Genomic DNA, 57671 nt, shown 5'->3' with positions numbered 1-57671 from the left:
CTGTACGCCGGGGCGCAGCGCCTCGACGCCCAGCGCAGCACCCTGGGCGAGCCCCCGCTGATCGACGGCGCCGTGCTCTGCCTGGGCGCCCCCGGCGAGCCCGACCCGCACACCGAGCCGGCCGACGTCCCCGCCCAGCTCCATGTGGTCGCGGGCCCCGACGCGGGCGGCGTCCACCTGCTGCACGGCGGCCAGATCCGGCTCGGCCGCTCCGCCGACGCCGACGTCGCGCTCGACGACCCGGACGTCTCCCGGATGCACTGCGCCGTGACCGTCGGTCCCGACGCCCGCGTCTCCGTCGCCGACCTCGGCTCCACCAACGGCACCACCCTGGACGGCGCCCGCGTGGGCGACCGCCCGGTCCGCTTCCCGCCGGGCGCGCTGCTGCGGATCGGCGAGTCGGCCCTGCGGCTGGTGCCGGTGCCGCCGGCGGCGGAGGTGCGGGTGGCGACGACCCCGGACGGGGAGGGCCACGTACGGCTGTCCGGGCACCGGACGCCCGCGTCGGGCGGCGCGGAGGGTGACACGGTGGCCCACGCGCGCGTGGCCGACGGGGCCGAGGGGCAGGTGCGCGACGCGGACGGCCGCTCCCGCGCGACGGGCCCGGTCCGCGCCCCCGGGGGCCGACCGACCGGACCGACCGGACCGGACGGACCGACGGGATTCGCCCGGGTGACGGGTGCGGGCGGTGGAGGCGGACACGGGACGGCCGCGGCGGACGGCGCCGCCCCGGACACCGCACCCCACGGCACGGGGCCGGACGGCACGCCCCGGCCCCGCGGCCGCACCCACCACGCGTACGGCACCTCCGGGTACGAGACGGGCCGGGTGCCCGTCGAGCCGCCGCAGGTCCCCGGCCAGGGCGGCGCGCCCCGCATCGAGAGCCACGGCACCGGCCCCACGGCGGGACTGCCCCGGCAGTCGCCCGCCGGGGGCGAGACGCACGGCGGCGCACGGGGCGCCGGGACGTACGCGACCGGCGGCGCCGACGCGGACGTGCACGACGCACCCGCCCCCCGGGCACGCGGCCGGCACACCCCCGGCCAGGACCCGTACGGCGCGGCCCCCGGCACGCCCGGCACCGACACAGCGGGCCCGAGCACACCCCGTCCCGGCGGCACCGGCCCCGGCGACTACGACGCACCCGCCTCCCGGGCACGCGACCGGCGCCCGCGCGGCCAGGACCGGTACGACGCGGGGGCTTCCGCACCGGACGCGGCCCGTACCGACACACCCGGCGCCGGCACCTACCGCACCGACGGGGCCGGGCCCGGCGCGTACGGCGCTCCCGCCCCCCGGGCCCGCGGCCGGGGCGTGCCCGGTTCGGACACGGACGGTCGGGGCGCTCCCCGCGCGGGCGCGGGCGGCACCGGGGTGTCCCGTACGGGCGCGGCCGGTGCGGCGGCCCCCGGCCCCGACTCCGGCCAGGAAGGCACCCTCGGCCAGGACGGCTCCCTCGGCCCGGACGGCGGCGTCGGCCCGGACGGCCGTACCGGCCGGGAGCGCGGCACAGGCCGGGAGCGCGGCACCGGCCGGGGCGACGCTCCGGGCGCGCGCTCCGGACGCAAGGGGACTCCCCTGCGCGGTACCGACGTGCCGCAGGAGGTGCGCAGGCGCGGTGGGATAGGAGCGTGGGCGCGGCGGCTGACCGGCGGGCGCGGAACCGCTCCGGAGGCCACCGTGTCCGGCGCGCACGCGCCCGACGAGGCGGGGAGCGGACCGGCACCGGCGTCCCCGTCCGGCACCTCCCGCGCCCCGGAGACCTGGCCGGACCCCGCGTCGCTGCTGCTGACCGCGCTGGGACCGGGGCCGCGGCTGTGGGAGCGCGGCCCTGGCCACCCGGAGGCGCTCACCGTGCGGCTCGGTACGGCCGACCGGGTGGCGCCGGGCGGTGACGCCCCGCTGCCCGCGGTGCCGGTGACCGCCGACCTGCGCGAGGTGGGTGCGCTCGGCCTCGCGGGCCCGCGGGAGCGGCTCACCGGGCTGGCCCGGTCGGTGCTGGCGCAGCTTGCCGCGCTGCACTCCGCGGACACCCTGGAGATCGTGCTGATCAGCGCGGACCGTTCCCGTCCGCTCGCCGAGCGGACGGCCGAGTGGTCCTGGCTGGGCTGGCTGCCGCAGGTGCGTCCGGGGCACGGCCAGGACTGCCGCCTGCTGCTCGCCCACGACCGCGAACAGGCCACGGCCCGCGCCTTCGAACTCCTCCGCCGCCTGGACGACCACCTCGCGGACGAAGCCGGGTCCGGGACGCGCCCCCACGGCACGCCCGAGGACCCGGCGGCGACGGCGGCGACGGCGGGCCCGGCCGTCACCGCGGGCGCGGCCCGCCCGCAGCCCTCCTGGGCACGGCCCGACGCGGGAGCCGACCCGTCCGGCGGCTTCACCGGGCCGTACACGGTGGTCGTCGTGGACGGCGACCCCGGCGGCGCCGACGTGCGCGAGGCGGTGGCGCGGCTGGCCCATGAGGGGCCGCGGGCCGGTGTCCACGTGGTGTGCCTCGCCGAGACGGCCGCCGCCTCCCCGACCTCCCCGGTGACGCGGACCTACGAGGCGGCCTGCGCGGTGTCCCCGGTGTTCCGGGAGTGCGGCGCCGTGGCACTGCTCAGCGGCGACGTGGCGACGACCCTGCGCCTGCTGCGCGTCGCCCGCACGGGCACCCACACCCACGCGGGCGCGGGCACCCCGGCCGCTCCCTCCGGTCCGGCCGCTCCCTCCGGTCCGGTCGGTCACGGCACCCTCGGCACGGTGGACGCCGTCTCCCTGCCCTGGGCCGAGCGGTTCGCGCGCGCCCTGGCCCCGCTGCGCACGGACAGCGCCGCGGGCGGCGGCGAGCACCACGCACGCGTGTCCGCCCCACTCCCCCGGACGGCCCGGCTCCTCGACGAGCTGGGCCTGGCCCGCGCCACCCCGGCCTCCCTGATGGCCCGCTGGGCCGCCGCTGCCGACGACACGGAGTCGCTCGGAGGACGCGCGCAGGCGGTGCTGGGCGCCGGTCCGCGCGGCCCCGTCCCGGTCGACCTGGCCGCCGAGGGTCCGCACCTGCTGATCGAGGGGCCGCCCGGCAGCGGCCGCACCGAGCTGCTGCGGGCGCTCGTCGCCGCGCTCGCCTCCGCCGAGCGCCCCGACCGGCTCGGCGTCGTCCTCATGGACGGCCGCGACAGCGTGAGTTCGGGCGGCGCCCACGGCGAGGGCCTGCGCGTATGCACGGACGTACCGCACGTCACCACCCACCTCACCGCCAACGACCCCGTACGGATGCGGGAGTTCGCGCAGTCACTGAGCGCGGAGCTGAAGCGGCGCGCCGAGCTGCTCGGGCGCTCCGACTTCGCCGCGTGGCACACGGGACGCGAGGTGTCGGGCCGGCTGGTCACCCAGCGCACACCGACCGCGGCGGGGCCCGCGCCGGGCTCCGACTCCGGGGACGTCGAGTCCCCGCCCAGCTCCACCCTCCGGCTGCGGCCCGCCGCCAAACGCCGCACGGGGCCCGTCCCGCCGCTCCCCCGCCTGGTCGTGGTCGTCGACGACCTCGACGCGCTCGTCGCGCCCCCGCTCGGTTCCCCCGGCCGGCCCGCGGCGGGTTCGGTGATGCGGGCGCTGGAGGCCGTCGCGCGGGAGGGCGAGCGGCTCGGCGTGCACCTGGTGGCCGCGACCGCGCCCGGCGGCCGCACCGACCGTACGGAGCCCGTCCTGCGCGCGACCCTGCGCGTCACCCTGGACACACCGGTGCCGGGCCCGGACGAACCGGCGCCCGGACGCGGCAGGCTGGCCCGCCCCGACGGGCGCACCACCGTCTTCCAGGGCGGCCGCGTCACCGGCCGCATCCCGCGCACGGCAACCCTGCGCCCCACGGTGGTCCCCCTGGAGTGGCACCGCATGGGCGACCCGCCCGCCCGCCGGCCCGTACGCGAACTGGGCAACGGCCCCACCGATCTGGCCCTCCTGGCCAGCGCGCTGGAGCGGGCGGCCCGGGAGGTCTCGGCGGCGGAGGTCCCCTCACTCCTGTGACGCGCGTGGGGCACCGGCTCGGGGCCGCGTCGATGGGCCTCCCCGGGCACCCCTTGGACCACACCGTCAGGAGGAACCGGTGTCCTTCCCGCATCCGTTCACGCCCGAGGCGAAACTCGCCGAGGCGAAGAAGCGGTTGAACCTCCCGCGCATCGTCGTGATCTGCGGCTCCACCCGTTTCATGACCGAGATGACCGAGGCCGATCTGCGCGAGACCGGCGCCGGCAGGATCGTCGTCAAGCCGGCTTTCGACACGAGGTCGCCGCACGGACCGCGGTCCGGTCCCGGCGGGGCCGACGCGCTGAAGGCCCGGCTCGCGGCTCTGCACCGGGCGAAGATCAGGCTCGCCGACGAGGTGCTCGTGGTCGGCGACCACATCGGAGACAGCACCCGGGCCGAAATCACCTACGCCCGGTCGCTGGGCAAGCCCGTGCGGTTCACGCACCCCGAAGTCGATCCCGGCGCCTGACCCGCCGGGCGGCGGCGCCCGGGAGGCCCGCGCCGACGCCGGTGCCTGATCACGGTCACGACGCGGTCACGAAACCCCGCTTGACAGCGGACGCGCCCTTGCCGCCCTCACCCCCCTGGCGTACACCAGAGCGCACGGAACAGCGCCGAGCGTTCGACGACGAACGAAGAACGGGGCAGTGATGCGCACGAGCAGCACCATCCGGACAGGCAGCACCGTCAAGAGGACCACCCGCGTCGCCGCCACCCTCGCCGTGGCGGCACTCGCCCTCTCGCTCACCGCCTGCGGCGGCGACGACGACAACGGCGGCGGCGACAGCGGCGACAAGGACGGCGGCACCAAGGCACCGGCCTCCTCCGTCACCCTTCCGAAGCTGGACGGCGAGAGCCTGGAGGTCGCCGCCGTCTGGACGGGCACCGAGCAGAAGAACTTCAAGCAGGTCCTCACCGAGTTCGAGAAGCGCACCGGCGCCAAGGTGACCTTCGTGCCCGCCCAGGACCCGATCATCAACTTCCTCGGGTCGAAGATCGCCGGCGGCGCCCCGCCGGACGTGGCGATGCTCCCGCAGCCCGGCGCCATCAAGCAGGCCGTGGACAAGGGCTGGGCCAAGCCGCTGGGCGCCGAGGCGACCAAGGAGCTGGGCGAGAACTACTCGCCGGGCTGGCAGGACATCGGCAAGGTCGGCGGCAAGCAGTACGGCGTGTACTACAAGGCCGCCAACAAGTCGCTGATCTGGTACAACGCGCAGGTCTTCGAGAACGCGGGCGCCGCCGAGCCCAAGACCTGGGACGAGCTGCTCAACACGGCCCAGATGGTCTACGACTCGGGCGTCACCCCGTTCTCCGTGGGCGGCGCGGACGGCTGGACGCTCACCGACTGGTTCGAGAACGTCTACCTCTCACAGGCGGGCCCGGAAAAGTACGACCAGCTCGCCCGGCACGAGATCAAGTGGACGGACCCGTCCGTCAAGGAGGCCCTCACCACCCTCGCGGAGATCTGGGGCAAGAAGGACTTCGTCGCGGGCGGCGCGTCCGGCGCGCTCCAGACGGAGTTCCCGGCCTCGGTGACGCAGACCTTCACCGGCGGCGACCAGCCCAAGGCCGGCATGGTCTACGAGGGGGACTTCGCCCAGGTCAACATCGGCGAGACCAAGGCGGAGATCGGCACGGACGCGAAGGTGTTCCCGTTCCCGGCCGTGGGCGACGCCGCGCCCGTGGTGTCCGGTGGCGACGCGGCCGTGATCCTGAAGGACTCGAAGGCGGCCCAGGCGCTGGCCACCTGGCTGGCCTCGCCGGACGCGGCGGCGATCCAGGCGAAGCTCGGCGGGTTCCTCTCGCCCAACAAGAGCATCGACTCCTCGGTGTATCCGAACGAGGTGCAGAAGAAGATCGCCGACGCGCTGATCGCGGCCGGTGACGACTTCCGCTTCGACATGTCCGACCAGGCCCCGCAGGCCTTCGGCGGCACCCCCGGCAAGGGCGAGTGGAAGACGCTCCAGGACTTCCTGAAGAACCCGAAGGACGTCGCGGGCGCCCAGGCGAAGCTGGAGGCGGACGCGGCCGCCGCCTACGGGGGCTGACGCCATGACGTCGGCCACGGCGGCGGGGACCGGACCGGCCCCCGAGGGCCCACCGGTCCCCGCCGCCCCCAAGGCACCCACGTCGCGCAAGAGCGTGACCGGCACCCGGAAGTCCGTGGCGGCGCTGTTCCTGCTGCCCGCGCTGGTGCTGCTCGGCGCGCTCGTGGTCTACCCGATCGGGTACTCGCTGATCCGCAGCTTCTACGACCAGTCCGGCGACTCCTTCGCCGGGTTCGACAATTACGAGACGCTGTTCACCGACGACGGCATCCGCACCGCCCTGAAGAACAACGTCATCTGGGTGGTGTTCGCGCCGACGGTCGCCACCGCGCTGGGCCTGATCTTCGCGGTGCTGACCGAACGCATCCGCTGGGGCACGGCGTTCAAGCTGGTCGTCTTCATGCCGATGGCCATCTCGATGCTCGCGGCCGGCATCATCTTCCGGCTGGTGTACGACCAGGACCCGGACAAGGGCGTCGCCAACGCGGTGTGGGTCGGAGTGCACGACACGTTCGCCGAGTCGTCGGCGTTCCCGAAGGCGCACCCGGGCCGCGACTCGCCGCTGAAGCCCGCGGGCGGCGGCGCGTTCATCACGAAGCAGCCGGTCAGCGCGGGCACCCCGGTCGTCCTGCCGCTGGTGGGCGTCGCCCCCGACCTGATGCCCGACGGCGCGCGGAAGGCCGCGACCGCCGAGCCCGCGGACGGGAAGGTCACCGGCACCACCTGGCAGGACTTCACCCGCGGCAAGGGCGTCGGCAAGCTCGGCGGCGTCGACGCGGCCGAGCTGGGCTACGCCGGGATGAAGATCGAGGCGGTCAAGGACGGCGAGGTCGTCGCGTCGGCCACGGCGGCCGGGGACGGCACGTTCACGCTGCCCGCGGCGGCCGACGGGGCGCTGCTCAGACTGCCCGCCGACAACTTCAAGGAGCCGTACAACGGCCTGAACTGGCTCGGCCCCTCCCTGGTCACCCCGGCGATCATCGGATCGTACGTGTGGATGTGGGCGGGCTTCGCGATGGTGCTGATCGCGGCGGGACTGGCCGGGATGCCCCGGGAGCTGCTGGAGGCCGCCCGGGTGGACGGCGCCAACGAGTGGCAGGTCTTCCGACGGGTCACGGTGCCGCTGCTCGCCCCGGTCCTCGCGGTCGTGGCGGTCACCCTGATGATCAACGTGCTGAAGGTCTTCGACCTGGTCTTCATCATCGCCCCGGGCTCCTCCCAGGACGACGCGAACGTGCTCGCCCTGGAGCTGTACCGCAAGGGCTTCGCCTCGGACCAGCCGGGCGTCGCCAGCGCCATCGCGGTGTTCCTGCTGCTCCTGGTCATCCCGGTGATGTGGTTCAACGTACGGCGACTGAGGCGGGAGGTGCGGCGATGACCGCGGACGCGGGTTCCGTCATCCCGGCGGCGACACAGCCGCCCGAGACGGTCGTCAAGGCCAGGCAACCGCTCGGGTCCCGGCTCGCCGAGGCCGTCAGCGGCGGACTCGTGCGGGTGTTCCTGATCGTGGTGGGCCTGTTCTGGCTGGTCCCGACGATCGGGCTGCTGCTGTCCTCGCTGCGCACGCCCGAGGACATGGCGGCGAGCGGCTGGTGGAAGGTCTTCACCGAGCCGTCGCAGCTCACCTTCCGGAGCTACGAGGAGCTGCTCAAGAACGGCGACATCACCTCGTCCCTCCTCAACACGGCGCTGATCACCGTCCCCGCGACCGTCCTGGTCGTGGTCATCGGGGCGCTGGCCGGCTACGCCTTCGCGTGGATGGAGTTCCCGGGCCGCGACTGGTGGTTCCTGGCCGTGGTCGGGCTGCTCGTCGTGCCCGTGCAGGTCGCCCTGATCCCGATCGCCGAACTCTTCGGCAAGATCGGCCTGTTCGGGTCGATGCTCGGCGTGATCCTCTTCCACGTCGGTTTCGGTCTGCCGTTCGCGGTGTTCCTGCTGCGGAACTTCTTCGCGGAGATCCCGCGGGAGCTGCTGGAGGCGGCCCGGCTGGACGGCGCGGGTGAACTGCGGCTGTTCGCACGGGTGGTGATGCCGCTCGGCGGGCCCGCGATCGCGAGCCTGGGCATCTTCCAGTTCCTGTGGGTGTGGAACGACATGCTGGTCGCGCTGATCTTCTCGGACTCCGGGAGCCAGCCGATCACGGTCGCCCTGCAGACCCAGGTACGGCAGTTCGGCAACAACATCGACGTGCTGGCGCCGGGCGCGTTCATCTCCATGGTGATCCCGCTGGCCGTGTTCTTCGCGTTCCAGCGGCAGTTCGTCTCCGGCGTCATGGCGGGCGCCGTCAAGTAGCCGCCGCGACACCACTCGTGAGGGGGCGGGCCGGTCACCGGCCCGCCCCCTCATCCGTACGGGCACAACGTCCCCCGAATGCCCCGGGGACCGTAACCAAGCCGCTTCACCGGCCGTTGCCGGGCCGAACGCCCGCACCGATCCCGCCGACCGATGGATGTCCCCGTGCCCAGGTTCAGTGTCATCGTTCCCGCGTACCAGGTGCAGGCGTATCTGCACGCGTGCCTGGAGTCGGTGCTGGCCCAGTCGTACCCGGACTTCGAACTGATCGTGGTCGACGACTGCTCGCCGGACGCCTGCGGCGCGATCGCCGACGAGTTCGCGGCCCTCGACCCGCGCGTCCGCGTCGTACGCCTGCCGCGCAACGAGGGCCTGGGCCCCGCCCGCAACGCCGGGATGGAACGGGCGGGCGGCGACTACCTGGTCTTCCTCGACGGCGACGACACCCTCGTCCCGCACGCGCTGCGCGGCATCGCCGACCGGATCAAGGAGACGGGCGAGCCGGACGTCCTGGTCTACGACTACGCGCGCACGTACTGGACCGGCGAGACCGTCCGCAACCAGGCGGCCGCGCACCTCACCGAGCAGGGCCCGGCGCCGTTCCGGCTCGCCGACCGGCCGGGGCTGCTGAGGCTGCTGATGGTGGCCTGGAACAAGGCGGTGCGGCGGGAGTTCGCCGTGCGCGAGGGCTTCGCCTTCCCGCCGGGCTACTACGAGGACACGCCGTGGACGTACCCGGTCCTGATGACGGCGGGCTCCGTCGCCACCCTGGACCGGGTCTGCGTCCACTACCGGCAGCGCCGGCGGGGCAGCATCCTGGGCACGCCCGGCGAGCGGCACCTGGACGTCTTCGCCCAGTACGACCGCGTCTTCGCGTTCCTCGAGGCCCGCATGGAGACGCACCCGGAGTCGCGCGAGGAGCTGGCCCGCTGGCGGCCGGTCCTGTACCGCCGCATGGCCGACCACCTGACGACGGTGTACACCCGCCCCGACCGCCTCCCGCGTTCCCTGCGCGCCGAGTTCCTGCGCCGGGCCCGCGTCCACTGCCGCCGCTACCGGGTCCCCGGCGCCCGGGCCCCGCTGCCCGTCCGCCTGCGCCACGCCCTGCTCCGCCTCGGCCTGCGCCGCACCTACGGCGCGCTGCGGCTGGCGTCGGCCCTGCGCCGCCGTGCCGCGAGGGCCGGCACGAGGCTGGCGCGCGCCGCCCGGGCCGGGCTCCTGCGCCTGCACTACCGCGTCCAGCGCTGCCTCCCGCTCCGCGCCGACCGCGCCGTCTTCGCCGTCGAGGGGCACCGGGGGTACGGCCGCGACCCGGGCGCGCTGGAGGAGGCGTTCCGCCGCGTCGCGCCGCACGTGCGCACGGCGTGGGCCGCCGACCGGGTGCACCACCACACCGTCCCGCCCGGCACCCGCCGCCTGGCCCCGGGTACGGCCGCCCACTGGACCGCCCTGGCCCGCTCCCGCTACCTGGTGTGCGACGCCGCCTTCGACGCGGGCCTGGTCAGGCGCCGGGGGCAGGTCCTCGTCCAGACGCAGGCCGGGACCCCCCTCAAGCACATGGGCCTGGACCTCCAGGAGCGCCCGGCCGCCGCCCGGGGCACCGACTTCGCCGCGCTGCTGCGCGAGGCCGGCTCCTGGGACTACGTGGTCTCCGCCAACCGCCACTCCACCCTGACCTGGGAACGCGTCCACCCGGGCGGCTGGACCACCCTGGAGTGCGGCCAGCCGCGCACCGACGTCCTCCAGCGGGCGACGGCCGCGGACGTGGCCCGGCTGCGCGAGACCCTCGGCATCCCCGAGGGCACGGTCGCGATCCTGTACGCACCCACCCACCGCGACTACCGGCGCACCCAGCGCGCCGCCCTGGACCTGGAGCGCGTCGTGCGCCGCCTCGGCCCGCGCTTCACGGTGCTGGCCCGCGCCCACCCCCGCCACTGCGGCCCCCTCGCCGCGTCCGGCGGCCGGGTGCTGGACGTCGGCGACCATCCGCACGTCGAGTCGCTGTGCCTGGCCTCGGACGCCCTGGTCACCGACTACTCGTCCCTGATGGTCGACTACGCGGGCCTGGACCGCCCGATCGTGATCCACGCGTACGAGGCGGAGGCGTACGAGGCGGCCCGCGGCACCTACGTCGACCTGCGGTCCTTCCCGCCGGGCGCGATCGCGCGGGACGAGGACGAGCTGATCGGCCTGTTCGCGAGCGGCGAGTGGCACGGCGCCCGGTCGGCGCGGCTGCGGGCCGCCTTCCGCGAGCGGTTCTGCCCCTACGACGACGGCCGGGCCGCCGAACGCGTCGTGCGCCGGGTCGTCCTGGGCGAGACGGACCTGCCGCCGGTCGTCCCGCTCGCCGAGCGCCGCCCCGCGCCCTCGGCCGCGGCCGCCCTCGCCCGCACCCCGCTGGCCACGGTGCCGCAACCCGCGGGCCCCCGCACCGTCACCGACAGCCTCTGAACACCGTTTGTCCATCGGGAGCCCCCGGGCCCCCGTCCGGCGAGCGAACGAAGAGAAAGAGCAGTATGCCCCGCTTCAGCATCATCGTCCCGTCCCATGGGGTCGCGGGGCGGCTCTCCCAGGCACTGGACTCGGTCCTCGGCCAGTCCTTCGGCGACTTCGAGCTGATCCCCGTCTGCGACGGCCCGGACGGCAGCGCCGCCGACGTCGCCGGGGAGCACGCCGTGCGGGACTCCCGGGTGACGCCCGTGCACGCGCCGCCGTCCGCCGGTCTCGCCGGGGCCCGCAACGCCGGGATGCGGGCGGCGACCGGCGCCTACCTGCTGTTCCTCGACGGCGACGACGTCCTGGTGCCGGGCGCGCTGGCGGCCCTCGACGCACGCCTCGCGGACACCGGCGGCGTCGACGTCCTGTACGTCGAGTACGAGCGCGTGCCCTGGTGGGAGGGCGAGGCCACCAACCCGGCCGCCCCGCTGCTCGCCAAGGCCCCGGACGGCGCCTTCGCCCCCGAAAGCGCCCCGCAGCTGACCGGTGTGCACCTGCCCGCCTGGAGCGCGGTGCACCGCCGTACCTTCCTCACCGAGCGCCGCCTCGACTTCCCCGCCGGGCACTACACGGACGTCGGCTTCGGCGCCCGGGTCGCGGCGCGCGCCGAGCGGGTCGCGGTGCTGCGCGAGGTGGTCGTACGGCACCGGGTGCGGCGCCAGGGCAACCGGCTGAACCTGCCCGGCGAGCACCACGCCGACCTGCTCGACCAGGTCGAACTGGCGCTCACGCACGCCGCCGAGCTGGGCCTGCCGGCCGAGCGGCGCGGCCCGCTGTTCGAGCAGCTCTTCGCGGCGGTCCTGAAGACGGCCGCCCATCCCCGGCGCCTGACCGGCCGGGGGCGGCGTGCCTTCTACCGCCGGGCGAGCCGCCTCTACCGGCGCCACCGCCCCGCGGGCTTCCGGCCGCCGGGCGGACGGCTCGGCGTGCAGCACCGGCTGCTGGCGTCCGGGTCGTACACCGGCTTCCGCGCGCTGCGCGCCGCCAACCGGGGCGCGAGCGGCCTGCTGCGCCGCCTGCCGTGGCCGCGCGGGCTGCGCACCCGTCTGCGCTACCGCCGTCAGCTGCGCCGCCCGCTGGATGCGAACCTCGTCGTGTACTGCGCCTACTGGGGCCGCGGCTACGCCTGCAACCCGGCCGCGATCCACGCCAAGGCCCGCGAACTCGCCCCGCACCTGCGGTCGGTGTTCCTGGTGGAGCCCGACCAGGCGCACACCGTGCCCGAGGGCGTCGACCACGCCGTCATCGGCGGCCGGCGGTACTGGGAGGTGCTGGCCCGCGCGAAGTACCTGGTGAACAACGCCAACTTCGCCGAGGGCGTCGTCAAGCGCCCCGGCAGCGTGCACGTGCAGACGCAGCACGGCACGCCGCTGAAGACGATGGGCGTGGACCAGTCGACGTACCCGGTGGTGGCGGCGGCCACCGGCAGCTTCACCAAGCTCCTCGCCCGGGTGGACCGCTGGGACTTCAACCTGTCCGCGAACCGGCACTCCACCCAGATGTGGGAGCGCGCCTTCCCGGGCTCCTACGAGCACCTGGAGTACGGCTATCCGCGCAACGACGTCTACTGCGCGGCGACCGCCGAGGACGTGGCCCGCGTCCGGCGCGAACTGGGCGTCCCGGAGGGGAAGACGGCGGTCCTGTACGCGCCCACGCACCGGGACTGGGAGACCGGCTTCGGCGCGGGCGGCCTGGACCTGGAGGCGTTCTGCGAGGCGGCCGGCGAGGACGTCGTGGTGCTGCTGCGCGCCCACTACTTCTACGACCGGGGCGGGAGCCGCGAACGCACCGGCCGGATCATCGACGTGACCGCGCACCGCTCCTCCGAGGACGTCTGCCTGGCCGCGGACGCGCTGGTCACCGACTACTCGTCCATCATGTTCGACTACGCCAACCTGGACCGCCCGATCGTCGTGTACGCCGAGGACTGGGACGTCTACCGGGAGACCCGCGGCGTCTACTTCGACCTGATGGCGGCGCCCCCGGGACCGGTGGCACGCACCCCGGAGGAACTGGCCCGCGTGTTCGCCGACGGCACCCACGCGGGCCCGGAGTCGACGGCGCTGCGGGCGGCCTTCCGGGAGCGGTTCTGCGCGTTCGACGACGGCCGGGCCGCCGAGCGCGTGGTGCGCCGGGTGCTGCTGGGCGAGCCGCCCGAGGCGCTGCCGCCGGTGATCCCGCTCGCGGAGCGCGTCCCGGCCCCCGCCGCCGCCACCCTCGTAAGGAGCTGACCCCGCCGTGCCCCGCTTCAGCGTCATCGTCCCCTGCTTCAAGGTGCAGGGCTTCCTGCGCGAGTGCCTCGACTCGGTCCTGGACCAGTCCTTCCGGGACATCGAGGTGATCGCCGTCGACGACTGCTCCCCGGACGGTTCGGGGGCGATCCTGGACGAGTACGCGGCCCGCGACGAGCGGGTGCGGGTGCTGCACCTGGAGGAGAACGTGGGCCTCGGCCGGGCCCGCAACGCCGGGATGCCGCACGCCACCGGCGACTACCTCTTCTTCCTCGACAGCGACGACACCCTCACTCCGGGCGCCCTGCGCGCCATGGCCGACCGGCTCGCGGAGACGGACGATCCGGACGTGCTGGTCTTCGACTACGCGCGCACCTACTGGTGGGGCGGCACCCGGCGCAATGTCCTGGCCCGGGTGCTCGCGGAGGCGGGCGACGGCACGTTCACGGCGGCCGGGCACCCCGAGATCCTCGACCTGCTGATGGTGGTGTGGAACAAGGTCTACCGGCGCGACTTCGTCGAACGGGAGGGCTTCACCTTCCCGCCCGGCTACTACGAGGACACGCCCTGGACCTTCCCGGTCATGTTCAGCGCGGAGCGGATCGCCGCCCTGGACCGGATCTGCCTGAACTACCGGCAGCGCCGCCAGGGCAACATCCTGTCCACCACCAGCCGCAAGCACTTCGACGTCCACGCGCAGTACGAGCGGGTCTTCGCCTTCCTCGACGCCCGCCCCGCACTGGCGGCCCGGTGGCGGCCGTTCCTGCACGCCAAGATGGGCGAGCACTGCCTGGACATCCTGTCCAAGCCGGACCGGCTGCCGCCGTCCGACCGGGCGGAGTTCTTCCACCGCACCGCCGAGATGTTCCGCGCGTACCGGCCGGAAGGCGCGTCGGTCCCGGCCGAACTGCGGGTGCTGGAGGGGTCGTACGCCGCCTACCGGCTGCGCCGGCAGACCGGGAGGGCCGCGCGGGAGGCGGAACGCCGGACCCGGCAGGCGCGGGGCGCGGTCGCGGGCCGGGCCCGCCGGGTCGCCGCCGCGCTCCCCCGCCGTCGCGTGGACCCCGACCTCGTCGTGTACTCGGCGTTCTCCCACCGGGGCGTGCTCGGCGACCCCGCCGCGATCCACCGCGCGGCCCGCGAACTCGCGCCGCACCTGCGCGGGGTGTGGGTGGTGCGGGACGAGGAGTGCGCGGCGGACCCCGCCCTGCTGCCGCCGGGCACCGAGCACGTGATCCTGGGCAGTGCCGCCTACCGCCGGGTGACCGAACGGGCCGCGTTCCTCGTCAACAACGTCAACTGGCCCGGCACGGTGGCCAAGCGGGACGGCAGCGTCCACATCCACACCCACCAGGGCACCCCGCTCAAGTACATGGGCGTCGACCTGCTGGGCAGGCCCGGCGCCCGGCACGGCCTGGACGTGCCGCAGATGCTGCGCCGGGCCGACCGCTGGGACCACAGCCTGGTCGCGGGCCGGTACGCGGAGCGGATCTGGGAGCGGGCCTACCCCTGCCACTTCACCTCCGCGCGCACCGGCAGCCCGCGCAACGACGTCCTGGTCAACGCCGGTCCCGAGGACGGCCGCCGGGTCCGCGAGCGGCTCGGCGTCCCCGAGGACCGCACCGTCGTGCTGTACGCGCCGACCCGCCGCGAGTACCGGCGCGGCGGGCTCGTCGAACGCCTCGACGTGGCCCGGCTCGCCGCCGACCTCGGCGAGGGCCACACCCTGGTGGTGCGGCTGCACCCGTCGCTGGCCACCGGCCCGGCGCGGGGCCTCGGCCTCGCGGAGCTGCACCGGCGGGGCGTGCTGATCGACGCGACGGACGAACCGCACGTGGAGGACCTGATGCTCGCCTCCGACCTGCTGATCACCGACTACTCCGCCCTGATGTTCGACTACGCCCTCCTGGACCGGCCGATCCTGGTCCACGCCGACGACTGGGGCCCGTACACGGCGACCCGCGGCACGTACTTCGACATCACCGAGGAGGCACCCGGGCACGTCTCGCGCTCCTACCGGGAGCTGGCGTGGCTGCTGGCGTCGGGGGCGTGGCGGGACGAGGAGGCGGCCCGGCTGCGGGCGTCCTTCCGGGCCCGGTACTGCGAGTACGAGGACGGGAGGGCCGCCGAGCGGGTGGTGCGGACGCTGCTGCTCGGCGAGCGGATGCCCGCCCCGGAGCCGTCCGGTGTCCCCGGTGCCCGCGCCGTCCCCTCCGGACGCGACCTGCTGCCCTCCACATGAGACCCCGCCGCCCGCTTATGGGCGTGCTGCTCCTGGCCGCCGTGTTCGCCGTGCTCCAGCTGGCGAACGTCACCGGCCGGGACACGCCCGACACCAGGAACTACCTGTCGTACGCCCTGAGTCTGACCGGGGAGAGCAAGCACGCGGCGGCGACCGCCACCATCGACTACGTGTGCGCGAGCCGGGCGGAGCGGGCCCGCCGGGGCCAGAGCGTGCACGTGGTCCGCTTCCACCGCCCCGATCCCACCGGCGAGGTGCTGGCCGAGTGCCGGGAGCAGGAGTGGGCGGTGGTCCGGCCGCGGCTGGCGGCCGGGCAGACCGGCGGGCACACGGTGCCGTACATGTCGGAGCGCTTCATGGCGATCTTCGAGGCGCGGCCGGGCTATCCGGCGTTCCTGGTGCCGTTCGTCCTGGCCTTCGGGGTGACGTGGGGCCTGTGGGCGGCGGGGGTCGTGATCGCGGGCGCGGGCGGCGTCCTGGTCTTCCTGATCCTGCGGACCCTGTCCGTGCCGGTGCCGCTCGCCCTGGCCGGGCAGGCGCTGTACTACGCGCTGCCGTGCGGGACGACCGCGATGCGCCCGATGACCGAGGGCCTGCTGATGGCGCTGACCCTGGCGGCGGTCTGGGGCTGCGCACTGGTGCTGCGGGCGGGGCGGCACCGGACCGGCCTTGCGGTGGTCGCCGGCTCGCTGACCGCCCTGTTCACGGTCAAGCACTCCCAGGCGCTGTTCCTCGGCCTGTGCCTGGCGGCGGCCGGCGGGGTGATCGCCCTGCGGCGGTACCGGCGGCGGCGTCGGCGGCTGCGGGGGCGGGGCGGCCCGGCGTCCCGGGACGTGCTGGCGCTCGCGGCCGTGGGCCTGGCCGGCGCGGCCGCGACCCTGCTGCTGGCGCGGCTGCTGCACTACCCGTCCGAGGCGGACAGCCTCCAGGACCTGCTCACCGACCACTTCAACCGCCCCGACCGGGAGCACCCGTGGCCGGAGTTCTGGCAGTTGCAGGGCAACTTCTGGGTGGAGTGGCTGCGCAGGCAGGCGTGGCAGCCGCTGTTCGCGGCGGCGCTGGCCGCCGGGGCGTGGGGTGCGCTGCGGCGCGGGGGCGCGGTCGGCGGCTTCCTGGTCGCGGCGGCGTGCACCGGCATCCTCACCCAGGCCGGGCACCCGGACATCAACATCTGGGGCGAGCGGCTGATCGTGCTGGCGTGGCTGCTGCCGGTGGTGGGGGTGCCGCTGCTGCTGGCGCCCGCGGTGCGGGGCGGCCGGGTGCCGCTGCCGGCGCAGGGACAGCCGGACCGGGCGGGCGCGGTCGGCTGAGCATCGGCTACCCGGGTGACTTGGGCCGCTGAGGGATTGACGGGGGCGACCCCACCGGGAACATACGCCAAATGTCCCGAATGCCCCATACTCCCGCTGCTTCGTGAGCGCCGGCGTCCTCGTCCGGCGCCCGGTGCGCGGCGCGACGGCGCTGCGCGGCGGACGCGTCTGGCGTCCCAGCCCTTACCAGGCCGCCGGCTTCCTCTTCTTCCTCGTGATGACGCTGGCGTACTGGGCGGTACCTCTGTGCTGCGACGCCGGGCAGCACGCGGCCGTCGTCGAGCGCCTGAAGGAGAACCTCCTCCACCCCCGGCATCCGATGGCCGACCTGCCGGGTGCGGGCAGCGCGTACTACTCGCCGTACGCGGTGGCCCAGGGCGCGTTCGCCGGGCTGACCGGGCTGGGCGGCTGGGAGGTGGTGCGGCTCGCCGGGCCGCTGAACCTGCTGGTGCTGCTGACCGGCATCGGCCGCTTCGTGCGGGTGCTGACCCCGCGGCCGTGGGCGCCGGTGCTCGCGCTGGGCGCGATGACGCTGCTGTGGGGCACCGAGCGGGCCTGGTGGAGCGGGTACCTCGGGCTGATGTCGATGACGGGCAACCTCGGCTACCCGTCGACGTTCGCGATCGGGCTCACCTTCTGGGCCTGGGCACTGACCGGCGCGCGGGCGCGGGACACGCGCCGGGTGCGGTACGTGGGGCCGAGCGGACTGCGCGGCCTGCCCGGATACGCGGGGCTCGGCGCCCTCTACGCCCTGATCCTCCTCGTCCACCCGATCACCTCGGTGGCGGCGGTGCTCGGCGCGGTGGCGCTGGTGGCCGGCTGGCAGCGCGGGTGGCGCGGGCCGGTCGCGGGACGGTGGGCGCTGACGGGCGCCGTGGCGGTGGGTGCGGCGGCCCTGTGGCCGTACTTCGACGTGTTCGCGCTGGCCGGCGACGGCAGCGTGGACGCGATGCACCGGGTCCTCTACCTCCACCTGCCCGGCGAGTTCTGGCTGGCCCTGCTGGGCCTGCCGGCCCTGTGGGCGCGCGGGCGGCGCTCGGCCCGGGACCCGCTGGTGCTGATGTTCGCGCTGGACTGCGCGGCGGTGGCGTACGGCTGGTTCAGCGGCCACTACACCTACGGCCGGATCCTCGGGCTCACGCTGGTGCCGCTCCAGTTCGCCCTGGCGGTGGAGCTGGCGGCACCCCGGCCGTGGGGGCGGTGGCGGGCGGCGCTGGGCTGGACGGCGACGGCCGGGGCGCTGCTCGGCTTCCTCACGGTGCACGCGGGGGCGGTGGTGCCGCGCGCGCTGGACCCGGTGGGCTTCGAGCAGCCGCCGAACTGGCCGACGTACGCGTGGGCGGCCCGGCACATCGGGCCCGGCGAGGTCGTGATCACCGACGGCTACTACGCCGGGCACGCCATCGCCGGGTACGGGCCGAACCTCGCGGCGCCGGCCTGGCCGGACCCGGCGCTGGACGAGCGGGAGCGCCGGCGGCGGGTGGCCGACGTCGAGGCGTACCTCGCGCCGGACTCGACCCGCGCCGAGCGCACCGCCGTCGCCCGCCGCCACCACGTCCGCTGGCTGCTGCTGACCCGCTGGCACCCGGTGCCCGAGGAGGCGGTGGTGGTGGCGTGGAGCGAACGGACGGGCGAGGTACTGGCGCGGGTCGGCTGACGGCCCCGGGAGGACTACTCGATGACGAGGTCGACCGGGATGTTGCCGCGGGTGGCGTTGGAGTAGGGGCAGACCTGGTGGGCCTGCTCGACCAGCTTGCGGCCGGTCTCCTCGTCGAGGCCCTCGGGCAGCTCGACCCGGAGGGTGACGGCGAGCGCGAAGCCCTCGCCCTGCTTGCCGATGCCGACCTCGGCGGTCACCGCGGCGTCGCTGACGTCGACCTTCGCGGCCCGGCCGACCACGCCGAGGGCGCTGCCGAAGCAGGCGGCGTACCCGGCGGCGAACAGCTGCTCGGGGTTGGTGCCCTCTCCGTTGCCGCCCATCTCGACGGGGATGCCGAGCTCGAGGTCGATCTTGCCGTCGGAGCTGACGGTGCGGCCGTCGCGACCGTGGGTGGCGGTGGCGGCGGCGGTGTAGAGCGCGTCCATGGGAGAACCGTCCCTTTCAGGAGGGGCTGCGTGCTGACATCGACAAGTAGAGCACTCAATCCAGTTGTGCGCAACTTAATAATGCGCAACTAGATTGGGAACAAGGTGCTGTCGGCTACCCTGGAACGCATGACCACGCCCGCAACCGACTGGCTCCGCCTGGACCAGCAGATCTGCTTCTCCCTGCACGCCGCGTCGCGCGCCTTCGGCAGCGTCTACCGCGTCGTCCTCAAGGATCTGGGGCTCACCTACTCGCAGTACCTGGTCATGCTGGTGCTGTGGGAACACGGCGAGCTGCCGGTGAAGAAGCTCGGCGAGCACCTGCGGCTCGACTCCGGCACGCTGTCCCCGCTGCTCAAGCGGCTGGAGGCGGCCGGTCTGGTCCGCCGTGAGCGCAGCGTGCGCGACGAGCGCTCGGTGGAGGTGCGGCTGACCGGCGAGGGCGCGGCGCTGCGCGAGCGGGCCGTCGAGGTGCCGCGCCGGATCTCCGCGGCGACCGGCCTGGACCTCGCCGAGGTCCAGGACCTGCACGCCCGCCTCGACCGGCTCACGGCGGCGCTGGACGCCTACGGCACCGATCCGGCCCCGGGACCGTCCTGACGGGTGCGGGCGCCCGGCCGGCGCCGCGATGACGGATCATGGCTACCAAGGACCACTGAACGAAGGGGACGGCCGAATGACCTGGCTGATCACCGGCGGCGCCGGATACATCGGGGCGCACGTCGTACGGGCGATGACCGAAGCGGGCGAGAAGGCCGTGGTCTACGACGACCTGTCCACGGGCATCGCCGAGCGCGTGCCCGACGGCGTCCCCCTGGTGGTGGGCTCGGTCCTGGACGGCGAGCGCGTGGCCCGCGCCCTGGCCGACCACTCCGTCACCGGCGTGGTGCACCTGGCCGCCAAGAAGCAGGTCGGCGAGTCGGTGGACCTGCCCCTGCACTACTACCGGGAGAACGTGGAGGGCCTGCGCGTCCTGCTGGACGCGGTCACGAAGGCCGAGGTCCCGTCCTTCGTCTTCTCCTCCTCCGCCGCCGTGTACGGCATGCCCGACGTCGACCTGGTGACCGAGGAGACGCCCTGCGTCCCGATGTCGCCGTACGGCGAGACCAAGCTGGCCGGCGAGTGGCTGGTCCGGGCCACCGGCAAGGCCTCCGGTCTGGCCACGGCGTCCCTGCGCTACTTCAACGTGGCGGGCGCGGCGAGCCCGGAGCTGGCCGACACCGGCGTCTACAACCTGGTCCCGATGGTCTTCGAGAAGCTGACGGAGTCCGCGGCCCCCCGGATCTTCGGCGACGACTACGCGACGCCGGACGGCACCTGCGTGCGCGACTACATCCACGTCGTCGACCTGGCCGAGGCCCACGTGGCGGCGGCCCGCGCCCTGCGGTCCTCCCCGGGCCGTGCCCTCACCCTCAACATCGGCCGGGGCGAGGGCGTCTCCGTCCGCGAGATGATCGACCGCATCAACGCCCTCACCGGCTACGACAAAGCCCCGACGGTCACGCCCCGCCGCCCCGGCGACCCGGCCCGCGTCGTCGCCTCGGCCGACCGCGCCGCCGTCGAGCTGGGCTGGAAGGCCAAGTACGACGTCGAGGACATGATCGGCTCCGCCTGGGCCGGCTGGGTACGGCTCCACCCGGAGGCGGCCCGGGACTGACGCCGGTCAGCGGGACGAGGAGACCTGCTCACGCACCCACGCCGGATCGGGATTGGTGTACGTCCGGCCCGCCACGAGCAGCGTGGGCACGGTCTCGTTGCCGTCGTTGGCCCCGCGCACCAGCTCCGCCCCGGCCTCGTCCCGCCAGATGTCGACCCAGTGCAACCGCCGCGCCTTCCGCCCCAGCCGGATGCGCAACCGCATGCAGTACGCACACCCCGGCCGCCAGAAGACGACCGGCCGCCCGTCGACGGCACTGCGCCGCCGCGCCTCCGACGCCCCGATCGACCTGGGGAACACCAGCGGCGAGGTCAGCCCCGCCAGCAGCACGAACACCAGCAGCAGCACGGCACCCGTCCCGGCACGCCCCTGCACGAACGGCCCGGCCGCGGCCCCCACTCCGGCGATCAGCAGCAGCACCGGGCCCGCCCACGCCCGCCTCATCGGGGCTGGTCCGGCGTCCCCCGGCGGCCGGCTTCCCGAGCGGCGTGCTCGATCCGGTCCCGGTACGCCTCCCACCACGCGGCATCCCCTTCCGGCACCCCTACGTTGTCCTCGCGCATCCCCACGGCGCCGTCCGTCAACTCCCGGACGATGTCGGCGTGACCGGCGTGCCGCTGGGTGTCCGCGATCACTCGGATCACGGCGTGCTGCAACGTCACCTCGTCCTCGCCCGCCGGCCACCACGGCACCTTGCCGACCGTGTCCAGCGCCAGCGCGTCGATCGTCGCGTCCGCGTGGGCCCACGCCCGGCGATACACCCCGACGACGTACTCGCGTGACTCGTCGGCGGTGACCCACATGTCCGCGTCGGCCTCGGCGCCCTCCTCCATCCAGGGCAACCGCTCCCCCGACGGCCGCCCGAAGACCTCACCGAGATAGCCCAGCTCCACGGTGGTGGCGTGCTTCACCAGCCCGAGCAGATTGGTACCGGTCGGCGTCGCCGGTCGCCGTATGTCGTACTCCGAGAGCCCTTCGAGCTTCCAGAGCAGCGCGTCGCGGGCGGACTGGAGGTAGAAGTGGAGGGTGGCCTTGGGATCTGTCGGGATCATGGGGCCAGTGTGCCGTCCGGTGGCGCGTCACAGGGCGACGAGGCCGGCCGTCGTCTCCTTGAAACCGCAGGCGTCGAAGTAAAACGCGCGCAGGTGGTCCTCGAAGTCGACGTGCAGCCACTCGCAGCCCGCCGCGCGGGCCCCCTCGGCGGCGACCGCAACGAGTCGAGCGCCGACGCCGCGCGACCGGAGGTGCCGGGCCACCGCCGTGTCCGAGAGGAAGGCGTGCGCTCCGCCGTCCCAGGCGACGTTGACGAAGCCGACCAGCGAGCCGTCCTGATGCGCGCAGACCCAGCCAAGGCTGTGCCGCTCCAACTGGGCGCGCCAGTCGGTCTCTTCGACCGGGTGGCCGAAGGCTTCGGCGTGCAGTGCGTTCAGGGAGCCGTTGTCGACGTCTCCCCGCCACAGGTAGGTGGTCGTCACCGCCCGATCGTACGTCGCCGGGTGCGGCCCGGCGCTCGCCCGGAAGCCGCGTTCGCGCGCACGCGGCCCCGGTGACGACGCACACTGCCGACATGGACCAAGAAGGCAGTACCTACGACCTGTTACTCATCGGCGGCGGCTCGGGCGTCGGCAAGAGCACCGTCGGCTGGGAGGTGTCCGCGCTGCTGCGGCGGGCCGGAACGGCGCACTGTCTGATCGAGGGGGACGGCATGGACCAGATCCACCCCGCGCCGGACGGCGACCCGCACCGTACGGCGATCACCGAGCGGAACATCGCCGCGGTGTGGGCGAATTACGCGGCGCTCGGACAGCGCCGGCTGATCTACACCAACACCGTGAGCATCCTCGAGGCGCCGATGATCGGGCGGGCCATGGGCGGGGACGAGGTCAGGGTCACCTGTGTGCTGCTGACCGCCGACGAGGCCACCGTGCGGCAACGGCTCGCCGTACGCGAGGGGGGGTCGCAGCTCGGCGTCCACATCGAGCGGAGCCTGCGCGCGGGGCGGCGGCTCGCCGAGGAGGCTCCGGTGGGCACGGTGCGGGTGCCGACCGACGGCCGGGCGGTGCCGGACATCGCGGCGCAGGTGGTCCGGCTCACCGGCTGGTGAGGCGGGCGCGGCGCCTACAGCGGTCGCACGAAGCGCGCCCGCCACTGCGGCGACGGGTCCGAGCCCAGCGCCGACCAGTACTCGCGGCCGCCGGTGATCCGCCCGTCCCGGACGGTCCACAAGGACACGGCCCGGTGGACGCCCATCGACTCGTGCGGGACCTCCACCTCCGAGACCACGGTCCCGCCCTCGGCCACGACGCGTATCACCTCGATCGACCAGCCCTCCGGATACTCCGCGTTGACGCTCACGAAGTCGGCGCGGCCCTCGATCCGCTCCGCGCTGACCGGCCACTCCACCACCAGGTCGGCGGCGAGCAGCGCGCCGAGACCCTCCCAGTCGCGGGCCTGCATGCGGGCCCAGAACTCCCGCACGAGCGCGGCGGGTTCCACAGCTTCTGAAGGTTCCACGGACGGTGTACGTGTCATGGGCGCAGCTTGGCAGGCGGCACTGACATCCGCGCTCCGGCGCTGCTCAGAGCGCCTTCAGGCCCTCCGCCGTGGCGCGGGCCAGCGATCCCAGGTACCCCTTCGGCAGCTTCGGGCTGCGGACGACCACCGCGCGCCAGTACAGCGGACCCGAGATCAGGTCGAGGGCGAGGTCGGTGTCGAGGGCGGGATCGAGTTCGCCGCGTTCGGCCGCCGCCGCGAGGATCCGGCTGGCAACGCCGTCCTGGCCCTCCCGCAGGGTCTTCTGAAGCGCCTCGGCGATGTCCGGGTTGCGGGCCGCCTCCGCCTGGAGGTCGGGGATGACCTGCGAGGCCACCGGGTGGCGCAGGGCGCGGGAGGTCACCTCGTACAGCAGCCGCAGGTCGCCCTCCAGGGAACCGGTGTCCGGCGCGGGCAGGCCCTGTACGGCGAGGGCGGAGACGAGGTCGAGCACCAGGTGCAGCTTGGAGCGCCAGCGCCGGTAGACGGCGGTCTTGCCGACGCCCGCGCGGCGCGCGATGCCCTCGATGGACATCCGGGCGTAGCCGACCGCCGCCAGTTCCTCGAAGACCGCCGCCCGGATGGCCTCCGTCACGTCCTCGCGGAGCACCGCCGCCCCCGCGGGGGCCCGGCGGCGCGGGCGCGGCGTCGGCTCGTCGGCGGCGGCGTTGGTCGTCATGCGGGCCAAGCATAGGGCGTCACGACGAAACGGTTGCGTTCCGGCGTCGCCACGCCCTACGCTCACGTTACGACGATACGGTGCCGTCCCGACGTAAGTGAACACACACGGTCACCCAGGTGAACGACGGGCGTCGCCCTCTCGCCCCCTCCCCCGAGCGAAAGCACCGGATGTGAGCCAGGTCCTCGACCCCCCACCCCCGACCCGGGCATCGGCCCAGGCCGCCCCCGCCACCACCACCGCCACCGCGCCCGGCCCCGCCGGAGCCGACCACGACCTCGCGGCGCTCGCCGCCCGGCACGGGCTGTCGGTCAGCGGTGCCCGCCCCTCCCTGCCCCAGTACGTCCGTCAGCTGTGGGCGCGCCGGCACTTCATCGGCGCCTTCTCCACCGCCAAGCTCACCGCCCAGTACAGCCAGGCCAAGCTGGGCCAGGTCTGGCAGGTGATGACGCCCCTGCTCAACGCGGCCGTGTACTACTTCATCTTCGGCATGCTGATGAACACCAGCCGCGGCGTGGAGGACTTCGTCCCGTTCCTGGTCACCGGCGTGTTCGTGTGGACGTTCACGCAGAGTTCGATCATGGCGGGCACCCGGGCCATCTCCGGCAACCTCGGCCTCGTGCGCGCCCTGCACTTCCCGCGGGCGGCGCTGCCGGTGTCGTTCTGCCTCCAGCAGCTCCAGCAGCTGCTGTTCTCGATGGCGGCGCTGGTCGTGATCCTGCTGGCCTTCGGTGTGCCGCCCGCCCCGTCCTGGGTGCTCGCGGTCCCGGCGCTGGTGCTCCAGTTCCTGTTCAACGCGGGCGTGGCGATGGTCATGGCCCGGGTGGGGTCGAAGATCCCCGACATGGCCCAGCTGATGCCGTTCCTGCTGCGCACCTGGATGTACGCCTCGGGCGTCATGTTCAGCATCCACCACATGACCGGCCCGGACAGCGGCCTGCCGTCCTGGGTGGGCACCGCCCTCCAGCTCAACCCCGCCGTCGTCTACATCGACCTGATGCGCTTCGCGCTGATCGACAGTTTCGGCGGGGGCCAGCTGCCGCCCCACGTGTGGGCGCTCGCGGTGGGCTGGGCCCTGGTCGCCGGGATCGGCGGCTTCATCTACTTCTGGAAGGCCGAGGAGACGTACGGTCGTGGCTGACACCCCCGCTGACAACACCCCCGCTGACAGCACGCTCGCCGACAGCACCCCCGCCGAGCGCGTGCCCACCGTCGTCGCCGACGGCGTCGACATCGTCTACCGGGTCAACGGCACCGGGGCCGGCCGCGGCTCCGCGACCGCCGCCCTCAACCGCATCCTGCGCCGCAAGAAGACCGAGAAGGCCGCCGGAGTACGCCGGGTGCACGCCGTGAAGAACGTGTCCTTCGTGGCGTACCGCGGCGAGGCCATCGGCCTGATAGGCACCAACGGTTCGGGCAAGTCGACGCTGCTCAAGGCGGTCGCCGGCCTGCTCCCGGTGGAGAACGGCCGGATCTACACCGACGGGCAGCCCTCCCTGCTCGGCGTCAACGCCGCCCTGATGAACGACCTCACCGGCGAGCGCAACGTGTACCTCGGCGGCCTGGCGATGGGCATGTCCCGCGCGCAGGTCAAGGAGCGGTACCAGGAGATCGTCGACTTCTCGGGGATCAACGAGAAGGGCGACTTCATCACCCTGCCGATGCGCACGTACTCCTCCGGCATGGCGGCCCGGCTGCGGTTCTCCATCGCCGCCGCCAAGGACCACGACGTCCTCCTCGTCGACGAGGCCCTGGCCACCGGCGACCGCTCCTTCCAGAAGCGCTCCGAGGAACGCATCAGGGAGCTGCGGCAGCACGCCGGCACGGTGTTCCTGGTCAGCCACAGCAACAAGTCCATCCGCGACACCTGCGACCGGGTGCTGTGGCTGGAGCGCGGCGAGCTGCGCATGGACGGGCCGACGGAGGAGGTCCTGAAGGAGTACGAGAAGTTCACCGGCGGTCCGGACCGCGGGGCGAAGCCCAAGGCGGCGCCCAAGCCCGCCGCCAAGGCCAAGGCGGCCGCCTGAGCGCCCCGTCCCCCGGAAGGCCCACTCACCGCCCTCCCGATTCATCCTTTTGCCCGATCGATGTCACTATGACCGAATAGAAAACGACCCACAGGAGTGCTCCGGGAGCGACCAAGCGAAGGCCGAGGCGAAGGAGTCCCCGCGATGCCCGAGACGGTCCCCGACCCGTTCGCCGAGACGGCCCCCGATCCGTTCGCCGAGACGGCCCCCGCCCTCAGCGTCGTCGTCCACGGCCGCAACGTCCAGGACCACCTGCCCGACCTCCTCGACTCCCTGGACGCCCACCCCCTGACCGGCGTCGAGGTGATCGTCGCCGCCGCCGGGGACTGGGCGCGGGAGGTCGCCGAGCGGCACGCCCCCGCCTTCACGGTGCTGCCCCTGCCGGACGGGGCCGGCGACGCCGCGGGCCGCTCGGCGGGGGCGGCCCGGGCACGGGGCAGGTGGCTGCACTTCGTGCACGCCAAGGACGGGCTGCCCGTCGGCGCCGCACCCGCCGTCGCCGAGCGCGTCGGCGGCCTGCCCGACACCGTGGACGTCCTGCTCCTCGACCACGTCCGCAGCTCCTGGCGGGCCTCCGGCCTGCCCTCCCCCGACGGCCCCCGCCTCGCCCGCGCGGGCCGCGCCGACCTCGCCCTCGACGACCGCGCGGCGCTGCTCCGGCTGACCCCGCTGCTCGGCAACCGCGCCGTGCGCGCCGGCTTCTGGCGGGCCCGTGAACGGCTCCTGACCACCGAGGACGAGCCCTTCGCCGCATACGCCGCGCTGCTGCTCGCCGACCGCGTCGCCTGCCTGCCGCACCCGGCCTACGAAGACCGCCGGCTGCGCCCCGAGAGCCTCCCGCCGCCCACGCCGGCCGACCGGTACGCGCTGGTCGACCGCTACGAGGCGCTCCTCGGCCTCACCGCCGACCGGCCCGCCGTCCACGGCGTCCTGTACGACCTGATGATCCGCGACTGCCTGCGCACCTTCGCCCGCGCCGGGATGCCGGACGACGTGGCGCGGGAGTTCTTCCACCGGGCGTCCGTGACCGCCCGGCGCCACCGCCCCGAGGGGCTCCGGCGCCCGGCCGGTCTGGAGGGCGTACGCCGGTCGCTCCTCGAGGAGGACGCCTACGGCAAGTACCGCGCCCTCCAGACCGCCAGCCACGCCCGCCGCGGGGTGCGCTCCGCCGCGCGCACCGGCAGGCGCCGGGCCGGGACCCGGCTGCGCACCCTCCAGTACCGCGGCGCCCTGGCCCGCCCGGTCGACCCGCACCTCGCGGTCTTCTCCGCGTACTGGAACCGCGGGGTGGCCTGCAACCCGGCCGCGATCGCCGCCAAGCTCGCCGAACTCGCCCCGAGCGTCCACCCCGTGTGGGTGGTCAGCGCCGCGGGCGCCGCCCTGCTGCCGCCCGGCACCGACCACGTCGTGCCCGGCACCCGCCGCTACTGGGAGGTGCTGGCCCGCGCCAAGTACCTGGTCAACAACGTCAACTTCCCGGACGCGGTGGTCAAACGCCCCGGCACCGTCCACCTCCAGACCCACCACGGCACCCCGCTCAAGCGCATGGGCGTGGACCAGCTGCCGTACCCCGCCGCCGCCCACGGCCTGGACTTCCAGGCCCTCCTGGAACGCGTCGACAAGTGGGACTTCAGCGTCTCCGCCAACAGCCACTCCACGCGCATGTGGCAGCGGGCCTACCCGTCCCGCCACGTCTCCCTCGACCACGGCTATCCGCGCAACGACGTGTACTACACCGCCGGCCCCGCCGAGGTCCGCGCGGCCCGCGAGCGCCTCGGTATCGCGCCCGGCCGCCGCGCGGTCCTCTACGCGCCCACCCACCGCGACTACGAGGCCGGCTGGACCCCGCGCCTCGACCTCGCCGCCCTCGCGGACCGGCTCGGTGAAGAAACGGTTCTGCTGGTGCGTGCCCACTACTTCTACGACGGTGCGTCCTCCCCGTACGGCTCCTCCGCACCGCTGGCGGGCCTGCGCCGCACCGGCCGCCTCGTCGACGTCTCCGCCTACGAACCCGTCGAGGAACTGTGCCTGGCCGCCGACGCGCTGGTCACCGACTACTCGTCGATCATGTTCGACTACGCCAACCTCGACCGCCCGATCGTCATCCACGCCGACGACTGGGAGACCTACCGCACCACCCGCGGCGTCTACTTCGACCTGATGGCCGAGGCCCCCGGCCCGGTCGCCCGCACCCAGGCGGAGCTGACGGAGATCCTCACCACCGACGCCTGGCACGACGAGCGCGCCACGAAGGCACGGGCCGCCTTCCGGCGCCGGTTCTGCGAGTACGACGACGGCCACGCCGCCGAACGCGTCGTACGCCGGGTCTTCCTCGGCGAGGACGAACGGACCCTGCCCCCGGTCCTGCCGGTCGAGGACCGCACCCCGGCCCCGAGCCCCGAGGAGGCCTGCGCGTCATGAGGACAGCCACCACGAGCCCGGCCACGGCCACGGTCCTTCCGTTCAGCGTCCCGGACGTCACCGTCACGGTCATCGTCTACAACGACGCCCAGCGCCTGCCCCGCGCGGTCGCGTCCGTGCTGCGCCAGACCCACGCGAACATCGAGGTGGTCATCAGCGACGACCACTCGACCGACGCGACCGAGCAGGTGGCCCGCGAACTGGCCGCGCACGACCCGCGGATCGTGTACCTGCGGCTGCCCGAGAACAGCGGCGGGTGCAGCGCCCCGCGCAACCGCGCCCTGGAGATCGCCCGGGCGCCCTACCTGATGTTCCTGGACAGCGACGACGAACTGCCCGAACGCGCCGTCGAGGTCCTGCTCGCCGCCCACCGCGAACGCGACCTGGACTTCGCGATGGGCGCCGTGCACCGCGTCCGCGTGGACGGCGGAAGCCGGACGACCTGGATGCCGCACCTGGTCGCCGAGCGCCGCACCCTGGACGGCATCGAGGCCGACCCGCGACTGTTCTTCGAGCACCTCTCCACCAGCAAGATGTACGCCCGCGCCTTCCTCGACCGGCACGGCCTGCGCTTCCCCGAGGGCATCCACTACGAGGACCAGCTCTTCTCGGCGCAGGCGTACTGCCTGGCCAAGACCTTCACCGTCGTCCCCGAGCCGGTCTACCGCTGGTACATAGCCCCGTACGCCGCCTCCGACGCCGCCTCCATCTCCAACCAGCGGCACAAGCTCACCAACGTCCGCGACCGCGTCCACGTACAGCGCCTCATCGACGCCTTCCTGGCCGAGAGCGGACACGAGGGGCTGCGCGAGGACAAGGACTTCAAGTTCCTCAAGCACGACTTCCGGATGTACGCCGGTGACCTCCCCTACCGGGACGACACCTGGCTGGCCTCCTTCGCGGACCTGATGAACCCCTACCTCGACACGCTCGCCGACGGCGCCTACGCCCGGCTGCCCCGCGCCGAACGGGTCGTCCTGCGGCTGCTGCGCGACCGGCGCCTGTCCGACGTCCGCACGGCGGCCCGCGGCCTCGGCCACGACGTGGCGCCGCGCCGGGTGACGCCGGACGAGGAGAGCGGCCGCGTGTACTGGGGCGAGGAGGTCCCGGCCTCCGCCGAGGCCCGGCGGGAGCTGGACCTGACCGACCTCGAACTGGACACCCGCCCGTTCTTCACCGCCCTGCTGCGGCACGAGATCACGGAGATCACGCGTGGCCCCGGCGCGTCGGTCGACCTCACCGTGCGCACCTACGACCCGGCCCTGCGCCTCCCCGTCGGGCCCCAGCGCGCGGTGCTCCACCTCTCCCCGGGCCGCCGGCGCCTGACGGTCCCCTTCCGCCTGTCACCCGTCGGCCCCGGCCTCTTCGAGGGCCGCGTCCGCCTGGACCTGGCGGCGGCCCGTCTCCCGCTCCACGGCTTCGCCGGCACCCGCCATCCCGTGCTCCGCCTCCGCCACCGGGGCCGCACCCACACGGGGATCCTCCTGGCGCCGCTGAGCTTCCCGCCCCTCACGGCCCGCGTCCCCCACCGCGCCGGCCTCACCCCCCACCGAGTCACCCTCCGCCCGGAGGGCCACAACCCGGGCCGCCTCCAGATCACCTGGCAGCCAGTGGGCACGACGGCCAGGATCCTCGGCCCTGCCGCCCGCCGCCTGTCCACCCCGAAAACCCGAAGAGCAGCCCGCCTGGTGTCCAACGTCCTCCGCTGACTTGACTGCGGGCAGTCGCAGCCGCCGTAGCTGCGGGCAGTCGTGCCGCCGTAGCTGCGGGCAGTCGTGCCGCTGGGGCGGCACGGGTGGGCGCAGCGGCACCCCGCCAGCGCCGGGCTGCGCACCCACCCCCGCCCGGCCCCCACCCCGCCGCACACGCCAGGGCGCCCCGGACCGAACCCGGCCCGGGGCGCCTCACACAGCGAGCGGCGCAACCACCGCAACCGCCTACGAATGCGTGCGCAGCAACGTCCGCATCGTCCGCATGGCCACCGACAGATTGGACAGATCAAACGCGTCCGACGACCGGATCTCCTCCAGCGTCGTCCGCGCCCGCCCGAGAATCGCCGCGTTCTTCTCCTCCCATGCCTTGAACCGCTGCTCCGGCGTGGACGACCCGTTGCCCACCGCCAGGACATCCGCGGTCAGCGCCGCGTGCGCCGCGTACAGGTCCTCGCGGATCGCCGCACGGGCCATGGACTGCCAGCGGTCGTCCCGGGGCAGGTCGCTGATCCGGTCCATCAGCTGGGTGACACCCAGCCGGTCGGCGAGGTCGTAGTACACCTCGGCGACGTCCAGCGGCTCCTTGCCCATGCGGTCGGCCACCGACACGATGTCCAGCGTCGCGAAGGCCGAGGAGAACCCGGCCACCCGCGTGGCCGGCTCGTCCGGCACTCCGGCAGCGGTCAGCTCGTCGTGGATGTGCTGGTACCACTCCGCGTCCGCGCCGCGCAGCAGCTTCGGCAGCTGCGACCACACCTGCTCGACCCGTTCGGCGAAGAACTCCACCGTCTCGGCCAGCTCCAGCGGCTGCGGCCGGTTGTTGAGCAGCCAGCGCGTGCCGCGCTCGACCAGCCGGCGCGAGTGCAGCCGGATCCGGGTCTGGACGGCGGCGTCGACCTTGGTGTCCAGGGCCTCCACCGCGTCCCACACCGGGGAGGCGCTGAAGATCGCCCGGGCCACGGTCTGCGCCCGCACGATCTCCTCCAGCGACGCGCCGGTCTCCTCGCGCATCCGGTGCAGATACGTCGTACCGCCCGTGTTGACCGTGTCGTTGACCAGGACGGTCGTCGTGATCTCGCGACGCAGCGGGTGGCTGTCGACCTGCTCGGCGAACTGCTCGCGCAGCGCCGTCGGGAAGTAGGCGTGCAGCAGACCCTTGAGGTACGGGTCGTCCGGCAGCGAGGTGTGCAGCAGCTCCTCGGCGACCGTGATCTTCGTGTACGCCAGCAGCACGGCCGTCTCCGGGCCGGTCAGCCCGTGTCCGCTGCTCAGCCGCTCCCGGATCTGGCGGTCGGTGGGCAGGAACTCCAGGGCCCGGTTGAGGTGGCCCTCCCTGACCAGATGCCGCATGAAGCGCTGCTGGGCGTGGAGCATGTCCCTGGACTGGGCGAGCGCGTTGGCGATCGCCGTGTTCTGCGCGTAGTTGTTGCGCAGGACCAGCGCGCCGACCTCGTCGGTCATCTGGGCGAGCAGCTTGTTGCGCTGCTTGACGGTCATGTCGCCGTCCTTGACGAGACCGTTGAGCAGGATCTTGATATTCACCTCGTGGTCGGAGGTGTCCACGCCCGCGCTGTTGTCGATGGCGTCGGTGTTGATCCGGCCGCCCTGCAACGCGAACTCGATCCGGCCCAGCTGGGTCAGGCCGAGGTTGCCGCCCTCGCCGACGACCTGGACCCGCAGGTCCTTGCCGTCGACGCGGATGGCGTCGTTGCCCTTGTCGCCGACGTCCGCGTTGGACTCCGTGGACGCCTTGACGTACGTGCCGATGCCGCCGTTCCACAGCAGGTCCACCGGGGAGCTGAGGATCGCCTTCATCAGCTCGGCCGGGGTCATCTTGGTGATGCCCGCCTCGATGCCGAGGGCCTCGCGGATGTGCGCGTTGACCGGGATGGACTTGGCCGTGCGCGGGAAGATGCCACCGCCCGCCGAGAGCAGCCCGGTGTCGTAGTCCTCCCAGGAGGAGCGGGGCAGCTCGAACAGCCGGCGGCGCTCGGCGTACGAGGTGGCCGCCTCCGGCGTCGGGTCGATGAAGATGTGCCGGTGGTCGAAGGCGGCGACCAGGCGGATGTGCTCGCTGAGCAGCATGCCGTTGCCGAACACGTCGCCGGACATGTCGCCGATGCCGACGACCGTGAAGTCCTGGGTCTGGGTGTCCACGCCCAGCTCCCGGAAGTGCCGCTTGACGGACTCCCAGGCGCCGCGGGCGGTGATGCCCATGCCCTTGTGGTCGTAGCCCGCGCTGCCGCCGGAGGCGAAGGCGTCGCCGAGCCAGAAGTTGTAGGACTCGGCGACCTCGTTGGCGATGTCGGAGAACTTCGCGGTGCCCTTGTCGGCGGCGACGACGAGGTAGGTGTCGTCCTCGTCGTGCCGGACGACGTCGGCGGGGTGCACGACCTCGCCGGCCACCATGTTGTCGGTGATGTCGAGCAGCGCCGAGATGAACGTCTTGTAGCTGGCGATGCCCTCCGCCAGCCACGCGTCGCGGTCGACGCTCGGGTCGGGCAGTTGCTTGGCGACGAAGCCGCCCTTGGCGCCGACCGGCACGATGACGGTGTTCTTCACCATCTGCGCCTTGACCAGGCCGAGGATCTCGGTGCGGAAGTCCTCCCTCCGGTCCGACCAGCGCAGACCGCCGCGGGCGACCTTGCCGAAGCGCAGGTGCACGCCCTCGACGCGCGGCGAGTACACCCAGATCTCGAACGCCGGGCGCGGCGCCGGGAGGTCGGGGATGGCCTGCGGGTCGAACTTCATGGAGACGTAGTCGTGCGGCTTGCCGCCCGCCGCCTCCTGGAAGAAGTTCGTCCGCAGCGTGGCCTTGATGACGGTGAGGAAGGACCGCAGGATCCGGTCCTCGTCGAGGCTCGCCACCTGGTCCAGGGCGGCGTCGACCTCTTCGAGCAGGGCGTCGACGATCTCCCGCCCGGCCCGCTGCCGCTCCGGCGCCATCCGCGCCTCGAACAGGTTGATCAGCAGCCGCGTGGTGTGGACGTTGTTGCGGAGGGTGTCCTCCATGTAGTCCTGGCTGAAGGTCGAACCGGCCTGCCGCAGGTACTTGGCGTACGCGCGCAGCACCATCGCCTCGCGCCAGGTCAGTCCGGCACTGAGCACGAGGGCGTTGAAGCCGTCGTTCTCCGCCTTGCCGGTCCAGGTGGCGGCGAAGGCGTCCTGGACCCGCTCGCGGGCGTCGTCGCCGAGGTAGTCGGCGCCGCCGGCCGGGGCCTTGGGCATGCGCAGGCCGAAGTCGTAGATCCAGGCCGTGGTGCGGTCCGCGCAGCGCAGCTCGTACGGCCGCTCGTCGGTGACCTCGACGCCGAGCCGGCTGAGCACCGGCAGCACGGCGGACAGGGAGACCGAGCCTCCCTTCTGGTAGATCTTGAAGCGCCGTTCCTCGGGCGCGGCGCCGACCGGCTCGTACAGGCTCAGCGCGAAGGTCTTCTCCTCGTCGAGCTGCTCCAGGTGGCCGAGGTCGGCGACGGCGGAGCGCGGGCCGTGGTCGGCCTTGTAGCCCTCGGGGAAGGCGGACCCGTAGTGGCGCAGCAGCTCCGCGGCGCGTTCCTCGCCGAACTCGGCGGTCAGCGCCTCGCCGAAGCCGTCGGCCCAGGAGCGGGCGGCCTCGACCAGTCGGGCCTCGACGCGCTCCTTGTCGGCGTCGGACAGGTGCGGCAGCTCGGTGCCCTGCGGGACCCGGACCACGAAGTGCAGCCGGGACAGGATCGACTCGGTGTTCCAGGCCGTGAAGTCGACGCTGGTGCCGCCGAGCTCCTCCTTGAGGATGTCGATGATCCGCAGCCGGACACCGGTGGTGTAGCGGTCGCGGGGGAGGTAGACGAGGGCCGAGTAGTAGCGCCCGTACTCGTCCTGGCGCAGGTAGAGGCGCAGGCGGCGCCGCTCCTGGAGGTAGAGCACGCTGGTGACGATCGGCTCCAGCTCCTCCACGGAGGTCTGGAACATCTCGTCGCGCGGGTACGTCTCCAGGATTTGCAGCAGGTCCCGGCCGTCGTGGCTGTTGGGCGAGAAGCCGGCCCGCTCCAGCACCTCCTCCACCTTGCGCCGCACCACCGGCACCCGGCGGACGGACTCGGTGTAGGCGGCGGAGGAGAACAGGCCGAGGAAGCGCCGCTCGCCGACGACGTTGCCGTTCTCGTCGAACTTCTTGACGCCGACGTAGTCGAGGTACGAGGGCCGGTGCACGGTGGCCCGGCTGTTCGCCTTGGTCAGCACCAGCAGCCGGTGCTCGCGGGCCTTGGCCCGGGCGTCGGCGGGCAGCCGCTCGAAGGAGGGGCTGACGGGGTGGCTCTCGTCGGTCGCGTGGTGCGGGTCGGAGCGCAGGATGCCGAGGCCGGTCCCGGCGACGGCGGCGAGGGAGTCGTCCTCGCGCAGCTGGTACTCGCGGTAGCCGAGGAAGGTGAAGTGGTCGTCGGCCAGCCAGCGCAGCAGCTCGCGGGCCTCCTCCAGCTCACGCGCGGGAAGGTCCTCGGGGGTCGCCTCGGTCGACAGCTGGTCCGCGATGCGGACGGCAGCGTCCCGCATCTTGCCCCAGTCCTCGACGGTCTCGCGGACGTCGTTCAGGACGCGCAGCAGGTCGGCGGTGATCTGCTTCAGGTCGCCGCGGTCGGTCTCGCGGTCGATCTCGACGTGGATCCAGGACTCGACGTGCGCGTCGTGCGGCAGGTCGGCGGCGGGCCGACCGGCCAGCACCTCGACGAGCTTGCCGGCGATGTCGCGCCGCACCACGATCTGCGGGTGGACGACGACGTGGATGCCGCGGCCCTGGCGGGTCAGCTCGTTGGTCACGGAGTCGACGAGGAAGGGCATGTCGTCGGTGACCACCTCGACGACGGAGTGGCTGCACGTCCAGCCGTTCTCCTCGACCGTCGGGGTGTGCACCCGGACGTTCGCCGTGCCCTGCGGGCGGTTCTCGGCCAGCCGGTAGTGCGAGACGGCGGCTCCGAAGACGTCGACCGGGTCGCGGTCGGCGAGGTCCTCCGGGGCGGTGTGCCGGTAGTAGCGCTGGAGGAACGCGAACACGGATGCGTAGTCCGGGGCGCCGTCCGGGCCGTCCGGGGTGCCCGGAGTTCCCTCGCCCGTCGTCCCGGTCGGTAGGTGCCCCCCGACCGGGCTGTTCTCAGCTACCCGCGCAGCCCTTTCGAGCAGCTCGGCCTTGGCTTCGTCCAGCTTGGTCTGCATTGTCCTCTGACTCCTGTCGCGCGCCGTTGCGTGACGTAGAAGGAAGTACGGTCTCCTGCCTTCCGGCATGACGTCGGGACACGGGGTGTCCGGTCTGCTCCGACGCTATGCCGCAAGATGAGAGGAGCGGGGGCATATCAGCCAATGTCGCCGCTCCCACCGGGTGTGACTTCGCTCTCGCCGTCACCGTCCGGGGAGTGCGCGGCGCCGTCCCGGGGGTCTTCGATGCCCCGTCCCGCCCGCGAGGATCAGCGACCGCCGCCCGGCCACGGATGTCGTCCGCGGGTGCCGGGCGCAGGGCAGGGGCACCAGTGCCCCCGCGAACTATCGCGCTGATCACGCCCACAAGGCTATCGCCCTCCACGGGCTCCCCGTCATGAGCCGCATGTGTACAAAACCGGGCCCACAACTTGGACGTTCCGCACAGCTATGAAGGGGCGGCGGGCACGGGCCCCGCACCGGCGTGCAGCACGGGCGGCGGGCAGGAGTCCCGCACCGGACGGCGGTGTGTCATCCCGCCAGCCGCTCCGCCACCGCCACGGCCTCCCCGAGCGTGTCCACCACCGGCACCCCGACCCCCTCCAGGCTGGCCCGGCTGTGCGACCCCCCGGTGTACAGCACCGCCCCCGCACCCACGTGGCGCGCCGCCACCGCGTCGTCCGCGGCGTCGCCGATCACCACCGTGCGAGCGGGCGCCACCCCGGACAGCTCCAGCTGCGCGAGGTGCCGCACCATGTGCTCGGCCTTGCTGCCCCCGGACGGCCCGGTCCGTCCGTCGACGCGTATGAAGTGGGCCTCGATGCCGAGGCCCTTGACCAGGGGCACCAGCTCGTCATGGCCGTACATGCTGAGGATCGACTGGCTGCGCCCCGCCGACCGCCACCGGGCGAGCAGCTCCGTGGCGCCGTCCGCGAGCGTGCACCGGCTCCGGTGCACGCTGTAGTGGCGCTGGAAGGTCGCGTCCATGACCGCCCACTCGGCGTCGGTGGGCAGCCGGCCCAGCAGCCGCTCGTAGAACTTCGGCACCGGCACGCAGTACAGCGCCCGGTACCGCTCCAGTGTGATCGGCGCCAGCCCCAGCTCGGCGAACGCCGCGTTCGTCGCCCCGATGATCGCGTCGTTGTCGTGGAACAGCGTGCCGTTCCAGTCCCACACGATGTGTGCGCCCGTCTGCATCCCCATGCCCGAAAACGTACCCGCCGCCACTGACAATCGGGACATCGAGAGGTGACGTGCCTGATCACACCAGGTTCGGAAGCTCCTGCGTCGCGTACCAGAGCAGCTCGTGGTCCTCCGCGCCGTCCACGACGAACCGGGCGTCGTCGTCCCCGCCGTCCGCCGCAGCGAGGGCCTCGGCCGCGGCGCTCACGTCGGCCTCCGCGTCGGCGGAGTCGACGTGCACCGCGGCCGCCTTGGCCAGCGGCAGCGGCCCGGCGACCCGCACCTCGCCCAGCGCCGCCGGATCGAGCCCCCGGTCGGGGCCGGCCGCGGCGGCGCCGTCGGGTACGTCGGCGGCGACCACGACCCTGCGCCGTGCCGTGGCCGGATCGGCCGCCAGCAGCCGCAGCGAGGCCAGGGCGGCCCGGTTGAGGGCGGCGTACTCCAGCTCCTCGATGTCGTCCGACAGGTACCACTCGCGCAGCGCGGGCGTGACGGCGTAGGCGACGAGCGGTCCGGTCCCCAGCTCCCCCGCCCGGTGCGCCTCGGCGAGGCCGGACAGGGTCAGGGGGACGTAGACGCGCATGAGTCTGCCGCTTTCGTGGTCGGGGACGCCGGGGGGGGGCGCCGTCGGAGCTCTCGGCGACCCGGGGAGAGCCTTCAGGATACGTGCGGGTGTCCCCTTTCGAGTCCCCACCCGTGGCCTCCGACGCGTCCACCCCGGTCCCGGAATTCACCCGCCCCACTCCGCAGTCCCGGCCTCTCCGCACCCCCGCATCACTCTGATAGGTGAACCTCCCGACCCTCGCGACCCGACCACCGGCGTCTTGCCGTGCCGCCCCTCCGCCCCGTACAAGATCCCCGACCGCGAAGTTACCGCCCGGTATCACCCGGGCCGCCGAAACGGGGACCCCCATGCGCAAGGTCATGACCCGAACCCAGCCCCGCCCCACCGCCCCCGTATTCCCTCCCACCCCACCGAAGCCGCCCCACGGCCCGCGAACCACCCCGCCCCACGCCGACCCGGGCGCCCTGTCCTCCTACGCCCCGGCGTCCACACCGTCGTACGACGCGGGGGCCGCGCTGTCGTACGGCCCGGTGGCCTCATCGCCCCACGCCCCCGGAACCGCTCCGTCGTACGGCCCGGGAGCCACGCCGTCCGGCGAACCCGGCGGGGCCCCGCCGCGGGCGAGCGGTGGTGTGCCGCCCCGCAGGCCGGGGGAGCGTGCGGGGCGGGCCGCGGCGTCCGGGGGGCGGCCGCCAGGGGCTCCGGGCCGGTCCCAGCGGTCGCGTACGCGCCCGGCGGACACCCGCCCGCCCACGGCGGGACCTGGCCGGGCCGTCCGGCCCTACACGGCGCCTGTCGTCCCCGCTCAGACGCCTCGCCGGCCCGTCCCGCAGCTGCGCCCCACCGACCACTTCGCCGAGCTCCTGCTCGGCGTCCTCAGCGGACGGCGCCCCGTCCACTCGATGCTCCGCCACACCGTCGGCCGTGCCTACGACGACCTGGCCCACCTCGCCGAACGCGGCCCGCTGCGCACCCGCGGCACCTCGCCCGTCGTCCGCGACATCGGCTACTTCGAGCCCCGGCCGGGCGCCCTGGAGGTCTTCGCGCGCATCGGCGCGGGCGACCGGCTGCGTGCCCTGGCGTTCCGCCTGGAGCAGGGCCGGGACCTGCGCTGGCGCTGCACGGCGGTGGAGGTGGGCGGCCCCCGACGGACGCGTGCGGACGACGACTGACCGTCCGCCGCGGCCGGCCTGCCGGAACACGGTCTTGGAACAGGCCGAAGGGCCGGTCACCCGAGGTGACCGGCCCTTCCCACCTCCACGGCGCCCACGCACGGGCGCCGCGCCGTCACTTCTTGCGGCGCCGCCCGCCCTTGGCCTGCTTGCGGCGCTCCGCGCGCGTGAGCCCGTCGGACTGGCCCTGCGCGGGCTCGCCGTCGGTGAACTCGCCCTCGACGACACCGCCCTCGCCGTCCACGGTCGGCGCGGAGAAATGCAGGTCCCGGCGCTGCGGCGCGTCGAGGCCCTTGGCCCGGATCTCCGGACGGGCGCCCGCCTGGGCCGGGACCGCGTCCTGCACGCCCTTGTCGAGCGACGGCGCCGCGTCCTCGACGGGGACCTCCTCGACCTGCTGCTCGACCTGGACCTCCAGGTTGAACAGGTAGCCGACGGACTCCTCCTTGATGCCCTCCATCATGGCCTGGAACATGTCGAAGCCCTCGCGCTGGTACTCGACCAGCGGGTCCTTCTGCGCCATCGCGCGCAGGCCGATGCCCTCCTGGAGGTAGTCCATCTCGTAGAGGTGCTCGCGCCACTTGCGGTCCAGGACCGACAGCACGACCCGGCGCTCCAGCTCGCGCATGATCTCGGAGCCGAGCTGCTTCTCCCGTGCCTCGTACTGCTCCATGACGTCGTCCTTGATGGACTCCGCGATGTAGTCGGCGGTCAGGCCGGCCCGGTCGCCGGCCGCCTCCTCCAGCTCCTCGACGGTGACCTTCACCGGGTAGAGCTGCTTGAAGGCGCCCCACAGCCGGTCGAGGTCCCAGTCCTCCGGGAAGCCCTCGGCGGTCTCCGCCTGCACGTAGGCGTCGATCGTGTCGTTCATGAAGTGCTGGATCTGCTCCTGGAGGTCCTCGCCCTCCAGAACGCGGCGACGCTCGCCGTAGATGACCTCACGCTGGCGGTTGAGGACCTCGTCGTACTTCAGGACGTTCTTACGGGTCTCGAAGTTCTGCGTCTCGACCTGCGACTGGGCGGACGCGATCGCGCGCGTGACCATCTTGTTCTCGATCGGCACGTCGTCCGGCACGTTCGCCATGGACATCACGCGCTCGACCATCTGGGCCTTGAACAGCCGCATCAGGTCGTCGCCCAGGGAGAGGTAGAAGCGGGACTCGCCCGGGTCGCCCTGACGGCCGGAACGACCGCGCAGCTGGTTGTCGATGCGCCGCGACTCGTGCCGCTCGGTGCCCAGGACGTAGAGGCCGCCCAGCTCCTTGACCTCTTCGAACTCGGCCTTGACCGCCTGCTCGGCCCGCTCGAGCGCGGCGGGCAGGGCCGCGGCCCACTCCTCGATGTGCTCCTCGGGGTCGAGGCCGCGCTGGCGCAGCTCCGCCTCGGCGAGGTCCTCGGGGTTGCCGCCGAGCTTGATGTCCGTACCGCGGCCGGCCATGTTCGTGGCCACCGTCACGGAGCCCTTGCGACCCGCCTGGGCGACGATCGTCGCCTCCCGGTCGTGCTGCTTGGCGTTGAGCACCTCGTGCTGGACGCCGCGCTTGCTGAGCTGCTGCGAGAGGTACTCGGACTTCTCGACCGAGGTGGTGCCGACGAGGATCGGCTGGCCCTTGCGGTGCTTCTCCTCGATGTCGTCGACGACGGCCTCGAACTTGGCGACCTCGGTGCGGTAGATCAGGTCGGACTGGTCCTTGCGCACCATGGGGCGGTTGGTCGGGATGGGCACCACGCCGAGCTTGTAGATCTGGTGGAACTCGGCGGCCTCGGTCATCGCCGTACCGGTCATGCCGGACAGACCGGGCTGTTCCTTGCCGTCGTGGTCGTGGCGCTTGTAGAGGCGGAAGAAGTTCTGGAGGGTGATCGTGGCGAGCGTCTGGTTCTCGTCCTTGATGTCCACCCCTTCCTTCGCCTCGATCGCCTGGTGCATGCCCTCGTTGTAGCGGCGGCCGGCGAGGATACGGCCGGTGTGCTCGTCGACGATCATGACTTCGCCGTCGAGGACGACGTAGTCCTTGTCCTTCTTGAACAGTTCCTTCGCCTTGATGGCGTTGTTCAGGTAGCCGACCAGCGGGGTGTTCACCGACTCGTAGAGGTTGTCGATGCCCAGCCAGTCCTCGACCTTGGCGACGCCCGACTCGTGGATGGCGACGGTGCGCTTCTTCTCGTCGACCTCGTAGTCGCCGGTCTCCTCGATGCCCTTGAGGGTGTTGCCGGCCTCGCCCTTCTTCAGGCGGGTGACCAGCTTGGCGAAGTCGCCGTACCACTTGGTGGCCTGGTCGGCCGGGCCGGAGATGATCAGCGGCGTACGGGCCTCGTCGACGAGGATGGAGTCGACCTCGTCGACGATGGCGAAGTTGTGACCGCGCTGGACGAGCTCGTCCTTGGACCACGCCATGTTGTCGCGCAGGTAGTCGAAGCCGAACTCGTTGTTCGTGCCGTAGGTGATGTCGCAGGCGTACATCTCGCGGCGCTGGGCCGGCGTCTGGTTGGCGAGGATGCAGCCGACGTTCAGGCCGAGGAACTTGTGGACGCGGCCCATCATCTCGGAGTCGCGCTCGGCCAGGTAGTCGTTGACCGTGACGATGTGCACGCCCTCGCCGGACAGGGCGTTGAGGTACGCGGGCAGCGTGCCGACGAGGGTCTTGCCCTCACCGGTCTTCATCTCGGCGACGTATCCCATGTGCAGGGCGGCGCCGCCCATGATCTGCACGTCGTAGTGGCGCTGGCCCAGCACGCGCTTGGCGGCCTCGCGGACGGTGGCGAAGGCTTCGGGCAGCAGGTCGTCAAGGCTCTCACCGTCGGCGTAGCGCTGCTTGTACTCGTCGGTGAGGGCCCGCAGCTCGGCGTCGGAGAGGTCAGCGAAGTCCTCTTCGATGGAGTTGACCTGGTCCGCGATGCGGTGCAGCTTGCGCAGGATCTTGCCTTCGCCTGCACGCATGAGCTTCGAGAGGACGGACACGGGGGTTGGTCTCCTTGCCGGTCGGGCCTGGGACGGTCGGTTTCCTGTGACGGATCGGGCAACGGCCATCGTATGCGAGGACCCCGGCGCGCCGGGAGGCCTGCTGTAACGGGGACCGTCCACTCCTTCCATCCAGCATCCCTGTCTGCTGTCACCCCTTTCAACGTCCGGGCCCCGCGGATGGTGCCGCACGATCCGTCGAATCCCACGCTGGGTGACGGGTTGTCCGCGGACGGTAAAACCTTGGCACCACCACCGGGCTCCGAGCAGAATCGGCCGATGGAACCCGTCACTCTGACCACCGACCGCCTCGTCCTGCGCACGGTCGGCCCGCAGGACATCGACGCCGTGTACGCCGCCTGCCAGGACCCCGACATCCAGCATTGGACGACGATCCCCTCCCCCTACCTCCCGGAGCACGCGCGGGGCTTCGCGGAGCAGATGGTCCCCGAGGGCTGGGCGAACGACTCGATGTTCACCTTCGGTCTCTTCCTCCCCGCAGGGGACCTGGTGGGGGTGCTCGGCATCACGATGATCTCCCTGGGCGTCGGCGAGATCGGGTTCTGGGGCACCAAGGAGCACCGCGGCCGGGGCTACGTCACCGAGGCCGCCGTCGCCGTCTCCCGCTGGGCCTTCACCGAGCGGGCCGTCGACCGCCTGGAGTGGCGCGCCGAGGTCGGCAACGAGGCCTCCCGCGCGGTGGCCCGACGCGCGGGCTACACCATGGAGGGCACGTTGCGCTCCGCGGTCAACAACAAGGGCGTACGCCGCGACTCCTGGATCGGCTCCCTCCTCCCCTCGGACCTCTCCCTCCCGTCGACGTCCCCTTACTTGCCGGCACAGACGTAGCCGCGTGGCTGGGCAGTCGCGGGCAGTCGCCCCTCCTCAGTGCCTGGACGGCCTGGGAGGTACCCCCGGGCGGCACGGGTGGGCGCAGCGGCACCTGCCGCGGCGCCCCGCACCCACGCCGGGCACCGACTGCCACCCGCCCCTGCCCCCCGACCACCGCATCCCACCCCACTGTCAGACCCACCCCCTATCGTGCGGACGTATGACGACCCTCCCGCCCCCCGCCACGGAACTGTCCGCAGACGAGGCCCGCCGCCTCGCCCTCCGCGCACAGGGCTTCCTCGGCGCCCCCGACCGCCGCGCGGGCGTCCGCGGCGTCCTCCGTCACCTGGGCGCGGTGCAGCTCGACACCATCTCGGTCCTCGCCCGCTCCCACGAACTCGTCCCGTACGCCCGCCTGGGCGCGGTCGGCCGCCGGACCGTGGACGACGCGTACTGGACGGACACCCACGCCTTCGAGTACTGGTCCCACGCCGCCTGCATCCTCCCCATCGAGGAGTGGCCCCACTTCGCCTTCCGCCGCCGCGCGTTCCGCGACCGCCCGCACTGGAACCACCACCTCCCCGACGGCGACTACGACCGCGTCGTCAAGCAGCTCCGCACCGAGGGCCCCCTCACCGCCACGGACCTGGGCGGCGCGAAGAAGACCAGCGAGTGGTGGGACTGGTCGGGCACGAAGGTCGCCGTCGAGCGCGCGCTCATGTACGGCGAGGTGGTGTGCGTGGAGCGCCGCGGCTGGAAGCGGGTGTACGACCTGGCCGAGCGCGCGGTCCCGGCCGCCCTGCGCCACGACGACCTGGACGACACCGAGTGCCTGCGCCGCCTGGTCCGGCTGGCCGGGCAGTCCCTGGGCGTCGGGACGCGCGCGGACATCGCGGACTACCACCGTCTCAAGGCCGAGCAGGTCGACGCCGTGATCGCCGACTCGGGCCTGGTGCCGGTCACGGTGCAGGGCTGGGGCCGGCCGGCCTGGGCGGACCCGGCGGCCCTGGAGACTCCCCCGCGCGGCCGTCACCGCACGACGCTGCTCTCGCCCTTCGACTCCCTCATCTGGGAGCGGGCGCGCACGGAGCGGATCTTCGGCTTCACCCATCGCCTGGAGGCCTACGTGCCCAAGCAGAAGCGGGTCCACGGCTACTTCGCGATGCCGGTCCTGGCGGGCGGCCGGCTCGTCGGCCGGGTGGACCCGGCCCGCGAGGGGCGCACCCTGGTCGCCAAGCAGGTCACGCTGGACGGCCCGAAGGCGGCCCCGGCGGTGGCCCAGGCGCTGGTCGAGGCGGCGAGCTGGGTGGACTGCACGGACGTACGGGTGGAGCGGGTCGGGACACCGGAGCTGCGCGAACCCCTCACCCGGGAGCTGGCCCGGCTGCTCGCCTGACCGGGAACCGGTGCGTCACCGGCTCGGCGGCGCGGCTCACCGGATCTCGAGGATCTTCTCCCGCATCGCGTACACCACGGCCTCCATCCTGGAGTGCAGCTGTAGCTTCTCCAGGATGTTGCGCACGTGGTTCTTCACGGTGTTCTCGGAAATGAACAGTTCCTTCGCGATGTCGCGGTTGTTCATTCCCGTGGCGACGAGTTTGAGGACCTCCAGCTCGCGGTCCGTGAGCCGTGGCGCGGGCACCAGTCGCCGTTCGTCGGTGCGCTGGATCATCGACTTGAACTCGGTGAGCAGTTTCGACGCCATGGAGGGACTGATCTGGGACTGCCCGTCGGCCACCGCGCGAATGGCGGTGGCCACCTCGTCCGTCGAGATCTCCTTGAGGAGATAACCGGTGGCGCCCGCCTTGATCGCGTCGTAGAGGTCGGCCTCCTCGTCGCTGATCGTCAGCATGATGATCTTTGCGCTGGGGGCCACCTCCTTGATGGAGGTGCAGGCCTCGATACCGCCCCGCTTGGGCATCCGCACATCCATCAGGATGATGTCCGGCAGCAGATCGGCGGCCTTCTCCACGGCCTCGGCGCCGTCCCCGGCCTCTCCGACGACCTGGATGTCCTCCTCGGCCGCCAGCACGATCTCCAGGCCGCGGCGGAAGAGGGCGTGGTCGTCCACGACCAGCACCCTGATCGGCTCCTCGCGTGCGGAGCCCGCGTCCGCGTCCGGGCCCATGCCGGATGCCCCGTCGTCGATCCCGTGGTCGACGCCCGCGCCCCGCATCGGTCCGAAACTGTCCGCCATCGTTCCTCCCCCTGAAGGCTGTGGCACGTGGTCCTGAGCCATCGCCAACCCAGAGCAACAACCCACCGGTTGGGCCGTTGCCGCCATGATTCCATGCCCGGCCGACAGCGGGGTGACCGAACGGGCAGCGTTGGGGTCGCACACCCTCGCGCACCGTCGCACGCCGGTGCCCCTGGGGGCGCACACGCGCTCCAGGGGCACCGGCGTCCGTCACCCGGCGGGGCGGGTCAGCCGCCGAGCGCGTCCCCCGCGTCGGGGGCATGCGCCTGGGTGACCATCGTGTCCGTGGTCAGGTGGATCACGCCGTAGTCGTAGGCGTGCCGCCGGTAGACGACGCTGGGCTCCTTCGTCTCGGAATCGACGAACAGGTAGAAGTCGTGCCCGACCAGCTCCATCTCGTAGAGCGCCTGGTCGAGGGACATCGGTGCGGCCACGTGGGTCTTCTCCCGGACGACGAGCGGGCCGTCGCCCTGGACCTCCAGCGAGCCGATCTTCTTGGTGGGTACGCCGTCCTGCTTCTCCGTCGGGACGACGTCGCCGTTCCCGTTGAGCGTCGCCGCGCCGGGTACGTGGTCGGCGACCTCGGCCGCCGAGATCCGACGTGCGCCGCGGCGCGAGAAGCGCTTGTCGTGCTGCTTGCGCAGCCGTGCGCCGAGCTTCTCCGCCGCCAGGTCGAGCGCCGCGTAGGGGTCGCTCGCCGCCGCCTCCGCCCGGATCACCGGACCGCGGGAGCGGAGCGTGATCTCCACTCGGTCACAGCGGTCCGCCTGCCGGGGGTTCGGCTCCTTGGACACCTCGACGTCGAGGCTGATCACCTTGCCATCGAGCTTCTGGATCTTCTCCAGCTTCAGCTTCTCGGCCACGTGCTTCCGGAACCGCTCGGGCACCTCGGTCTTGCGGCCCTTGACGACGATGTCCACGCAGAACTCCGTTCCCGGATCGCTCCGCTTCGACGGCGGAGCATCTCCCTTTCGCACCAGGTTCCGGTCCATCCCGAAACCTCGGACTCGGTGACGTCCACCTCCTCCCCCGCGGGCGGGATCTCCACTCCACCGGTGCGGGTGATGACGATGAAACCCGCAGCACGGCATTCGGATTTGAGAGGTGTGGCCTGCGGCTTTGCCTCACAACCGAACATATCTCGCCCGGACGGATGTCGTCACCCTCTACCGCGGCGTACCTCCGTTCCGGTGAATTGACTCGCTCATTACCTGCAACGACGTAAGTTCCCAGTCAGTTCCGGTTTATTTCGAAGGAATCCGGTGAAGCCGCGACCACTGCCGCGCGGATCGCCTCACTGATCACGCCACCGCCTCCATGCGGACCCGCCATTCGGGGCCCGGTCTTCCGTTCCTCTCTGCCTTCCCCTGCCGCCGCCGGATACACAGCCGATCTCGCCGTCCCGTACGTGCCGGGCCCGGTCCCCGACTCAACGGCGGTGGTCCGCGCCGCGCGCACCGCCCGCGCCGCCTCGGCCAGCGACGCCCCCGTCGTCATCAGGTCGTCGACCAGGACGACCGGCCCGCCGCGCAGCAGCCCGCCACCGCCCGGCGCCACCGCCAGCGCGCCCGCGAGGTTGGCCAGCCGCCGACGCGCGTCGAGGCCCGACTGGTCGGCCACGGCGTACCGCTGTCGCAGCACCGCCGTCACCCGGGCCGACACCCCGGTGCGCCGCAGTTCGCCCGCCGCGACGAGGGCGATCCGCCGCGCCGGGTCGTGCCCGCGCGTCCGCACCGCGCCCCGTGCCGACGGCACGGGCACCAGCAGCACCGGACCCGGCCCCGGCTCCGGCACGCGTCGTATGCCGCCCACGTCGGAGGCACCCGCTCCGCCCGTGACCGTCCACGTCTCCCGGAGCCCCGCCCGCACCGCTCCCGCCAGTGCCGCGCCGAGCGGGCCCGCGAGGGCCAGCACGCCCCGTTCCTTGTGGGCCAGCAGCGCCGCCCGCACCTCGTCCGCGTACGGCGCGGCCGCGTGCACCGGAGGCAGGCCCGGCGGCTCCGGATGCGGACGCACCCGGCACGGCGGGTCACCGCTCAACGCCGTACGGCACCGGGGGCACAGCACCTCGCGTGCCCTGCCGCAGCCGCCGCACTCGGCCGGCAGCACCAGGTCCGTGAGGTCCGTCCACCATTCCCGCACTGTCCGCAATCCCCGCATGGCCACCACTGTGCCCACGTGTGCGGAGCCCTGCCAGGCCTGTGGAAAACCTGGCCCGCCTCCTGTGGAAAACCCGGTCGGTCACGGCAGGGCCGGACGCCTCACCCCGGATAGACCGGCGCGGTCCCCTCCGTCACCTTCTGCCACTGGAGCCCGGACGGCAGCCGCACGATGAGGTCCTCCGAGTACGCCACCAGCGGCAGCCGCTCGTCCTCGGTCGCGGCGATCTCCTTGACGCCGGTCAGCGCCGCGGGCACCGATGCCTCCGGCGTCGAGCCGTCGACCTGGACGTAGCCGATCTGCTGCACGCCTCCGCGCTCGCGCCCGACCACCACGAGCCGGGCGTCGCCCGCCCAGGACATGGCCGTGACCTCCTCCAGCTCGGGCGTCGCGGAGCGCAGTTCCAGCACGGTGACCGCGGGCGGCTCGCCGGCCTTCCCGTCCCGTTCGATCCGTCCGATGAGCAGCGACCGCTTGTCGTCCTTCTCCACGACCAGCGCGATCCGCACCCCGTCGGCGGCCACCCGCACGGCCTGGACGCGCCCGTCGAGGCCCGGCGTGCGCACCTCCACCGGATCGCCCGCGCCGTCCTCCAGCAGCAGCAGCCGCGGATCGGCCGGGTTGCGGTCGGCGATCCACAGGTCGCCCTGCGTGTCCCAGCTGGGCGGGGTCAGCCGGTCCGTCTCCGACTTGCCCTGGCTGCTCAGCACGGGGTCGCCGAGCGAACCGCCCGATACCAGCGAACCGACGTACAGCGACTTGTTGTCGAGACCGATCCCGGCCGCGCTGTGCTCGTCGCGCGCGACCGCCACCGACCGCAGGGCACGGTTGCCCTCGCCCAGCGGGCCGGGCACGGGTTCGGCCCGGGTCCCGTTGCTGCCGGCGGCGATCCGCACCAGCCGGTCCTTCTCGTCGACGAAGTACAGGTAGTCGGGCCGCTGTCCCGAGCCGCGCGTCGCCACCGTCTCGGCCCGGTCCTCGGAGAGCGAGCACAGCTTCTCACCGCCCGAACGCAGCTCGACCTCCTCCACCGCCGGGGTGAGGTTCTGCAATGTGAAGAGGAGCTGCGCGGCCATCTCGTCGCACTTTTCCGCGCCGGCCCGGGCCGCCTTGTCGTTCAGCGGCACGGTCAGCTTGCTGCGGTCGTCGGGCGCCAGCGCGCCGGCGTTCTTCGCCAGCGCCGTCCCGGTCGGGAAGCTGGACCTGACCACGGGGCCCAGCAGGCTCGTCGGCCCGCTCAGCAGGGAACGCACCACCTGGGTCATCGGATCCACGCGCCGGCGCACGTAGACGGGATCGGCGACGGCGGCCGGCTCCCGGACCGGTTCGTTCTCGGCGGCCGCGCGCACCGCGGTGTTCGAGGCGAAGTAGTACCGGTTGACCGACATGTAGTTGCGCTGGAAGTCGGACTTGCCCATGACGACGCCCTGCGGCAGCACGTCGATGCGCCACTGCTTGGTCTTGCCGTCCCGGCTGAGGTGCACCGACTCGCGGTACGCGCCGTCGGCCGGCGCGTAGGACTGCTGCGCGTCCACCGTCGCCACCCTGGTGCCGGTCAGGGTCATCGAGTAGTCGTTGGCGTCCTCGCGGTTGCCCGAGTGGTCGGACTCCGTTCCGGGCCCGCCCGCCAGCACCGTCGCCGACTCGTCCGGCCGCCAGTTCTTCGCGGCGTCACCGGTCAGGTACTTGCGCGCCGTCTCGTAGTGCGGGTCGTCGCTGGTCAGCGCCTCCAGGAAGCCCTGCACGATGTCGGAGGGCGGAGCGTCCTCCTGCGGCGGCATCGCGAACACCCGTACCTGCGGGTCCTGCCGGGGCGTGGACTCCACACCCCGGAGGTCCCCGCTGTCGGGCATGGCCGCACATCCGGCCAGCAGTACGACACCCCCGACGGCGTACGCCACCACGCGGACCGGCCCGCGCCGACCGCCCCTCCCGCGGTCAGCGCCCACGAGATGCCTCCCCTTGCCTGCTCGAGTCCTCAGGACCGGCGTCCGGGCGGTCCGCCGCCTGCGGTGCCGGCCCGCCGTCCTGTCTCCGGGCGCCCGACACGGGCCGGGGCACCACGCGCGCGCCGTTGCCCGGCAGTGCCGTCGGATCGGCCGTGGGGGCCACCGTGGCCTGCCGGGGTGTTATCGGCCCCCGCGCGGACACCGCGGCGGCCTGCCCGGCCGACACCTGCGCCGGAACGCCGACCGACCGGTCCGTGCCGTGGGCCACCGCCGGATCGGCGAGGCCCGCGTCGTTGAGCCCGCGGTTGCGGCGCGAGTCCGTCGGCTCCAGCGGTATCGGCGAACCCCTGAGCGGCTCGTCCGCGGTCCTGGGCAGCGTCAGCCGGAACTGCGAGCCGCCACCGGGCTCCCCCCAGGCTTGCAGCCAGCCGCCGTGCAGCCGCGCGTCCTCCAGGGCGATCGACAGGCCCAGCCCCGTACCGCCGGTGGTACGCGCGCGTGCCGGGTCGGCCCGCCAGAAGCGGCTGAAGACCCGGGTGGCCTCGCCCGGCTTGAGTCCGACGCCGTAGTCGCGCACCGCGACGGCGACCGCGCCCCCGGCCGCGGCGAGCTTGACGACGACGTCCCGGCCCTCGCCGTGCTCGACGGCGTTGACGACGAGGTTGCGCAGCACGCGTTCCACGCGCCGGGCGTCCGCCTCGGCGACGACGGGCTGCTGGTCGCCGGCGACGCGTATCTCCGTGCCCTTGCGCTCGGCGAGCGGCTCCGCACCGCTGACGACGCGCCGTACGACCTCCCTGAGGTCTATCGGCTCCGCCTCCAGCGCCGCGGCGCCCGCGTCGAAGCGGCTGATCTCCAGCAGGTCGGCCAGCAGCGTCTCGAACCGGTCCAGCTGGTCGGCGAGCAGTTCCGCCGACCGCGCGGTCACCGGATCGAAGTCCACGCGCGCGTCGTGGATGACGTCGGCCGCCATCCGCACGGTGGTCAGGGGAGTGCGCAGTTCGTGCGACACGTCGGAGACGAACCGCCGCTGCATCCGGGACAGGTCCTCCAGCTGGCTGATCTTGAGCTGGAGGTTCTGCGCCATCTTGTTGAAGGCCTCGCCGAGCCGGGCGATGTCGTCCTCGCCGGTGACCTTCATCCGTTCCTGGAGCCGCCCGGCCGACAGCCGCTCGGCGATGCTCGCCGCCATCCGTACGGGCGTGACGACCTGGCGCACCACAAGCCAGGCGATGGCCCCCAGCAGCACGACGACGAAGAGCCCGGCCGTCGCCAGGGTGCCCCTGACCAGGCTGAGGGACTTCTCCTCCTGGGTGAGCGGGAAGAGGTAGTACAGCTGGTACGGCTCGCCGTTCGGGTCGTTGACCTGCTTGCCGATGACCAGTCCGGGCTGGGACGCCTGGTCGGAGTTGTAGACGATCCGGGTGTAGCTCTGGGCGGCCGCGGTGTCGCCGTCGATCCGCTGCCGCAGGTCCTCGGGGACGCTGACCGCCCAGTCGACCGATCCGGAGGCACGCGGACCGCGTCCGCTGCCGCTCTCCCCGCCCATGGGGAGGGTGACCACGTCGAAGGCGCTCTGGCCGCCGCTGGAGAGCGATTTCACCAGCTCGCTCATCCACTGGATGACGTTCTGCGAGGGACGCCCGTCCGCGGGGGCGCCGTCGTCGCCGTTGGTGCTCGCCGCCTCCTCGGCCTTCTGCTTGGCCGCCGTGAAACCACCGGTGGCCTGGCTCTGGGAGGCCTTGACCTTGGCGTCCAGCAGCCCGTTGCGGACCTGCCCGATCACCACGAAACCGAGCAGCAGCACCACGCCCAGCGACATCAGCAGGGTGGTGGCGACGACCTTGAGCTGGATGTTGCGCCGCCATAGCCGCATGACCGGCAGCAGCGGACGGCGCACCCAGCGCATGAACAGTCGGAGCACCGGGCTGCCCTGCACCCCGCCGTGCAGCAGCCCGCCCTCCAGCACCCGGCCGAAGAGGCGGGAGCCGGCGCTCCGGTGGCCGACAGGCCGTCCGGCGCGGGCCCCGGACCCGGGCGCCGAAGCGGCACTGTCCCTGGCCATGTCAGCTCGGTCCGGCCTTGTAGCCGACGCCGCGGACGGTCACCACGATCTCCGGCTTCTCCGGGTCCTTCTCGACCTTGGAGCGCAGCCGCTGGACGTGCACGTTGACCAGGCGGGTGTCGGCGGCGTGCCGGTAGCCCCAGACCTGCTCGAGGAGCACCTCGCGCGTGAACACCTGCCACGGCTTGCGGGCCAGCGCCACCAGCAGGTCGAACTCCAGCGGGGTCAGCGCGATCGACTGCCCGTCCCGCTTCACAGAGTGACCGGCCACGTCGATGACCAGGTCGCCTATGGCGAGCTGTTCCGGCGCCGGCTCCTCCGACCGCCGCAGGCGTGCCCTGATGCGGGCCACCAGCTCCTTCGGCTTGAACGGCTTCACGATGTAGTCGTCGGCGCCCGACTCCAGGCCCACCACGACGTCGACGGTGTCACTCTTCGCCGTCAGCATCACGATCGGCACACCCGACTCCGCCCTGATCAGGCGGCACACCTCGATGCCGTCCCGGCCGGGCAGCATCAGGTCGAGCAGTACCAGGTCGGGCTTGGTCTCCCGGAAGGCGGCCAGCGCCTTGTCGCCGTCGGCTACGAAAGATGGCTCAAAACCCTCACCACGCAGCACAATGCCGAGCATCTCGGCCAGTGCGGTGTCGTCGTCGACGACAAGGACTCGTCCCTTCATAAACGACATCATCCCATTAGCTAATCGTTACCTGGCGTGACCTGGCACACAGCACGGCCAGGGCCTCGGCCGTCACGGGCGAAACCACGCCCTCCTCGGTGACGATCGCCGTCACCAATTCGGGCGGAGTCACATCGAACGCCGGGTTGTACGCCTGGGTCCCCAGGGGTGCCACCGGAATCCCGCCTCCCGCTCCAGCCACCGGCACCTGGGGTGCTGTGACCTCGGTCACCTCATATCCGGGGCGCTGCTCCACTTCGATGGACGCCCCGTCCGGCGTGTCCGGATCCACCGTCGTGACCGGCGCCACCACGATGAACGGCACATGGTGGTAGCGCGCGAGCACCGCGAGCGGATAGCTCCCCACCTTGTTCGCCACCGAACCGTCGGCCGCGATGCGGTCCGCGCCGATCAGCACCGCGTCCACCTCACCCGCCGCGAACAGCGAACCCGCCGCGTTGTCGGTGAGCAAGGTGTACGCCATGTCGTTGCGGGCCGCCTCGTATGCCGTCAGGCGAGCACCTTGCAGCAAGGGACGCGTTTCGTCCACCCACAGGCGCCGCAGCCGCCCCGACCGGTGCGCCGCGAGCGCCACCGCGAAGGCGGTCCCCTCACCGCCCGACACCAGCGAACCGGTGTTGCAGTGCGTGAGGACGCGGTGCCCCCCGGCGGGCAGCAGCTCGTCGAGCAGCGCCAGCCCGTGCGCGGCCATCCGGGCGCTGGCCTCGGCATCCTCCCGGTGCAGCGCCCGCGCCGCGGCCAGCGCCGCCGCGGCCGCCTGCCGGGTGTCACCGGTCCTGGCGAGCGCCTCCTGGTGGGCGCCCTGCGCCCGCCGCACTCCGACGGCGAGGTTCACGGCGGTGGGCCGGGCCCCCGCCAGCGCCGCCGCGGCCTCCTCGACCTCGAAGCCGCGCACGGCGGCGAGCGCGATCCCGTAGGCGCCCGCGATGCCCAGCAGCGGTGCCCCGCGCACGGCGAGCGAGCGGATCGCCTCCACCAGCGCGGCCGGATCCGTGCACACCAGCTCGATCTCCTCGGCCGGCAGCCTGGTCTGGTCGAGCAGCACCAGCACCGGGCCCTCGGGGGGTTCCTCCCAACGGAGGACCGGTATCCCGGTCGGCCGCTTGTCCTCGCCGTTTCGCGCGCCCTGATCAGCCATGCGGTCAGTCTGCCCCCTGTACGTCGGACAATTGAAGGTGCCGAGCCCCTACCGCGCCCGGTCCGCACCCGACGCCCCCATGGCACGATGGCTGCCAACCTGCCGCCGCGACCCCGCGCGGGCACCGTGAAGGAGCCACGATGAACGACACTCCGGGCTGGGCTTCGCCCGGATCCGCCCCGTCCGACGGGCACGAGCCCGGCGCGTCCGGCCCCGCCGGACCCGCCGACCGCCCCGCCGGCCCCGATCAGCCCGCGCCGCCCGCGGACCGGCCGGGTGCGGAACCGACGAGCCCCGGCACGAAGTGGTCCAAGGAGCAGCCGCCCCCGGCCCAGTGGTCCGCGCCCACCGGCCCCGCGGACCAGGGCCAGGCCCCGCCTCCGCCGCCACCGGGCCCGGGCTGGGGCACACCGCCCCCCGGACCTCCCGGAGGCGGCTACGGAGGCTACGGCGGCCCGCGCGGGGGCTACGGAGGCTACGGCGCCCCCGGTGGCCCCGGCGGCTGGGGAGGCGGCTGGGGCGGTCCCCCGCCCGCGGCCAAGCCCGGCGTGATCCCGCTCCGCCCGCTCGGTGTGGGCGAGATCCTCGACGGCGCCGTCTCCACCATGCGCACCTACTGGCGCACCGTCCTCGGTATCTCCCTGACCGTCGCCATCCTCACGGAGATCGTCGTCGTACTGCTCCAGGGCCTGGTCCTGGACGACTCCGGCGCCGAGGCCCTCAACGACCCCGACGCCACCCTGAGCGAACTCGGCGACGCGCTCGCCGAGACCACGATCAACTCCGGCGTCGTCTTCCTGATCTCCCTGATCGGCACCGTGCTGGCCACGGCCCTGCTCACCACCGTCACCAGCCGCGCCGTACTCGGCAGGCCCGTGACCACCGGCGAGGCCTGGCGCGACGCCCGCCCCCAGGTGCTGAAGCTGTTCGGGCTGATCCTCCTGCTGCTGCTCATCGTCGCCGGACTCGTGACGGCCGGTATGACACCCGGTCTCCTCGTCACCGCCACCGCGGGCGGCGAGGCCGGGGTCGCCCTGACCGCCCTGGGCTTCCTGGCGGGCGGTGTCGTCGCGATCTGGCTCATGGTCCGCTTCTCCCTGGCGTCCCCCGCGCTCATGCTGGAGAAGCAGGGCATCAAGAAGGCGATGGGCCGCTCGGTGAAGCTGGTGCGCGGCTCCTGGTGGCGCGTCTTCGGCATCCAGCTGCTCGCCACGGTCATCGCCAACGTCGTCGCGTCGATCATCGTGATCCCCTTCGCCTTCCTCGCCGCGACCCTCGGCGGCGACGGCGTCGGCGGCTTCCTGGACGGCACCGGCGACCTCGGCTGGACGTTCCTCGTCGTCAGCGGCATCGGCTCGGTGATCGGCTCCATGATCACCTTCCCGATCACGGCGGGCGTGACCGTACTGCTGTACATCGACCAGCGCATCCGCCGCGAGGCCCTCGACCTCGAACTGTCCCGAGCCGCCGGCGCCCAGGGCTCCAGCGGCTCCGGCGCCGTCCCGGGGAGCTGACGGGGTGAGTCCGGCGGGGGGAGCCGTCACCGAGGTGCTGTCACGCGCCGCCCTACGAACGGTGTCGCGCTCCGGCGACGAACCGCCGGTGACGATCCCGCGCGACCCCGCGCGGGAGGCAGCGCGGCGAGAACTGTCCAAAGGCATGTACCACGAGAACGACCCCAGCTGGTTCCAGCGGGCCCTGAACGCCTTCTGGGACTGGATCGGAGAGCTGTTCAGCACGGCGTCCACCGCGACTCCCGGCGGGACGCTCGGCCTGGTCGTCGTCATCCTGGCCGTCGTGGCGGTGCTGGGCGCCCTCTGGTGGCGCCTGGGCACCCCCCGCCGCAGTGCCGTCTCCGCCCCCGCCCTCTTCGACGACCGCCCCCGCAGCGCCGCCGACCACCGCGCCGCCGCCCAGGCACACGCCGCCCAGGGACACTGGAGCCAGGCCGTCCAGGAACGCATGCGGGCCGTCGTCCGCGCCCTCGAGGAACGCGCCCTGCTCGACATCCGCCCCGGCCGCACCGCCGACGAGGCGGCCACCGAGGCGGGCCTCGCCCTACCCGCGCACCGGGACCGGCTGCGCACCGCCGCCCGGGACTTCGACGACGTCGCGTACGGCGGCCGGCCCGGCAGCGAGGAGTCGTACCGACGCCTCACCGAACTCGACCACGACCTGGACCGCAGCAAGCCGCACCTGGCGAGCAGCACGGCCGGCAGCCCCACGGGGAACGCGGACCGGGACACCCGCCGGGGAGCCGCCGAATGACCACCGAGGCCACGCTCCCCACCACCGCGGCCTCGCCCACCGCCCGCCAACTGTGGACCCGCGCGCGGGGCATCGCGCTCGCCCTCGTCCTGCTGCTCGTCGGCGCCGTCGCCATCGCGGTCGTCCGCTCCGACGCCCGGCACGGAGAACTCGACCCGCGCTCCGCCGATCCCTACGGCAGCCGCGCCGTCGCCGAACTCCTCGCCGACCGGGGGGTCTCCACGCGCGTGGTCACCACCCTGGACGAGGCGCGGGCCGCGGCCGGCCCGGACACCACCCTGCTGGTGGCCGTGCCCGACCTCCTGACGGAACGCCAGCAGACGGGACTGCACTCGGCGATGTCCGGCTCCGGTGGCCGCACCGTCCTGGTCGCCCCCGGCGGCGCTGCCGTCGAACGCCTCGTTCCCGGCGTCACCGCCGACCCCGCGCTCAGCCTCGACTCGACGCTGGCCCCCGCCTGCGACCTGCCCGCCGCACGGCGCGCGGGCACCGCAGACACGGGAGGCATCCGCTACAGCACCCACCTCGAAGCCGACGCCTGCTACCCCAGCCGGCGCCTGGCCACCCTCCTGCGCGTCCCCGAACCGTCCACGACGGCGCCCGCGGAGGGCACCCCGGGAGACACCGTCGTCCTCGGCGCCCGCGACATCCTCTTCAACAACCACCTCGACGAGCACGGCAACGCCTCGCTCGCCCTCCAACTCCTCGGCTCCCGCGACCACCTGGTCTGGTACCTCCCCTCCCTCTCCGACCTCCCGGACCCGGACGACGAACGCAGCTTCTTCGACCTGCTCCCGTCCGGCTGGCTCTGGGGCACCCTTCAGCTCTTCATCGCCGCCACCCTCGCCGCCCTGTGGCGGGCACGCCGACTCGGCCCCCTGGTGCCCGAGAAACTCCCCGTCGCGATCCGCGCCTCCGAAACCGTCGAAGGCCGCGCCCGCCTCTACCGCAAGGCGAACGCCCGCGACCGCGCCGCCACCGCTCTTCGCTCCGCCACCCGCACCCGCCTCGCCCCTCTCGTAGGCGTCCCCGTCACCCAGGCGCACACACCCGAGTCCCTGCTGCCCGCCCTGGCTGCCCATCTCCACGGCGCACCCGGCGACGGACAGACCCTGCACACCCTCCTCTTCGGCCCGCCGCCCGGCGACGACGCGGCCCTCATCGCACTCGCCGACCAACTCGACGCCCTCGAAAGAGAGGTACGCCGTCCATGATGGACCCGACCACTGACAACGCCGGGCAGAGCGCGGCCCCGGGCAACGCCCGCGCCGCCCTCGAAGCCCTGCGCGCCGAGATCGCCAAGGCCGTGGTCGGCCAGGACGCCGCCGTCACCGGTCTCGTCGTAGCCCTGCTCTGCCGCGGCCACGTCCTCCTCGAAGGCGTCCCCGGAGTCGCCAAGACCCTCCTCGTCCGCACCCTCGCCGCGGCCACCGAACTCGACACCAAACGCGTCCAGTTCACCCCCGACCTGATGCCGAGCGACGTCACCGGCTCCCTGGTCTACGACGCCCGCACCACCGAGTTCTCCTTCCAGCCCGGCCCGGTCTTCACCAACCTCCTCCTCGCCGACGAGATCAACCGCACGCCCCCGAAGACCCAGTCGTCCCTCCTCGAAGCCATGGAGGAACGCCAGGTCACGGTGGACGGCACGCCCCGCCCGCTCCCCGAGCCCTTCCTCGTCGCGGCCACCCAGAACCCGGTCGAGTACGAGGGCACCTATCCGCTCCCGGAAGCCCAGCTCGACCGCTTCCTCCTCAAGCTCACCGTCCCGCTCCCCACCCGCCAGGACGAGATCGACGTCCTCACCCGCCACGCGGCCGGCTTCAACCCGCGCGACCTGCGCGCCGCCGGCGTACGCCCCGCCGCGAACGCCGCCGACCTGGAGGCCGCCCGCGCGGAGGCCGCCAAGACGACCGTCTCCCCGGAGATCACCGCCTACGTCGTCGACATCTGCCGCGCCACCCGTGCGTCGCCGTCCCTCACCCTCGGCGTCTCCCCACGCGGAGCCACGGCCCTGCTGTCGACCTCCCGCGCGTGGGCCTGGCTCACCGGCCGCGACTACGTCACGCCCGACGACGTGAAGGCCCTGGCCCTGCCCACCCTCCGCCACCGCGTCCAACTGCGCCCGGAGGCCGAGATGGAGGGCGTCACCGCGGACTCGGTCATCAACGCGATCCTCGCCCACGTCCCCGTTCCCCGCTGATGGCTCTCACCGGACGCGCCGCGCTCATCGCGGCCCTGGCCTCCGTCCCCGTCGGCGTCTGGGACCCGAGCTGGACGGGCATCCTCGCGGTCAACGCACCGCTGGCCGTCGCCTGCGCCTGCGACTTCGCCCTGGCCGCCCCCGTACGGCGCCTCGGCCTGACCCGCTCCGGCGACGCCTCCGCCCGCCTGGGCGAGACCGCCGACGTCACCCTGACGGTCACCAACCCGTCGGGCCGCCCGCTCCGTGCCCGCCTGCGCGACGCCTGGCCGCCCAGCAGCTGGCAGCCCGGCACCGAGACCGCGGCCTCCCGCCACAGCCTGACCGTGCCCGCCGGGGAACGCCGCCGCGTGACCACGCGCCTGCGCCCCACCCGCCGCGGCGACCGCCACGCGGACCGCGTCACGATCCGGTCCTACGGCCCCCTGGGCCTCCTCACCCGCCAGGGCACCCACCGGGTCCCCTGGACGGTACGCGTCCTCCCTCCGTTCACCAGCCGCAAGCACCTCCCCTCCAAGCTGTCCCGGCTCCGCGAACTCGACGGCCGCACCAGCGTCCTCACCCGCGGCGAGGGCACGGAGTTCGACAGCCTGCGCGAGTACGTCCCCGGCGACGACACCCGCTCCATCGACTGGCGCGCGACAGCCCGCCACTCCACCGTCGCCGTACGCACCTGGCGCCCCGAGCGCGACCGGCACATCCTGCTCGTCCTCGACACCGGCCGTACCTCGGCCGGCCGCGTGGGAGACGCCCCTCGCCTAGACGCCGCCATGGACGCCGCCCTGCTCCTGGCCGCGCTGGCCTCCCGCGCGGGCGACCGCGTCGACCTCCTCGCCTACGACCGCCGCGTACGCGCCCTGCTCCAGGGCCGCACCGCTGGTGACGTCCTTCCGTCCCTGGTCAACGCCATGGCCACCGTGGAACCGGAGCTGGTGGAAACAGACGCGCGCGGTCTTGCGGCGACCACGCTCCGGTCGGCTCCCCGCCGCTCCCTGATCGTGCTGTTCACGACGCTCGACGCCGCCCCGATCGAAGAGGGACTGCTCCCCGTCCTGCCACAGCTGACCCAGCGCCACACGGTTCTCGTGGCCTCGGTGTCCGACCCGCACGTCTCACGGATGGCCCAAGCCCGCGGCCACACGGACGCCGTCTACGAGGCCGCGGCGGCCGCACAGGCCCAGTCGGAGCGCCGCCACATCGCCGACCAACTACGCCGGCACGGCGTGACGGTCGTCGACGCGACCCCGGACGAACTTCCTCCAGCACTCGCAGACGCCTACCTGGAACTCAAAGCAGCAGGCCGGCTGTAAGAAGGGCGGGGCCCGTAGGCCCCGCCCAATATCGGTTCAACCACCCTTGATTCAGCCGACCCCTAAACG

42 protein-coding genes (1 of these 42 running past the window's edge) are annotated in these 57671 nt (G+C 73.3%); 25 read left to right on the top strand and 17 right to left on the bottom strand.

Annotation, left to right across the window (positions count from 1 at the left end; genetic code table 11):
* The 10 genes from B9W62_RS23665 to B9W62_RS23620 form a co-directional block, all read left to right on the top strand.
* Positions 1-4005: the 3' portion of an FHA domain-containing protein gene (locus tag B9W62_RS23665; RefSeq protein WP_087809050.1), read on the top strand. Its footprint begins 189 nt before the window's first position; the window shows 4005 of its 4194 coding nt (coding positions 190-4194); the start codon falls outside the window, past its left edge; the stop codon is at positions 4003-4005.
* Between the two features lie 79 nt (positions 4006-4084).
* The gene (locus B9W62_RS23660; RefSeq protein WP_087809049.1) at positions 4085-4474 is read left to right on the top strand and encodes a hypothetical protein; all 390 of its coding nucleotides are present in this window, start codon (positions 4085-4087) and stop codon (positions 4472-4474) included.
* Positions 4475-4655: 181 nt separating this feature from the next.
* Positions 4656-6053 carry an ABC transporter substrate-binding protein gene (locus B9W62_RS23655; RefSeq protein ID WP_087809048.1) on the top strand — a complete coding sequence of 466 codons (1398 nt, stop codon included), beginning with the start codon at positions 4656-4658 and terminating at the stop codon, positions 6051-6053.
* 4 nt (positions 6054-6057) lie between these two features.
* Positions 6058-7431 carry a carbohydrate ABC transporter permease gene (locus B9W62_RS23650; RefSeq protein ID WP_373433699.1) on the top strand — a complete coding sequence of 458 codons (1374 nt, stop codon included), beginning with the start codon at positions 6058-6060 and terminating at the stop codon, positions 7429-7431.
* On the top strand, positions 7428-8345 hold the full coding sequence (locus tag B9W62_RS23645; RefSeq protein ID WP_087809047.1) for a carbohydrate ABC transporter permease: 918 nt from the start codon (positions 7428-7430) through the stop codon (positions 8343-8345). The genes B9W62_RS23650 and B9W62_RS23645 overlap by 4 nt, the downstream gene beginning before the upstream one ends.
* A 165-nt stretch (positions 8346-8510) precedes the next feature.
* Entirely contained in the window at positions 8511-10796 is a 2286-nt protein-coding gene (locus tag B9W62_RS23640) for a bifunctional glycosyltransferase/CDP-glycerol:glycerophosphate glycerophosphotransferase (RefSeq protein ID WP_179235626.1), read from the top strand.
* A gap of 65 nt (positions 10797-10861) precedes the next feature.
* Positions 10862-13072: a bifunctional glycosyltransferase/CDP-glycerol:glycerophosphate glycerophosphotransferase gene (locus B9W62_RS23635; protein WP_087809045.1), complete on the top strand. Its 2211-nt coding sequence runs from the start codon at positions 10862-10864 to the stop codon at positions 13070-13072.
* A gap of 7 nt (positions 13073-13079) precedes the next feature.
* The gene (locus B9W62_RS23630) at positions 13080-15314 is read left to right on the top strand and encodes a bifunctional glycosyltransferase/CDP-glycerol:glycerophosphate glycerophosphotransferase (protein WP_087809044.1); all 2235 of its coding nucleotides are present in this window, start codon (positions 13080-13082) and stop codon (positions 15312-15314) included.
* The gene (locus B9W62_RS23625; protein WP_087809043.1) at positions 15311-16624 is read left to right on the top strand and encodes a hypothetical protein; all 1314 of its coding nucleotides are present in this window, start codon (positions 15311-15313) and stop codon (positions 16622-16624) included. The genes B9W62_RS23630 and B9W62_RS23625 overlap by 4 nt, the downstream gene beginning before the upstream one ends.
* Before the next feature lie 103 nt (positions 16625-16727).
* Complete coding sequence (locus tag B9W62_RS23620; RefSeq protein WP_087809042.1) at positions 16728-18281, top strand: hypothetical protein; 1554 nt, start codon at positions 16728-16730, stop codon at positions 18279-18281.
* Between the two features lie 14 nt (positions 18282-18295).
* On the opposite strand, the gene B9W62_RS23615 is transcribed toward B9W62_RS23620, so the two are convergent.
* Entirely contained in the window at positions 18296-18709 is a 414-nt protein-coding gene (locus B9W62_RS23615) for an organic hydroperoxide resistance protein (RefSeq protein ID WP_087809041.1), read from the bottom strand.
* A 129-nt stretch (positions 18710-18838) separates the two neighbouring features.
* Between B9W62_RS23615 and B9W62_RS23610 the strand changes: the two genes are divergently transcribed.
* Both B9W62_RS23610 and galE read left to right on the top strand, forming a co-directional pair.
* Positions 18839-19309 carry a MarR family winged helix-turn-helix transcriptional regulator gene (locus B9W62_RS23610; RefSeq protein ID WP_087809040.1) on the top strand — a complete coding sequence of 157 codons (471 nt, stop codon included), beginning with the start codon at positions 18839-18841 and terminating at the stop codon, positions 19307-19309.
* Between the two features lie 76 nt (positions 19310-19385).
* Positions 19386-20366, top strand: a complete 981-nt coding sequence (gene galE, locus B9W62_RS23605; protein WP_087809039.1) for a UDP-glucose 4-epimerase GalE — start codon at positions 19386-19388, stop codon at positions 20364-20366.
* A gap of 6 nt (positions 20367-20372) precedes the next feature.
* Here galE and B9W62_RS23600 read toward each other — a convergent pair whose 3' ends face one another.
* The 3 genes from B9W62_RS23600 to B9W62_RS23590 are packed head-to-tail and all read right to left on the bottom strand — an operon-like array spanning position 20373 to position 21841.
* Positions 20373-20810: a glutaredoxin domain-containing protein gene (locus tag B9W62_RS23600; protein WP_087809038.1), complete on the bottom strand. Its 438-nt coding sequence runs from the start codon at positions 20808-20810 to the stop codon at positions 20373-20375.
* Complete coding sequence (locus tag B9W62_RS23595; protein WP_087809037.1) at positions 20807-21418, bottom strand: DinB family protein; 612 nt, start codon at positions 21416-21418, stop codon at positions 20807-20809. The genes B9W62_RS23600 and B9W62_RS23595 overlap by 4 nt, the downstream gene beginning before the upstream one ends.
* A 27-nt stretch (positions 21419-21445) precedes the next feature.
* Positions 21446-21841: a GNAT family N-acetyltransferase gene (locus tag B9W62_RS23590; protein WP_087809036.1), complete on the bottom strand. Its 396-nt coding sequence runs from the start codon at positions 21839-21841 to the stop codon at positions 21446-21448.
* 92 nt (positions 21842-21933) lie between these two features.
* Between B9W62_RS23590 and B9W62_RS23585 the strand changes: the two genes are divergently transcribed.
* Complete coding sequence (locus tag B9W62_RS23585) at positions 21934-22470, top strand: nucleoside/nucleotide kinase family protein (RefSeq protein ID WP_087809035.1); 537 nt, start codon at positions 21934-21936, stop codon at positions 22468-22470.
* Positions 22471-22484: 14 nt separating this feature from the next.
* On the opposite strand, the gene B9W62_RS23580 is transcribed toward B9W62_RS23585, so the two are convergent.
* Positions 22485-22898, bottom strand: coding sequence for a nuclear transport factor 2 family protein (locus B9W62_RS23580; RefSeq protein ID WP_306426456.1), 414 nt, complete (start codon positions 22896-22898; stop codon positions 22485-22487).
* 46 nt (positions 22899-22944) lie between these two features.
* Positions 22945-23577, bottom strand: a complete 633-nt coding sequence (locus B9W62_RS23575; protein ID WP_087809033.1) for a TetR/AcrR family transcriptional regulator — start codon at positions 23575-23577, stop codon at positions 22945-22947.
* 172 nt (positions 23578-23749) lie between these two features.
* Between B9W62_RS23575 and B9W62_RS23570 the strand changes: the two genes are divergently transcribed.
* The 4 genes from B9W62_RS23570 to B9W62_RS23555 all read left to right on the top strand — a co-directional run bounded on the left by B9W62_RS23570 (position 23750) and on the right by B9W62_RS23555 (position 29734).
* Positions 23750-24718 carry an ABC transporter permease gene (locus tag B9W62_RS23570; protein ID WP_087809032.1) on the top strand — a complete coding sequence of 323 codons (969 nt, stop codon included), beginning with the start codon at positions 23750-23752 and terminating at the stop codon, positions 24716-24718.
* Positions 24711-25604 (top strand): ABC transporter ATP-binding protein, encoded by an 894-nt coding sequence (locus B9W62_RS23565; RefSeq protein WP_256976559.1) that lies wholly within the window; start codon positions 24711-24713, stop codon positions 25602-25604. Before B9W62_RS23570 ends, B9W62_RS23565 begins: the two co-directional genes overlap by 8 nt.
* 144 nt (positions 25605-25748) lie before the next feature.
* Positions 25749-28025, top strand: a complete 2277-nt coding sequence (locus B9W62_RS23560) for a CDP-glycerol glycerophosphotransferase family protein (RefSeq protein WP_087809031.1) — start codon at positions 25749-25751, stop codon at positions 28023-28025.
* Positions 28022-29734, top strand: coding sequence for a glycosyltransferase family 2 protein (locus B9W62_RS23555; protein WP_087809030.1), 1713 nt, complete (start codon positions 28022-28024; stop codon positions 29732-29734). Before B9W62_RS23560 ends, B9W62_RS23555 begins: the two co-directional genes overlap by 4 nt.
* A 228-nt stretch (positions 29735-29962) precedes the next feature.
* Here B9W62_RS23555 and B9W62_RS23550 read toward each other — a convergent pair whose 3' ends face one another.
* The 3 genes from B9W62_RS23550 to B9W62_RS23540 all read right to left on the bottom strand — a co-directional run bounded on the left by B9W62_RS23550 (position 29963) and on the right by B9W62_RS23540 (position 36668).
* The gene (locus B9W62_RS23550) at positions 29963-34924 is read right to left on the bottom strand and encodes an NAD-glutamate dehydrogenase (RefSeq protein ID WP_087809029.1); all 4962 of its coding nucleotides are present in this window, start codon (positions 34922-34924) and stop codon (positions 29963-29965) included.
* Between the two features lie 510 nt (positions 34925-35434).
* Entirely contained in the window at positions 35435-36106 is a 672-nt protein-coding gene (locus tag B9W62_RS23545) for an HAD family hydrolase (protein ID WP_087809028.1), read from the bottom strand.
* Between the two features lie 58 nt (positions 36107-36164).
* A complete protein-coding gene (locus B9W62_RS23540) occupies positions 36165-36668 on the bottom strand; it encodes a DUF6912 family protein (protein ID WP_087809027.1) in 504 nt (167 codons plus the stop codon).
* 512 nt (positions 36669-37180) lie between these two features.
* On the opposite strand from B9W62_RS23540, the gene B9W62_RS40275 reads away from it, so the two are divergent.
* On the top strand, positions 37181-37822 hold the full coding sequence (locus tag B9W62_RS40275) for an Rv3235 family protein (RefSeq protein WP_256976784.1): 642 nt from the start codon (positions 37181-37183) through the stop codon (positions 37820-37822).
* Positions 37823-37937: 115 nt separating this feature from the next.
* Here the strand turns inward: B9W62_RS40275 and secA are convergent, their stop codons facing one another.
* Positions 37938-40781 (bottom strand): preprotein translocase subunit SecA, encoded by a 2844-nt coding sequence (secA, locus tag B9W62_RS23525; protein ID WP_087809025.1) that lies wholly within the window; start codon positions 40779-40781, stop codon positions 37938-37940.
* 279 nt (positions 40782-41060) lie between these two features.
* On the opposite strand from secA, the gene B9W62_RS23520 reads away from it, so the two are divergent.
* Positions 41061-41630, top strand: coding sequence for a GNAT family N-acetyltransferase (locus tag B9W62_RS23520; protein ID WP_087809024.1), 570 nt, complete (start codon positions 41061-41063; stop codon positions 41628-41630).
* A gap of 202 nt (positions 41631-41832) precedes the next feature.
* Complete coding sequence (locus tag B9W62_RS23515) at positions 41833-43008, top strand: winged helix-turn-helix domain-containing protein (RefSeq protein WP_087809023.1); 1176 nt, start codon at positions 41833-41835, stop codon at positions 43006-43008.
* A gap of 36 nt (positions 43009-43044) precedes the next feature.
* Here B9W62_RS23515 and B9W62_RS23510 read toward each other — a convergent pair whose 3' ends face one another.
* The 7 genes from B9W62_RS23510 to mtnA all read right to left on the bottom strand — a co-directional run bounded on the left by B9W62_RS23510 (position 43045) and on the right by mtnA (position 51821).
* Complete coding sequence (locus tag B9W62_RS23510) at positions 43045-43809, bottom strand: response regulator (protein ID WP_087809022.1); 765 nt, start codon at positions 43807-43809, stop codon at positions 43045-43047.
* 227 nt (positions 43810-44036) lie between these two features.
* Positions 44037-44729 carry a ribosome hibernation-promoting factor, HPF/YfiA family gene (hpf, locus tag B9W62_RS23505; RefSeq protein ID WP_016326377.1) on the bottom strand — a complete coding sequence of 231 codons (693 nt, stop codon included), beginning with the start codon at positions 44727-44729 and terminating at the stop codon, positions 44037-44039.
* A 313-nt stretch (positions 44730-45042) separates the two neighbouring features.
* A complete protein-coding gene (locus B9W62_RS23500; RefSeq protein ID WP_087809021.1) occupies positions 45043-45969 on the bottom strand; it encodes a ComF family protein in 927 nt (308 codons plus the stop codon).
* 101 nt (positions 45970-46070) lie between these two features.
* The gene (locus B9W62_RS23495; protein ID WP_087809020.1) at positions 46071-47918 is read right to left on the bottom strand and encodes an LpqB family beta-propeller domain-containing protein; all 1848 of its coding nucleotides are present in this window, start codon (positions 47916-47918) and stop codon (positions 46071-46073) included.
* Positions 47908-49983, bottom strand: coding sequence for a two-component system sensor histidine kinase MtrB (gene mtrB, locus B9W62_RS23490; protein WP_087809019.1), 2076 nt, complete (start codon positions 49981-49983; stop codon positions 47908-47910). Before mtrB ends, B9W62_RS23495 begins: the two co-directional genes overlap by 11 nt.
* Position 49984: 1 nt before the next feature.
* Positions 49985-50674, bottom strand: a complete 690-nt coding sequence (gene mtrA, locus B9W62_RS23485; protein WP_003975799.1) for a two-component system response regulator MtrA — start codon at positions 50672-50674, stop codon at positions 49985-49987.
* A 4-nt stretch (positions 50675-50678) separates the two neighbouring features.
* Positions 50679-51821, bottom strand: coding sequence for an S-methyl-5-thioribose-1-phosphate isomerase (mtnA, locus tag B9W62_RS23480; RefSeq protein ID WP_087809018.1), 1143 nt, complete (start codon positions 51819-51821; stop codon positions 50679-50681).
* A gap of 140 nt (positions 51822-51961) precedes the next feature.
* Here mtnA and B9W62_RS23475 point away from each other — a divergent pair, with 140 nt between their 5' ends.
* From B9W62_RS23475 to B9W62_RS23455, 5 genes are read left to right on the top strand one after another with little or no spacing between them, the layout of a single operon-like run.
* The gene (locus B9W62_RS23475; protein WP_087809017.1) at positions 51962-53335 is read left to right on the top strand and encodes a DUF7847 domain-containing protein; all 1374 of its coding nucleotides are present in this window, start codon (positions 51962-51964) and stop codon (positions 53333-53335) included.
* A 34-nt stretch (positions 53336-53369) separates the two neighbouring features.
* Entirely contained in the window at positions 53370-54089 is a 720-nt protein-coding gene (locus B9W62_RS23470; RefSeq protein WP_256976783.1) for a DUF4129 domain-containing protein, read from the top strand.
* Positions 54086-55303 carry a DUF4350 domain-containing protein gene (locus B9W62_RS23465; RefSeq protein ID WP_179235623.1) on the top strand — a complete coding sequence of 406 codons (1218 nt, stop codon included), beginning with the start codon at positions 54086-54088 and terminating at the stop codon, positions 55301-55303. The genes B9W62_RS23470 and B9W62_RS23465 overlap by 4 nt, the downstream gene beginning before the upstream one ends.
* Complete coding sequence (locus tag B9W62_RS23460) at positions 55300-56292, top strand: AAA family ATPase (protein WP_179235622.1); 993 nt, start codon at positions 55300-55302, stop codon at positions 56290-56292. Before B9W62_RS23465 ends, B9W62_RS23460 begins: the two co-directional genes overlap by 4 nt.
* Positions 56292-57602: a DUF58 domain-containing protein gene (locus B9W62_RS23455; RefSeq protein WP_087809014.1), complete on the top strand. Its 1311-nt coding sequence runs from the start codon at positions 56292-56294 to the stop codon at positions 57600-57602. The genes B9W62_RS23460 and B9W62_RS23455 overlap by 1 nt, the downstream gene beginning before the upstream one ends.
* The last annotated feature ends 69 nt before the right edge of the window (positions 57603-57671 follow it).

Source organism: Streptomyces sp. CS113 (assembly GCF_002188365.1).
In the GTDB taxonomy this organism is placed as follows: Bacteria; Actinomycetota; Actinomycetes; order Streptomycetales; family Streptomycetaceae; genus Streptomyces; species Streptomyces tendae.
Note: the sequence above shows the minus strand (reverse complement) of the source record. Positions and strands in the feature narration are given on the sequence as shown.

Excerpts from the sequence above, each read along its gene's own strand:
- B9W62_RS23510 (WP_087809022.1), bottom strand. The coding sequence starts at position 43,809 with ATGGCGGACAGTTTCGGACCGATGCGGGGCGCGGGCGTCGACCACGGG.
- B9W62_RS23540 (WP_087809027.1), bottom strand. The coding sequence starts at position 36,668 with ATGCGCGTCTACGTCCCCCTGACCCTGTCCGGCCTCGCCGAGGCGCAC.
- galE (WP_087809039.1), top strand. The coding sequence starts at position 19,386 with ATGACCTGGCTGATCACCGGCGGCGCCGGATACATCGGGGCGCACGTC.
- B9W62_RS23520 (WP_087809024.1), top strand. The coding sequence starts at position 41,061 with ATGGAACCCGTCACTCTGACCACCGACCGCCTCGTCCTGCGCACGGTC.
- B9W62_RS23655 (WP_087809048.1), top strand. The coding sequence starts at position 4,656 with ATGCGCACGAGCAGCACCATCCGGACAGGCAGCACCGTCAAGAGGACC.
- B9W62_RS23515 (WP_087809023.1), top strand. The coding sequence starts at position 41,833 with ATGACGACCCTCCCGCCCCCCGCCACGGAACTGTCCGCAGACGAGGCC.
- mtrB (WP_087809019.1), bottom strand. The coding sequence starts at position 49,983 with ATGGCCAGGGACAGTGCCGCTTCGGCGCCCGGGTCCGGGGCCCGCGCC.
- B9W62_RS23555 (WP_087809030.1), top strand. The coding sequence starts at position 28,022 with ATGAGGACAGCCACCACGAGCCCGGCCACGGCCACGGTCCTTCCGTTC.
- B9W62_RS23645 (WP_087809047.1), top strand. The coding sequence starts at position 7,428 with ATGACCGCGGACGCGGGTTCCGTCATCCCGGCGGCGACACAGCCGCCC.
- B9W62_RS23455 (WP_087809014.1), top strand. The coding sequence starts at position 56,292 with ATGGCTCTCACCGGACGCGCCGCGCTCATCGCGGCCCTGGCCTCCGTC.
- B9W62_RS23635 (WP_087809045.1), top strand. The coding sequence starts at position 10,862 with ATGCCCCGCTTCAGCATCATCGTCCCGTCCCATGGGGTCGCGGGGCGG.
- B9W62_RS23585 (WP_087809035.1), top strand. The coding sequence starts at position 21,934 with ATGGACCAAGAAGGCAGTACCTACGACCTGTTACTCATCGGCGGCGGC.
- B9W62_RS23545 (WP_087809028.1), bottom strand. The coding sequence starts at position 36,106 with ATGGGGATGCAGACGGGCGCACACATCGTGTGGGACTGGAACGGCACG.
- B9W62_RS23650 (WP_373433699.1), top strand. The coding sequence starts at position 6,058 with ATGACGTCGGCCACGGCGGCGGGGACCGGACCGGCCCCCGAGGGCCCA.
- B9W62_RS23580 (WP_306426456.1), bottom strand. The coding sequence starts at position 22,898 with ATGACACGTACACCGTCCGTGGAACCTTCAGAAGCTGTGGAACCCGCC.
- B9W62_RS23550 (WP_087809029.1), bottom strand. The coding sequence starts at position 34,924 with ATGCAGACCAAGCTGGACGAAGCCAAGGCCGAGCTGCTCGAAAGGGCT.
- mtrA (WP_003975799.1), bottom strand. The coding sequence starts at position 50,674 with ATGATGTCGTTTATGAAGGGACGAGTCCTTGTCGTCGACGACGACACC.
- B9W62_RS23560 (WP_087809031.1), top strand. The coding sequence starts at position 25,749 with ATGCCCGAGACGGTCCCCGACCCGTTCGCCGAGACGGCCCCCGATCCG.
- B9W62_RS23625 (WP_087809043.1), top strand. The coding sequence starts at position 15,311 with ATGAGACCCCGCCGCCCGCTTATGGGCGTGCTGCTCCTGGCCGCCGTG.
- B9W62_RS23465 (WP_179235623.1), top strand. The coding sequence starts at position 54,086 with ATGACCACCGAGGCCACGCTCCCCACCACCGCGGCCTCGCCCACCGCC.
- B9W62_RS23575 (WP_087809033.1), bottom strand. The coding sequence starts at position 23,577 with ATGACGACCAACGCCGCCGCCGACGAGCCGACGCCGCGCCCGCGCCGC.
- B9W62_RS23600 (WP_087809038.1), bottom strand. The coding sequence starts at position 20,810 with ATGAGGCGGGCGTGGGCGGGCCCGGTGCTGCTGCTGATCGCCGGAGTG.
- mtnA (WP_087809018.1), bottom strand. The coding sequence starts at position 51,821 with ATGGCTGATCAGGGCGCGCGAAACGGCGAGGACAAGCGGCCGACCGGG.
- B9W62_RS23460 (WP_179235622.1), top strand. The coding sequence starts at position 55,300 with ATGATGGACCCGACCACTGACAACGCCGGGCAGAGCGCGGCCCCGGGC.
- B9W62_RS23500 (WP_087809021.1), bottom strand. The coding sequence starts at position 45,969 with ATGCGGGGATTGCGGACAGTGCGGGAATGGTGGACGGACCTCACGGAC.
- B9W62_RS23595 (WP_087809037.1), bottom strand. The coding sequence starts at position 21,418 with ATGATCCCGACAGATCCCAAGGCCACCCTCCACTTCTACCTCCAGTCC.
- B9W62_RS23475 (WP_087809017.1), top strand. The coding sequence starts at position 51,962 with ATGAACGACACTCCGGGCTGGGCTTCGCCCGGATCCGCCCCGTCCGAC.
- B9W62_RS23610 (WP_087809040.1), top strand. The coding sequence starts at position 18,839 with ATGACCACGCCCGCAACCGACTGGCTCCGCCTGGACCAGCAGATCTGC.
- B9W62_RS23615 (WP_087809041.1), bottom strand. The coding sequence starts at position 18,709 with ATGGACGCGCTCTACACCGCCGCCGCCACCGCCACCCACGGTCGCGAC.